Source organism: Acidovorax lacteus (assembly GCF_039540375.1).
GTDB lineage: Bacteria > Pseudomonadota > Gammaproteobacteria > Burkholderiales > Burkholderiaceae_C > Acidovorax_G > Acidovorax_G lacteus.
In genome coordinates this window covers 1-55,376 of record NZ_BAABEX010000030.1, presented here as the reverse complement: position 1 = coordinate 55,376, position 55,376 = coordinate 1, and the positions used below count along the sequence as shown (strand labels likewise).

The window sequence follows — 55,376 nt, the reverse complement described above, 5'->3', positions numbered from 1 at the left end:
TGGCTGCAGGCCATGCGCGCCCTGGTGGTTCAGGGCACCACGGTGGTCAGCGTGCTGCACGAGCTGTCGGCCGCGCTGCAGGCCGACGACCTGCTGATCGTGGCGGACGGCCGCGTGCGCCACCAAGGCCCGTGTGCCGATGCGGCCACGCACCGTGCGCTGGAGGCCGTGTTCGACCACCGCATCCAGGTGCGCAGCCTGGACGGTCAGTGGCTGGCTGTGCCGCGCCTGGATGTCGCCGCCGCGCCACTGTAGGTCTGGCCCTTTTTGTGAAGAAAGACCCCCATGCAGATTGAAACGCCCCCGGTGGAAAAGCCCTACGACAAAGCCGAAGGCGAGCGCCGCGGCCTGGTGATCGTGAACACGGGCGACGGCAAGGGCAAGAGCACGGCCGCCTTCGGCCTGGCCTTGCGCGCCCACGGCCGCGGCAAGGCCGTGAAGGTGTACCAGTTCATGAAGGTGCCAACGGCCCGCTTTGGCGAGCACCGCATGTTCGAGCAGATCGGCCTGCCAGTGGAGGGCCTGGGCGACGGCTTCAGTTGGAAGAGCCGCGACCTCGAACACTCGGCCCAACTCGCGCGCGACGGCTGGCAGCGCGCGAAGGCGACCATCCTCTCGGGCGACTGCTTTCTGGTGGTGCTCGATGAAATCACCTACCCGCTCATCTACGGCTGGCTGCCGCTCGACGACGTGCTGCAAACGCTGCGTACGCGGCCGCGCGACGTGCACGTGTGCCTCACAGGCCGCCGCTGCCCGCCCGAGATCATCGAGCTGGCCGACACCGTGACCGAGATGCAACTCGTCAAGCACGCGTTCCAGGCCGGTGTGCCTGCGCAGCGCGGCATCGAAGACTGATGGTCTTACACACCGCACCCCAGCGACGCCATGGCTGACGGCATGCCGTGGACCACCGTATGGGCCTGGTGGCTTGGGCCTGCGCCCGCTTGGGTCTGGCTTCTCGTCCCCCCGCTTGCACTGTCCATCGACCGCGCCTGGGGTGAGCCGCCCGCGCGCTGGCATCCGGTGGTGTGGATGGGGGCTGCGCTCGGCTGGTGGGGCACGCGTATCGCACCCGCCACACCCACCGGGCCTGACGTGCGGCGTGCCGTGGCCGGGGCGCTGGCCTGGTGCAGCCTGGCGCTGCCGGTGGTGGTCGCCGCCTGGGGGCTGCAGGCGCTGCTGGCGCAGCTGCCCGCGTGGTGCGCGGTGCCGCTGCTGGCGCTGCTGCTCAAGCCGCTGCTGGCCTGGCGCATGCTGCGCGACGAGGTCGCGGCGGTGGAGCAGGCGCTGGCCGGGTCGCTGACCGCCGGACGCGAACGCCTGGCCTGGCTGGTCAGCCGCGACACCTGTGCGCTGCAACCGCACGAGGTGCGCGAGGCCGCTGTCGAGACCCTGGCCGAAAACCTCAACGATTCGGTGGTGGCCCCGCTGTTCTGGTTTGCGCTGCTGGGCCTGCCGGGCGCGGCCCTGTACCGCCTGGCCAACACGGCCGACGCCATGTGGGGCTACCCGGGCATGCGCAGTGGCCGCTACTGGCAGTGGGCCGGCAAGTGGGCGGCGCGGGCCGACGACGTGCTGTCGTGGGTGCCGGCCCGCATCACGGCGGTGCTGCTGTGGGCGGGCGGTGGTGGCCGCACGCGGTGCAGCTGGGCCACGCTGCGCACCGAAGCGCGCCGCACCCCGTCGCCCAACAGTGGTTGGCCCATGGCCGCCATGGCCTTGCGTTTGGGCGTGCGCCTGGGCAAACCTGGGGCGTACGTGCTGAACCCCCGCGGGGCCGAGGTGCGCGCAGCGCAGGTGCCGCAGGCCCTGCACCATGCGGGCCATGCGGTGGGCGGCGCACTGGCGGTGGTGGCGCTGCTTCAGGGGGGCCAGCTGTGGCTGCGCTGACGCATCTCGCGGCTTTGGCGCCCGTCGCCGTGGCCAGCCAGACGACCACATGCCCACCCCGGGTGCATGGCGGGCCTGACGCGCAGGGAGCCGTGGCGTTTGATTTTTCGACCAACGCCAACGCCTGCGGCCCGTGTCCGCAGGCGTTGGCCGCCGTGCGCCGGGCCGACCCGGCGCGCTATCCCGACTCGACGTACACCGCGCTGCGCACGCAACTGGCGCAGTGGCATGGCGTGGACGCAGACCGCATCGTGGTGGGCACCAGCGCCAGCGAGTTGATCCACCGCATCACGCACCTGGCCGCCCGGCAAGGGGCGCGTGTGGCGCAGGTGCCCCGGCACGGCTTTGGCGAGTATGCGCGCGCCGCGCGTCTGCAGGGGCTGGCGCTCGCAGAGGGCGACGGGCCGCCGCACAACGTTGCGCTGCTGTGGGCCTGCGCCCCGTCCAGCCCGCTGGGCCAGGACGCGCTGGGCCTGTGCGCAGGCACTGCCGCCCCAGGCACTGGTTGGTGCATCCACGACCTGGCCTATGCGCCGTTCGAGCGGCCTGCGTCGCCCGGTGCGCCGTTTCGCTGGCAGGGCCGCCCGCCGGCTGCGGCCCCCGGCTGGTGGCAGCTGTGGTCGCCCAACAAGGCGCTGGGGCTGACGGGCGTGCGCGCCGCCTACCTGGTGGCGCCAGCCGGTGCCCAGGCGCAGGCGGCGCAGCTCGATGCGCTGGCGGCCTCGTGGCCGGTGGGCGCGCATGGTGTCGCCTTGCTACAGGCCTGGGTGCAGCCTGAAGTGCAGGGCTGGCTGTGCGCCAGCCTGCCGCGCCTGGCCCGCTGGGCGCAGGCGCTGGAGGCCTGGTGCCAGCGCGAAGGCTGGGCGTTGATGCCTGGCGGCCTGGCCCACTACCGGGTCGCCCGACCTCCGGTGGACGACCTTGCGGGCCTGCTGGCCCATCTGCGGGCGCAGGGCGTGCAGCTGCGCGACACCGCTTCGTTTGGCCTGCCCAGCGGCGTGCGCTGGTCGGCCCAGCCACCGCGGGCCCAGGCCGCGCTTGCCCGGGCGTGGCGCGCGTGGCCACGCCGGAGTGCGTTGAACCTTGCTACATCCAATTGACCATGCAGACCTCTGACACGACCGCTTCTGCGCGCCCGGCGCTGGCCCGCTGCGTGATGGTGCTGGGCACCACCAGCGGCGCGGGCAAAAGCTGGCTGGCCACTGCGCTGTGCCGCTACTACCGCAACCAGGGCCTGCGCGTGGCACCGTTCAAGGCGCAGAACATGAGCAACAACGCCCGCGTGGTGGCCACACCGGGTGGCGGCTTGGGCGAGATCGGCAGCGCGCAGTATTTTCAGGCGCTGGCCGCGGGCGCGGTGCCGGAGGTGCGCATGAACCCGCTCTTGCTCAAGCCCGAGGCCGATACGCGCAGCCAGGTGGTGTTGATGGGCGAGGTGAGCGCGGAGCTAACCGCCATGCCCTGGCGCGGCCGCAGCGAACACGTCTGGCCCGCCGTGGCTGCCGCGCTGGATGCCTTGCGTGCCGAGTACGACGTGGTGGTCATCGAAGGCGCGGGCTCACCGGCCGAGATCAACCTGCACGCCAGCGACATCGTGAACATGCGCGTGGCCCGCCATGCGCAGGCGCGCTGCCTGCTCGTGACCGACATCGACCGCGGCGGCGCGTTTGCCCACCTGTACGGCACCTGGGCGCTGCTGCCGCCCGAAGAACAGGCGCTGCTGCACGGCTTTGTGCTCAATCGCTTTCGGGGCGATGCCGCGTTGCTGGCCCCCGCGCCGCAGATGCTGCAGGCGCGCACCGGCGTGCCCACGGTGGCCACCATCCCCTGGCAGTGGAACCACGGCTTGCCCGAAGAAGACGGTGTTTTCGACGACCGCAGCCGCGCGGCCGGTGCGGTGCACACCACGGTGGCCGTGGTGGCCTATCCGCGCATCAGCAACCTCGACGAGTTCCAGCCGCTCAAGAACGTGCCCGGTGTGCGCCTGCTGTGGGCGCGCAGTCCCGCCGATCTGGCGGGACTGCAAGCCACCGACTGGATCGTGCTGCCCGGCTCCAAGGCCACTGCGGCCGACCTGGGCTGGCTGCGCGAGCGCGGGCTCGACCAGGCCGTGGCCCGCCATGCCCGAGCGGGCGGCGCGGTGCTGGGCATTTGCGGCGGGCTGCAGATGCTGGGCGAGGCGCTGGTCGATACCGCAGGCATTGACGGCAATGCCGCCGGCCTGGGCCTGCTGCCGCTGGTGACCTGCTTTGCACCCGACAAGACCTTGCGCCACACCGCGCTGCGCTTTGCGCCTCTGCCCGCCGGGCCCTGGCAGGCCCTGTCGGGTGTGGAGGTGCAGGGCTACGAGATCCACCACGGCCAGACGGCGCTGCACCCGGCCATGGTGGCCGCCGGTGCCCGAGCGCCCGAGGTTTTGCCCGGCATCGGCTGGGCCAGTGGCGACGGCCGCGTGCTGGGCGTCTACCTGCACGGCCTGTTCGAAGACCCGCGCGTGCTGCAGGCGCTGTTCGGCGCACAGGTGCACGGAGCCGTGCCCACCCTGGACGACGTGTTCGAGGGCCTTGCCCGCACGGTCGAACGCCACTTCGAGCCCGGCGTGCTCGATGCCCTGCTGGCCTGACAACCCGATGACCCCACGATTTGAGGAGATGCTTCCCGCCATGACCGCACCGCTGCCCACCTGCCTGGCCGACTACCTGCCGCCTGATGTGCCCGACATCCACGACGTGGCGCTCACGGCCCGCCTGCAGCACCTGCTGGACCACAAGACCAAACCGCTCGGCTCGTTGGGCCGCATCGAATCGCTGGCGCTGCGCATCGGGCAGATTCTGGGCACCGATACGCCCGTGCTGGACCAGCCGCAAATGCTGGTGTGCGCGGCCGACCACGGCATTGCCGCGCAGGGCGTGTCGGCCTTCCCGAGCGAGGTGACCTGGCAGATGGTGGAGAACTTTCTGGCGGGCGGCGCAGCTGTGAGCGTGCTGGCGCGCCAGCATGGTCTGGCGCTGACGGTGGTGGACTGCGGTGTGGCGCGTGATCTGCCGCCGCGCGAGCCTGGCGGCCCCGGGCCGCGCCTGCTGGTGCGCAAGGCAGCGCACGGCACGGCCGATGCGAGCCAGGGCCCGGCCATGACCGATGCGCAGTGCATCGCTGCCCTGCAGCACGGCATGGACGTGGTGCGCTCGCTGCCGGGCAATGCGCTGCTGCTGGGCGAAATGGGCATTGGCAACACCTCGGCCGCGGCCTTGCTGCTGGTGCGGCTGTGCGGGGTGGCGCTGGCCGACGCCACCGGCGCGGGCACAGGGCTCGACAGCCAGGGCGTGCAGCGCAAGCAGGCCGTGCTGCAGCAGGCCTTGCTGGCCAACGCGCAGGCCACCACGCCGCTGGCCGCCTTGGCGGCGCTGGGTGGGCTGGAGATCGCCACGCTGACCGGCGCCGTGCTGCAGGCCGCGCGCGAGCGGCGCGTGATCGTGGTGGACGGCTTCATCACCAGTGCCGCGGTGCTGGTGGCGGCCAGCCTGGCGCCCACGGTGCTGCAGCGCTGCGTGTTTTCGCACCGCTCTGGAGAGCGGGGGCATGGCCACCTGCTGGCGCGCTGGCAGGTGCAGCCGCTGCTGGACCTGGGTTTGCGGCTGGGCGAAGGCTCGGGCGCGGCGCTGGCCTGGCCCTTGTTGGTGTCGGCCTGTGCGTTGCTGCGGGAGATGGCCAGTTTCGAGTCGGCCGGGGTAGCCACGCAGGGCAGCTAGCCTGCAGCAGTTTCAGCCCACGCAGGTCTGGTTGCGGCCTGCGTCCTTGGCGCGGTACAGCGCCGCATCGGCACGCAGCAGCATGGCGTCCACGGTGTCGTCAGCCCCCTGCCAGGCGGTGGCGCCGATGCTCACCGTGCAGTCCAGTGCATGGCCCTGTGCCAGGGCCGCGTGCAGACGCTGCGCCAGCACCTGGGCATCGGCCCGCGGGGTTTCGGGCAGCAGCACTGCAAACTCCTCGCCGCCGTGGCGAGCCAGTACGTCGGTGCTGCGCAGGCTGGCCTGCACCCGTTCGACCACATGCAGCAGCACCGCGTCGCCGTGCTGGTGCCCGTGGGTGTCGTTGATGGCCTTGAAATGGTCCAGGTCCAGCATCAGCAGCGCAGGGCCACTGCCGCTGCGGCGTGCGCGGGCCAGTTCGTGTTTGAAGGCTTCCATGAACGCCCTGCGGTTCAGCACGGGCAGCAGCGGGTCGTGCGTGGCCAGGTGCTCCAGTTCGTTGCGCAGGCGGTCGGTGGCCATCAACACGCCCCCCAGCGGCAACATCAAGGTTGTGAGGGTGTAGGCGCTGATGTAGAGCGTCTGGATGGGGTCGCGGTCCATCAGGTCGGTGCCGCCCAGGCCCTGCGACAGCGTGTACACCCGGAACACCAGCACCAGCAGGTGCAGCACAAGCACCACCTGCACCAGCCGTACCGGAAAGCTGCCGCCGCCGTGGCGCATCAGAAAGGTGAGCAAGGCCCCGTAGACGATCGACACCGACACGGTGAAAAAGCCCACGCGCAGCAGGTAGCTTGGATAGACCACTGTCAGCACCGTCATCACCGCAAACGTGGCAGACAGCCACAGCAGCCAGGGGCGCCATGCCGGTCTTTGCCCGAAGAAGCGGCGCGTGCCCTGGTGGTAGCACATGGCGCCCAGCAACAGCAGCGTATTGGCCACGACCAGCCCCAGCATGTCCGGGATACGGCCGCGCAGCGAAAACAGCGCGGTGGACAGCAGCCACAGCAGCGGTGCGGCAGCCCACAGCTCGAGCCCGCGAATGCTCTTGGGGTAGGTGCGCCGCATGAGCCACAGCACCAGTGCCATGAGCAGCGACATGACGCCGGCCATGGCAATCAGGGAGCGTGGGTCAAGGCTGGGCATGGGGCTGGGGCGTCAGCGGCGGGCCAGGCGGTTCCGCCTGCCGGTACAAAGTGTCGATGGGCTTGGCATCGAATGGGCTGCTCGTGCTTGTATGTGTTGAATACTTTGCTATTATTTTGATAGCTTTCAGGTTTTGGCCGGCATCGGGCTCTTGGACCGGTAGCCGCAATACGGCGCAACAGCGCATTCCCAGCAGCGCGGCTGCCGCGCCTGGCAGACATAGCGGCCATGCAGGATCAGCCAGTGGTGCGCGTCCACCAGGTACGCCGGTGGAATGCGGTCGAGCAACTGCATCTCGACGGCCAGTGGGGTTTTGCCAGGCGCAAGACCCGTGCGGTTCCCCACACGGAAGATGTGCGTGTCCACCGCCATGGTCGGTTGGCCGAAAGCCACGTTCAGTACCACGTTGGCCGTCTTGCGGCCCACGCCGGGAAGGGCTTCTAGGGCCTCACGCGTGCGCGGCACCTGTCCGCCGTGCTCCTCGACCAGGATGCGGCAGGTCTCCATCAGGTGCCGCGCCTTGCTCTTGTAGAGCCCGATGGTCTTGATGTAGCCCTCCAGGCGTTCCAGCCCAAGGTCGAGGATGGCCTGCGGCGTGCCCGCCACCGGAAACAGCCGCCGCGTGGCCTTGTTGACGCCGACGTCCGTGGCCTGCGCCGACAGCAGCACGGCGGCCAGCAGTTCGAACACGCTGGTGTACTCCAGCTCGGTGTTGGGCTGCGGGTTCGCGGCCCGCAGGGTGGCAAAAAAGGGTTCGATGTGTGCGCGTTTCATGGAGCAGGGCAAGATGGGTGGCGGCCTGACGTATCAGCGCGGCAGCAGCAGCGGTACGCACAACCAGCAGGCAAAGCTGCCTGAGTCGGGGTCGACCGCGAAGTCGGCCTCGTACAGTTCCACCACCGCCCGCGGCGCGGGTTTCAGGCCCTGCGCGGGCATCAGATCCTTGATCAGGTACTTCCAGGCCGCGCCGATGTCTGCGCCGACACCCTGAAAGCGCATGCAGGCATGGGGGCCGCCCGCAAAGTCCTGCACCTGCACATCGGGGCCCGGCCGCATGCCGATGCCGATGGGCACGCAGGCGTCGTAGCGGCATTGCCCGGCAGGCGTGCAGGCCGGATCGTCATGGCTCAGACCCAGATAGCCCGGCTGGGGCGCACCCAGGCCGCGCGATTCGCACCAGCGTCCCAGGGCATTCCAGAGATCGCCGAGCGCTGGGCCGTAGTCGCCCGTGTGGCGCAGATAGGCCAGCCGCAGGGCCGGAAGTTCGCGAACATGCAAGGTCATGAGGGCGCTGGTGCAAGCAGTGGTGGCCCGTAGAGGGACGGGCGTTCCAGTGTAGAGCCAGCCGCGCAGGAAAAGTGCGGCGCGATTGGCGACAATGCGGCGTTCGTTCTCCCCATTTCCACCCATCGCGCGCCCTGCGTGCCCGAATGCCATGCAATTTGCCGACCGTCTCCAGAATGTCGAAACCTCCGCGATCCGCGAACTGTTCAAGCTGCTGGGCAAGCCCGGCATCATCAGCTTTGCGGGCGGCTTCCCGGACAGCGCGCTGTTCGACGTGGAAGGCATCCGCGCGGCCAGCCAGCAGGCCCTGACCGACGAGCCCGGCGCGGCTCTGCAATACGGCGCCACTGAAGGCTACCAGCCGCTGCGCGAGCAGATCGCAGCCTTCATGGCGGGCAAGGGCGTCACGGGCCTCGCACCCGAGCAGCTCATCGTGACCACCGGCAGCCAGCAGGCGCTGGACCTGCTGGGCAAGACGCTCATCAGCCCGGGCGACAAGGTCATTGTGGAAGGCCCGACCTTTCTGGCCACCATCCAGTGCTTCCGCCTGTACGGCGCAGAGCTGGTGAGCGCGCCCATCGACGGCCAGGGCGTGGACACCGACGCGCTGGAGCGCCTGATCGTCGAACACAAGCCCAAGTTCGTGTACCTGATTCCGACCTTTGGCAACCCGAGCGGTGCCACGCTGGCGCTGGAGCGCCGCCGCAAGGTGCTCGAACTGGCCGTGCGCCACCAGGTGGTGGTGGTCGAAGACGATCCGTATGGCGACCTGTACTTTGGCGAAGCACCGCCGCCCAGCCTGCTGGCCCTGTCGGCCAGCGTGGCGGGCAGCCGTGAGCTGCTGGTGCACTGCGGCTCGCTGAGCAAGGTGCTGTCGCCCGGCCTGCGCGTGGGCTGGATGATTGCCCCGCCCGAACTGCTGGCCAAGGCCACCATGTGCAAGCAGTTCAGCGATGCCCACACCAGCACCTTTGCCCAGGCCACTGCTGCGCAATACCTGAAGGCCGGCCGCATGCCTGCCACGCTGGACCGTGTGCGCGCCGTGTACGCCGAGCGCGCCCAGGCCATGGGCGACGCGCTGCGCCGTGACCTGGGCGACGCTGTGCAATTTGTGCAGCCCCAGGGCGGTCTTTTCGTGTGGGCGCGCCTCACGGGGGCGGGCGGCAAAGCCACCGACGGCCGTGCGCTTGCCACCCGCGCCATCGAGCAGGGCGTGGCCTTTGTGCCCGGCACGCCGTTTTTCTGCGCCAACCCTGACCATGCCACGCTGCGCCTGTCGTTTGCCACGGTGGACAGCGACAAGATCCGCGAAGGCGTGGCCCGCCTGGCCCGCGCGCTGTGAGCACCCGGGCACCGGCCGCAGGGCAAGCGCCCGCCCTGCAGGCCGACGATGCGGCTGCGCCGCGCACCGAACGGCGGCTGGAGGCGCTGGAAATCAAGGCCAGCTACGCCGAGGATTTGCTGGAGCAGCTCAACCTGACGGTGTATGCCCAGCAGCAGACCATCGACCGATTGCAGCGTGAACTGCGCGCGGTGGTGGGCCAGTTGCAGGAGCTGCGCGACGGCCTGCCGCGCGGCGCTGCAGACGAGCGGCCGCCGCACTACTGAACGTCCGCCTCAGGCGGTGCGGGCGGTGGGCAGCCCGTTGTCGGGAGGACCGGCCAGATCCTGCAGCGAGGCGATCTGGTCGCGCCCCCGGTGTTTGGCCAGGTACAGCGCCTGGTCGGCCCGGTCGATCAGGTCGTGCAGGCTGCGGTCTCCGGGGCGGGCGCAGGCCAGGCCAATGCTCACCGTCAGACGCCGTCCGCTGTGCAACACGGCCGGGGCGCTGGACAGGTCCATCGCACGCACCGCGCCCAGCAAGGATTCCGCCACCGCGCGGGCCTGCGGCAACCCCAGGCCCGGCAGCAGCACGCTAAACTCTTCGCCGCCCAGGCGGCCTGCTAGGCCCTCGGGCGGCAACAGCGCTTGCAGCGTACGCGCGAACAGGCCCAGCACCTGGTCGCCTTCCAGGTGACCAAAGCGGTCGTTGATGCTCTTGAAATGGTCCATGTCCAGCATCAGCAGGGCCAGGGGATCGCCGCTGGCCTGGTGGTGCTGGAGCGCGAGCTGCGCGCGCTCGAGAAACGCGCGGCGGTTGGCAAGCCCGGTCAGCATGTCGGTGGTCGCCAGGCGCTGCAGCTCGCGCTCCAGGTTTTTGCGCTGGGTCACATCGCGGTACAGGCCTTCCACGCCTTCAAACTGGCCGTCAGAGCTGAACAAAGCCCGGCTGCTGATCGAAATGTCGATCACGGTACCGTCGCGGCGCACCATCTGGCCGGGAAAGTCTGACACCTCGCCATGTTCCAGGATGGCCTTCTTCAGCGCGTCGCGGTCTGATGCGCGGGGATAGAACGCTTCGGCCGTGCGGCCTTCGATCTCGTGGGGCTCGTAGCCCAGCACCCTACGCACGGCCGGGCCCACATGCACCACCACCCCCTGGGCATTGGTGCGGTAGTACACGTCCTGCATGTTTTCAAACAGGCGGCGGTAGTTGCGCTCGCTTTCGCGCAGCTGCGCCTGGATTTCGCTCTGGTGCGTCATGTCCAGGCCGCACATCAGCACCGCTGGCTGCTGCTGGTAGGTGATGGCCACGCTCGAGATCAGCACCATGCGCAGGTTGCCGCGGCAGGTGCAGATGCGGAATTCGGACGACTTGTTGGGCAGCCCGGCCTGGTCGGGGGCGGCCACGGCGCCAATTCGCTGCTGCGAGCGCGGCTTGTCGATGGGGTGCACGAAGTCCGAGGGCGGGCGGCCGTGGATTTCGTCCGTCCCGCGTGCTTCCAGCAGCCGTACCGACGCGTCGTTGGCCAGCACAATGCGGCCGGCTTGCACCAGCAGCACGGCACCGGGCAGGGCGTGCAACAGTTCAGCGTCTGTCGTCATGGAGCGGGCAGGAGCAGGTAGGGTGTAACCCATTGTGACACCGCCGCTTCAGTACGCAAGCGGGAAGTGAGCATCCGTGATGCCCCTTTTCACAGGAGATGTGCAACCGATAATCCCCCTTTTGCCCTGTGGTGCGCGCATGCCGATGTCCCTGCCTCTCGATTCGTCTTCCATCACGCATGGCATCCAGCTGGCCGTGGCGCCGGTGTTTCTGCTCACCGCCGTCTCGGGGATGATCGGTGCGGTGGCCGGGCGGCTGGCGCGCATCATCGACCGCGCACGCACCGTGGAAGACCGCGCCCGCGAGAGCCAGGAGCCCGAACAACTGACCCGCGCCTACCGAGAACTGGCCCAGCTGCGCCAACGCGGACGCCTGGCCAACGGCTGCATCGCGCTGCTGACCACCTGCGCCTTCCTCATCGGGCTGACCATCATCCTGCTGTTTTTGGGCGAAACCATGGGGCTCAACGCCGCGCGGCTGGCCGTGGGCGGTTTTCTGGCCGGGGTGGCGTCGTTTCTGCTGGCCTTGGTGTGCTTTCTGGCCGAAACCGTGATTGCCACCCGGCTGCTGGATTTCCATTTGCTGCAAACCGAGCAGGGCCCGAGATGAAGTCCAAGGGGCCGCCGGGCGGCGGCTTGGTGTATTCGACCGAATCGGGCCGTATGTGCCCGGGCTGCCGCCAGCCGGTGGCGGCCTGCGTCTGCGCACGACAGCCCGCCCGGCCCGCAGGCGACGGCGTGGCGCGCGTTTCGCGCACGACGGCCGGGCGCGGCGGCAAGGTGGTCACGCTAGTGCGCGGCCTGCCCCTGGACGATGCGGCCCTAGCCGCCCTGGGCAAGCAACTGCGCACGGCGTGCGGCAGTGGCGGCACGGTGCGCGACGGCAGCATCGAGATCCAGGGTGACCACCTGGAGCGCGTAATGGCCTGGCTGCAGGCGCAGGGCCACGCGGTGCGCCGCGTGGGCGGCTGAGAGCGTCTGGAGGCCAGCCTGGACCCGCAGCTACTGCAACGCCTGGTGACGCTGGAGATGCCGTTTGGCAAGTACCAGGGGCGCGTGCTGGCCGACCTGCCCGGACATTACCTGCAGTGGTTTGCGCGCGAGGGGTTTCCGCGCGGCGAGCTGGGCCGCCTGCTGGCGCTGATGCACGAAATCGACCACAACGGGCTGCGCGAACTGCTGGCACCGCTGCGGCGACCCTGAGCGGCGCAGGCCACAGCGGCGCATTCGCCCGGCAGCCCCAAGACGCGCCCGCCATGGCCTACACTTTGCGCCACGCGGGCTGGCCCCGCGGTTTGCAAGATCCACACGGGAGGAGTCCACCATGAAGGGCCACGTCGCCGCCATCGTTCTGATCGTCCTGGGGGCGTTCTTTCTGCTCACCAACCTGGGCCTGATCAACGTCAGCCTGTGGCAGGTGCTGCGCGTGTGGTGGCCGGTCGGGCTCATCGTGCTGGGCCTGGCCTTGATCCTGACCCCCGGCTCCCGGCGCAAGTAGCCCGCCGGGCACTCAATCCCCGGCATGCGGGTGGCTGGAGGGCGCCGTGGCAAATGGCGGCTCGGCCCCGAAATACCCGCGGAACAGGTTGCGCGCGATGCCATGCGCTGCCTGCTGCAGGCGCTCGGCCACATCGGGTGCAAAGCGCTCGGCGGTGTGCCGCTGCCACAGGCGCACCCAGGCCGCAAAGTGCGCGGGCGTGATGCCGTCAAGCGCCATGTGCCGACCCATCACATCGCCCCGAAAGCTGCGTGTGCCCAGAAGCACCGTGCACCAGAACTCCACCAGCCGCGCGCGGTGTGCGTCCCACTGGCCGTGGAGCGCGCGCTCGAACACCGGGCCCAGCAGCGGGTCGCGCTGCACATCGGCGTAGAAGGCGTTCACCAGCGCGGTGATGGCGGCTCGGTCGGGCGTGGCGGGTGGCATTGGGGGCCGACTGTGCCACCTTGGCGGCAGCCACGGGCTGCGCTGGCGCAAATGTCTGTGCTACGAGGGCTGGCCTGAGGCTCCCAAGGCGGAAACAGCCGGTTGTTTGTGAGCCGTGCAGCCTACGCAGGCAGCCACGGGGTTTGTGCACAGTGCGGCCGGGCCGGCGTATGCGGAGGCGGCGGCGTTTGACCTGCGCTACCCCGGGCAGGTGTGGGACGAAGAAAGCCAGTTGGCGTACAACCTGCACCGCTACTACGATGCGGTGACGGGGCGGTATGTGCAGGCGGACCCGATTGGGTTGGAGGGGGGGTGGAATCGGTTTGCATATGTGGAGGGGAATCCACTTTTGTTCGTCGATCCCGAGGGGTTGAGGTCTGCGAGGCCCGCCGCTCCTGGCGGCAATGCATACAACCGCAGACAGTGGCGTAGACATGGCCCAGGCTCATTTGAGCGGCCTACTGGCGAGGGCAATCAGTCTGCTTGGGAGTCAGGTGCTGAGATGTTCACACCCAATCCGGATGAGGGCGATTACCGGCTCCGTTGCTTGCGGTGGGAGTGCAGTGAAAACTCTTGTACTCCGGGGAAATCTCCGACCGATTTCTTGCCTGCGGCCTATCACCAGGATGACGCCCCAAGCGGGTGCAAGTGCACTCCAAAAATCTCGGCCCAGTGTTCAATCCGCCCCAGTTTGATCCGAACACTGATTTCCCAGACATCTATGACAAATACCGCCGCAGTGGTGGGCAACTCGGCCGCATGTGGCGAGCCCTGCGCTAATAGGACCGATATATGAACAAGATCGGCATTGGAATCGGGCTCACAGCCATATCAATTGGACTGGCTTTAATGGTGAGCGGTCAACGAATGTGCCGCACGAGTTGCTGGGTAGACGACGTGTTCAAGTTGCTTCTTCCCAAGGACTACGAGTTCTTGGCGGGAGGGATGCCGTCGCTCCTAATAGGGATTGCAATTGTTGCCCATGCCATTTGGAAGAGGCCGAAGCCGTGATGCCGTGTGCGGCCCAGGTCTTGAGGTAGCCACGCACTGAGGTCTATTACTCACAAAAAAGCCACCCGCCACACCTGCCAGCCGCTAAAGCTGTGGGGTTCCGGGTGGCTTCTTTTATGGTGCCAGCGTTGCGTGTGCTACGAGCTGTGTTGAGCCAGCAGCAACGGAGCAGCAACGGGGTCTTGCCTTTTGCCTCCACACCGCACGAACGCCGCTGCAATCCAAGTCAGCGGAATGTCCGAACATGGCCAGGCCCCTACGTATCGAGTTCTCAGGCGCTGTGTATCACGTGACCTCTCGGGGAGACCTGCGCGGGCCGATCGCACTGGGCGACGAGGATCGCGAAGACCTGTTGGGCGTGTTGGGTCAGGCGCTGCGTGAATCGCCCCGGCTGAACTAGACACCTTTGAGCCTCGGATTGAGGCCAAAGCGGCTGCTCCATTAGCAAAATCAAGCACGAGCAGCTATCAAATAAATAGCAAAAGGGTGCTGACTGACCCGGGTGTGGTCTTGCCGAAGACGGGCTCAGCCCCAGGCGGGCACCGTCTGCGCCCACCACAGCCGCAGGCGCATCGACCAGCCCGGGGTGTAGCCGCTGGTGGCAAAGCGCACCCGGCCTGAGGCGTCCATCACCACCAGCGCGGGCACGCTGCGCACGCCCCAGTCGGCCGAGAGCTGTCCGCGTGGGTCCACCGCCGTGGGCCAGGGGTGGCCGCGCTGCTGCTGCACCCGCGCCACCTGGGCGACATCGCCCGACTGCATGGCGATGCCCAGCACCGGCCAGTCGGCCGACAGGGCGGCCACCGTGGGTTCTTCGATGCGGCAGATGGCGCACCATTCGGCCCAGAAGTGCAGGGCCACGGCGCGGCCCGGGTGCTGGGCGCGCCAGTCTTGTAGCGTGGTGGCCTGGCCGTGTGGTGCCAGCACCAGCGCGGTGGCCGGGGCCGGGCCGCGCGGCAGGTCGCGCAGGCGCCAGGCGTCCACGGCCGTCACCACCAGCCACACCAGGGCCAGCGTGAGCAGGTGCGACTTCCAGCCGCGGGCCCAGGCGCGCAGCCGCTGTGCTGCCTTGCGGCCGGGGCCGCCCGGTGGCGGCGCAGTGCTGTCGGCCATGGGGGTGTGCCGGTCAGCGCAGCACTTCGAGCAGGCGGTCGAGCCCGCCCTGGTGGATGGCCACCTTGGCCTGCGCGCGCACGGCTGGTTTGGCGTGGTAGGCCACCGACAGGCCGGCCGCGCCCATCATGGGCAGATCGTTCGCACCGTCGCCCACGGCGATGGCCTGCGAGGGCGCAATGCCCAGCAGCGACGCGACTTCGAGCAGCGTGCGCCGCTTTTCGGCCCCGTCGCAAATGTCGCCCCAGCACTGGTCCACCATGCGGCCGGTGAGCACGCCGTTGTTCACTTCAAGCTGGTTCGAGCGCGCCAGGTCGATGCCCAGCCCGGCCTTCACGCGGTCGGCAAAAAAGGTGAAGCCGCCCGAGACGAGCAGCGTGGTCAGGCCTGCGGCCTTGGCGGCGGCCACCAGCGTCTGCGCGCCGGGGTTGAAGCGCAGCCGCTCGGTGAAGACGTGCTCCAGGTGCTGCACTGTCACGCCCTTGAGCAGCGCCACGCGCTGGCGCAGGCTTTCTTTGTAGTCGGTGATCAGGCCTTGCATCGCGGCTTCGGTGATCGCGGCCACCTCGGCCTTGCGGCCTGCGGCGTCGGCAATTTCGTCCACGCACTCGATGTTGATGAGGGTCGAGTCCATGTCGAACGCGATGAGCTTGAAGTCGCGCAGCGACAGCGGGCCTTGCACGCCCTGCAGCACAAGGCCAGGCGCAAATTCGGTGGGAGAGGTCATGCCGGAATAGCCAAGCGAGTCTACAAAACCCGCGATGTTAGGGCAATGCGGCCCGGGCCTCCCACCGGCAGGCCTTGCGCGCGCGGCCTCAGCGCCGCGGGGTGGGTGGCTGGCCTTGCGTGCCACGCGCGGCCTGGGCGGCGCTTTCGTTCATCTTGCCCACAAACAGGCGGATGAAGAACACCGCCATGCCCAGGGTGATGGCAATGACGGTCAGGCTCATGAGTCCGTAGTCGGTGTGCAGCAGGTCGTTCAGCAGCTTCATGGGGCGCCTCCTCGTGTGTGAGGCCCCCATCATCGACTGCGCCCCTGCAGGGCGGTTTGACGCGGCTCAACCGTGGTCCACGAAGGCCGTGATGCTGGCGGTCAGCGGCCGTCCGGCCGCGGCAGGTACAGCCGGTCGGACCAGGTGGCCAGCCACTCGGGCTTGAAGGCCACAAAGATGGCTGCGAGCATGCCGGTGACAAACGCATCGCCCCAGGCCATGAGCCAGCGGGCGACGAGCGACAGCTCGTTCCCCACCCCAGGCAAGGCGTGGCCCGCCCACTGGCCCAGCACGCTGGCCACAAACAGGCACAGCACCGTGCCCAAAAAGGCCCGGCCCAGCACGTAGATGAAGGGCTTGGGACCCAGCCAGCGGCGCAGCGCTGCGCCCAGGCCCAGCGCCAGCGTGGCGGGCACCACGCCCTGCCAGGCGATGGCGCCCAGCGCCTGCTCCCAGCCCAGCGCGGGCGAGAGCACGCAGGCGATCGCGCCCACGGCCACCAGCGCGGGGATGGCCAGCGGCCAGCCCAGCATCAGCACCACCAGGCAGGCGCCCGACCACTGCAGTTGCAGCGGCATGCGGTGCAGCGTGGGCAGGGCCCACAGCCAGGGCAGCAGCACCAGCACGGCCAGCAGCGGCGTGACCAGGGGCGACACGCCCGCGGGCCCGCCTGGCGCGGCCGGTGGCAAACGCAGCATGCGCCAGGGGCGCAGCCACAGGGCCACAGCCAGAGCGCAGGCGGTGAGCAGGGCTTCGAGCGGCATGGGCGCGGGGGGGGGGTCAGGCGGCCGCCGTGGCCGGGGTGGGCTGGCCCAGGCTGCGCAGGATGTCGCGCACGAGCTGCGCGCGGTCTTTGGCTTCGGGCAGCGCGCGTTCGATGCGCAGCTTTTCGTTGCCTGCCAGCTTGATGTGCCGGTTCTTCTGGATCAGCTCGATGATGCGCATCGGGTCCACCGGCGGCTGCGGGCGGAAGGTGATCAGGATCACGCCCGGCGTGGCATCCACCTTCACCACGCCGTAGGGCGCGCTCAGCACGCGCAGGCGGTGCACGTCGATGAGGGTTTGCGCTTGCGGCGGCAGCTTGCCAAAGCGGTCCACGATCTCTTCGAGCAGCCGGTCGATCTGGTCGGCCGTCTTGGCCGTGGCCAGCTTTTTGTAAAACGACAGGCGCAGGTGCACGTCGCCGCAGTAGTCGTCGGGCAGCAGGGCGGGCGCGTGCAGGTTGATGTCGGTGGTGACCGACAGCGGCGCGAGCAGGTCGGGCTCCTTGCCCGCCTTGAGCGAGCGCACCGCTTCGCTGAGCATCTCGTTGTAGAGCTGAAAGCCCACCTCGAGCATGTTGCCGCTCTGGCTTTCGCCCAGCACCTCGCCCGCGCCGCGGATCTCCAGGTCGTGCATGGCCAGGTAGAAGCCGCTGCCCAGCTCTTCCATCTGCTGGATGGCTTCAAGCCGCTGCTGCGCTTGCTTGGTCAGGCCGTCCACGTCGGGCACCATCAGATAGGCATAGGCTTGGTGGTGGCTACGTCCCACCCGGCCGCGCAGCTGGTGCAGCTGCGCCAGGCCAAACTTGTCGGCCCGGCTCATGATGATGGTGTTGGCCGTGGGCACGTCGATGCCAGTCTCGATGATGGTCGAGCACAGCAGCAGGTTGAAGCGCTGGGCCACGAAGTCGCGCATCACGCGCTCCAGTTCGCGCTCGGGCATCTGGCCGTGGGCCACGCCAATGCGCGCCTCGGGCAGGATTTCTTCGAGCTTCTGCCGACGGTTTTCGATGGTCTCGACCTCGTTGTGCAGGAAGTACACCTGCCCGCCGCGCTTCAATTCACGCAGCACGGCCTCGCGGATCACGCCTGTGCCTTCGTTGCGCACAAAGGTCTTGATGGCCAGGCGGCGCTGCGGCGCGGTGGCGATGACGCTCAGGTCGCGCAGGCCTTCGAGCGCCATGCCCAGCGTGCGCGGGATGGGCGTGGCCGTGAGCGTGAGCACGTCGACCTCGGCGCGCAGCTGCTTCATGGCCTCTTTGTGGCGCACGCCAAAGCGGTGCTCCTCGTCGATGATGAGCAAGCCCAGGTTGGCAAACTGGGTGGATTCGGACAGCAGCTTGTGCGTGCCGACCACGATGTCCACCGTGCCGTCTGCAATGCCCTTGATGGCCGAGTTGATCTCTTTGCCCGAGCGAAAGCGCGAGACCTCGGCAATCTTCACCGGCCACTTGGAAAAGCGGTCCACCAGCGTTTGGTAGTGCTGCTCGGCCAGCAGCGTGGTGGGGGCCAGGAATGCCACCTGCTTGCCCCCCGTGACGGCCACGAAGGCCGCGCGCAGGGCGACTTCGGTCTTGCCAAAGCCCACGTCGCCGCAGACCAGCCGGTCCATCGGGCGGGGGCTGATCATGTCCTGGATCACCGCATGGATCGCGGCTTTTTGGTCGGCGGTTTCCTCAAAGCCGAAGTCGTTGGCAAACGCCTCGTAGTCGTGCGGGCTGTAGCGGAACGCATGGCCCTGGCGCGCGGCGCGGCGGGCGTAGATGTTGAGCAGCTCGGCCGCCGAGTCGCGCACCTGCTCGGCCGCCTTGCGCTTGGCGCGTTCCCACTGGCCGCTGCCCAACTTGTGCAGCGGGGCTTCGTCGGCGCTTACGCCGGTGTAGCGGCTGATCAGCTGCAACTGGCTCACGGGCACGTACAGCACGGCCTTGTCGGCGTATTCCAGGTGCAAGAACTCTTGTAGCGCCGGGCTGCCGTCGGGGTTCTTTTCGCCCAGGTCCATGTTGACCAGGCCGCGGTAGCGCCCGATGCCGTGCTGGCTGTGCACCACCGGGTCGCCCACGTTGAGTTCGGCCAGGTCCTTGATCAGCGCCTCCACGTCGCTGACCTGCTCCTGCTTCTTGCGCCGCCGCGTGGTGGGGCCGGTGGCAAACAGCTCGGTCTCGGTCACCAGGTCGAGCACTTGCTCGCCCCAGTGGAAGCCCACCGTCACTGCGCCCGTGGCAATGCCCACGGGCTCTGCAGCCGCGTCGTCGAGGAAGGCCTGCAGCGAATCAAAGGCCGGCGGGTTCAGGCCGCTGGCGCGCAGAAAGTCGAGCAGGCTCTCGCGGCGGCCATCGCTTTCGGCCAGCAGCAGCATGCGCTGCCCGGCGCGGCGCAGGTGGGCGTGCAGGCGGGCCAGCGGGTCGTCGGCACCGCGCACCACCGACAGGTCGGGCAGGCGCTGGAACCACGCGCTGTGCGGCGAATCTTCGACCTCGCCGCGCAGCGCGAGCTGCGCATGCGCGTTGGCACGGGTGTAGAACTGCTCGGCGCTCAGAAACAGCAGCTCGGGCGGCAGTGCGGGCCGCTCGGGGTCGCCCTGCACCAAGCGAAAGCGCTCGCGCGTGTCTTGCCAGAAGCGCTGGAACGCGGGTTCCAGATCGCCATGCAGCACCACCGTGGCGGCGTCGCCCAGGTAGTCGAACACCGTGGCGGTCTCGTCGAAGAACAGCGGCAAGTAGTACTCGATGCCCGCCGTGGCCACGCCGTTGCCCATGTCCTTGTAGATGCGGCTCTTGGTCGGGTCGCCTTCGAGCATTTCGCGCCAGCGGCTGCGAAAGCGCGCGCGCGCCTCGTCGTCCATCGGGAACTCGCGGCCCGGCAGCAGGCGCACTTCGGGCACCGGGTACAGGCTGCGCTGGCTGTCGGGGTCGAAGGTGCGGATGCTGTCGATCTCGTCGTCGAACAAGTCCACCCGGTAGGGCACGAGCGAGCCCATGGGGAACAGGTCGATCAGGCCGCCGCGTACCGCGTATTCGCCCGGGCTGACCACCTGCGACACGTGGGCATATCCGGCCAGCGTGAGCTGGGCCTTCAGGCGCGCCTCGTCGAGCTTCTGCTTGGTCTTGAAGTGGAAGGTGTAGCCCGCAAGGAACGACGGCGGTGCGAGCCGGTACAGCGCCGTGGTGGCGGGCACGATCACCACGTCGGCCTCGCCCTGGCGGATGCGCCAGAGCGTGGCCAGGCGCTCGCTGATCAGGTCCTGGTGCGGCGAGAAGGTGTCGTAGGGCAGGGTTTCCCAGTCGGGAAACAGCGCACAGCGCAGGCCGGGGGCAAAAAACGCCATTTCGTCGAGCAGGCGCTGGGCATCGGTGGCATCGGCTGTCACGATGGCCGTCGCACGGCCTTGGCCGCTGTCGCGCTGGGCGAGTTGGGCCAGCAGCAGGGCGTCGGCACTGCCCACAGGGCGGGGCAGCGTGAAGCGTTTTCCGGGGGTGAGTTTGGGCAGGTCCATGCGGGGGCGTCGGGGCAGGGGGCGGCAGCGCCGAAGGGCACTGCAGACACCAAAGCCCCGGAGGGCCGCCGTGCGTGGCACGGGCGCCGTCCAGGGCGATGCGAGTGATTCTAGAATGGCCCCCCTCATGACCGATCTGGCCCTGCCTTCAATGCCTGCCCCGGTGTCGGGTACTGCCCGCCTGTGGGCGGTGGTGCCCTGCGCGGGCGTGGGCGCACGCGCCGTGCGCGCTGCGCCCGGGACTGCGTCGACCCCGTTGCCCAAGCAGTACCAGACGGTGGCAGGCCACCCGCTGGTGCTGCACACGCTGGCGGCCCTGGGCGCGGTCACGCGGCTGGCCGGTACCTTGGTGGCCGTGGCGTCGGGCGACCGCTTTCTGCATGCCTACCCACAGGTGGGGTTCTTTGTCGTGGACTGCGGCGGCCCGACCCGCGCCGAGACGGTGCGCGCAAGCCTCGACGCCCTGGTGGCCCGCGGCGCGCAGCCCACCGACTGGGTGCTGGTGCACGACGCTGCCCGCTGTCTGGTGCAGCCCGAACACATCGACGCGCTGATCGATGCCTGCCTGCCCGATGCGGTGGGCGGGCTGCTGGCGCACAAGCTGGCCGACACGCTCAAGACGGCCAGCGATGGCCCGGGCGGCGTGCGCGTGCTGTCCACGCTGGATCGCAGCGACAAGTGGCTCGCGCAGACGCCGCAGATGTTCCGCATCGGCCCGCTTATGTCGGCGCTGGATCGCATCGGCCCTGCGGCCACGGACGAGGCCAGCGCCATGGAGGCCATGGGGCTGCGCCCGCGCCTGGTGCCAGCCAGCGCGCAGAACTTCAAGGTGACGTACCCCGACGATTTCGGGCTGGCCGAGGCGGTGCTGGCCCAGCGCGGCCACGGCGGTACCCTCGAACGCTTTGGACACCGCCCGCCGGGGGTGTCGTCCTCCACGTCTTAGCACCGCGCGGTGCGCTCACAAGGTCAGACCATGCAGTTTCGGATTGGAGAAGGGTGGGATGTGCACGCGCTCGTGCCCGGGCGCCGCCTGGTGATTGGCGGCGTGGACATCCCGCACACGCAAGGCCTGCTCGGCCACTCAGACGCCGACGTGCTGCTGCACGCCATCACCGATGCGCTGCTGGGCGCGGCGGGGCTGGGGGATATCGGGCGGCATTTTCCCGACACCGATCCGGCCTTTCGCGGCGCTGATTCTGCCGTGCTGCTGGCCGAGGCCGCACGCCGCGTGCGCGCTCAGGGCTTCGAGATTGGCAACGTCGACAGCACGGTGGTGGCCCAGGCCCCGCGCCTGGCACCCCACATTGCGGCCATGCAGGCCACGATTGCGCGCACGCTGGGCGTGGAGCCCTCGCAGGTCAACGTGAAGGCCAAGACGGCCGAGCGCCTGGGCCCGGTGGGCCAGCAGGCCGCCATCGAAGCGCGGGCGGTGGCGCTGCTGCTGCGCGCCTGAGCCCGGGCCCCGGCGGCCCTGGGGCTCAGGCCCGGTCGGTGGCGCGGCGCTTGGGCAGCTGGCGCTTGATCGAGGGCCGCTGCAGGCGCTGCTTGGGGTCGCTGCCCGCGGGCACGTCGGTGGCGCGCTGCAGTTGCAGGTGCGCCACGAGTCCCCCGGTGGTGGAGTTGGCCAGCGCAAAAATGCCGCCCATGCGCTGCACGGTCTTGTCCACAATGGACAGCCCCAGGCCTGCGCCCGCAGCCGCCGTGCGGGCCGAATCGCCGCGGAAAAACGGTTTGGTAAGGTTGGCCAGCTGTTCGGGGGGCACGCCGGGTCCGTGGTCGCGCAGCTTCATCAGCACCCATTGCTCGCGGGCCTTGGCGGCGATTTCCACGGTGGTCACGCCCGTCTCGGCGTGCTTGCCGTAGCGCCGCGCGTTTTCGAGCAGGTTGGAGATCACGCGCGCCAGCTCCACCTCGTCGGCCAGCACGTTGAGGTCTTCGGGCACGTTCATCGCAATCTGCAGCTCGCGGTGGTCTTGCACGGCATACACGCAGGACGACACCACCGCATGCAGGTTCACGGGCACCAGCGTCACATGGTCGGGCCGCGCGTAGTCGAGGAACTTGTCGATGGTCGCGTCGAGCTGCACGATGTCGGCCACCATGTGCTCGCGCGCGACTTCGTCGGTCACGCTCATCTCGGTCTCCAGCCGCAGCCGGGCCAGCGGTGTGCGCAGGTCGTGCGAGATGCCGGCCAGCATCACCGCGCGGTCCTGTTCGAGCTTGGCCAGCTTCTGCGCCATGCGGTTGAAGCCGATGTTCACCTCACGGATTTCGCTGGTGACGACCTCTTCGTCCAGGTGGCTGGCCGCGAAGTCGCCGTCGCGCACGCGGTTGGCCGCATATGAGAGTTGCTTGAGCGGCCGGTTGATGAGCCGCGCAATGGCCGCGGCCCCGGCCAGCGACAGCGCTGCTGCGGTGATCAGCCAGATCAGCCAGGTGCGCCCGCCCGCCGGGCTGAAGCGCGAGCGGTCCATCAGCAGCCAGTTGGGGTCGCCGTTGATGTTGAAGCCTACCCACAGGCCTGCCTCGCCATTGACGCTTTGCGCCACGATGGTGTCGGGGCCCAGACGCTGTGTGAGCTCTTCGGTCAGGCGGCTTTCAAGGGCCGAGCCTTGCAGCAGCGTGAAACGGTCGCCGGGTTCGCGCGGCAGGATGCGCAGGCCTTCCTGGTCGGCCATGGTCTTGATCAGCGACACGCGCGCGATGGCATCGGCGTGGTTCAGCGCGGCGCGGCTCAGGTTCACCAGCGATGCGATCTGCTGGGCCGTCTGCAGCGCACGTGGTTCAAATTCGAGCGCGCGCAGTGTCTGCAGCCAGGCCAGGATGCTGCCCACCAGCAGCAGGGCCAGCAAAAAGAAGGTGCGCCAGAAGAGGTTAAGGCCGACCCGCGACTTGGGTTCGGCCTTGCGGCGCATCGATTCAAGAGGGGCCGGGCTCGTGACCTCGCCCGACGGATCGTCCGTCGCGCGACGAGCGCGGGCCCCGGGGACGGCGGCCATCGGACTCAGTTGGCCCCGTCGGGCACGAACACATAGCCCACGCCCCACACCGTCTGGATGTAGCGCGGTGCGGCCGGGTCCACCTCAACCAGCTTGCGCAGGCGCGAGACCTGCACGTCCAGGCTTCGGTCAAAGGGCTCGAACTCTCGGCCACGGGCCAGCAGGGCCAGCTTTTCACGCGACAGCGGCTGGCGCGGGTGGCGTACCAGGGCCTTGAGCATCGCGAACTCGCCGGTGGTCAGGGGCAGCTCTTCGCCGTTGCGCTGCAGGGCGCGTGTGCCCAGGTCGAACGTGAAGGGACCAAAGGTCACGACCTCGTTGTCGCCCGAGGGAGCGCCCGGGGCTTCCTGTGCGGGGCGGCGGCGCAGCACGGCATGGATACGGGCCAGCAGTTCGCGCGGGTTGAAGGGCTTGCCCAGGTAGTCGTCGGCACCCACTTCCAGGCCCACGATGCGGTCCACGTCTTCGCCCTTGGCGGTGAGCATGATGATGGGCGTGCGGTCGTTGGCCGAGCGCAGGCGGCGGCAGATGGACAGTCCGTCCTCGCCGGGCATCATCAGGTCCAGCACGATGAGATCCACTGTCTCGCGCAGCAGCAGGCGGTTGAGCGCCTTGCCGTCTTCGGCAACCATGACTTCGAAGCCTTCCTGCGTGAGGTAGCGGCGCAGCAGATCGCGGATGCGCGCATCGTCGTCCACCACGAGGATCTTGTCGGTGCGGTTGTTGTGAGTGGCCATGAAGTTCCAAATCCTATTTGTAACAGAGCCGATTCTGACCAGCTTGGTCCCGGAAGTTCGCTTTTTGCCCCGGGGTCTGACCAACTGTTACAAGTTTTGCCCCGCCTCGCAAGCCGCTTGCGGGGGCTTCACGCGCCGGGGCTGCGGCTGCGGTTATGGTGCGGCCTGATGCGGCGGCTCATGGTGGGCGGCCGTGGTTTCGCGAGGTGTTTCCACATGAATTCCATTCCCCATCGCAAGGTCTGGCTGCTGGCGGCTCTGCTGGCCTTGGGCGGCGTGCAAGTCGCCCACGCGCAGGCGCCGGTTGCGGCGCTTGCAGAGCCCCACAACGTGGTGCAACTGTCGGCCAGCGGCACGGTGGAAGTCGCGCAAGACCTGCTGGTGCTCACCCTCGCGGCCACGCGCGATGGTGCAGACGCCGCGGCCGTGCAGGCGCAGCTCAAGCAGGTGCTGGATGCGGCGCTGGCCGAAGCGCGCCGCCAGGCCCAGCCCGGGCAGCTGGAGGTGCGCACCGGCAGCTTTGGCCTGTATCCGCGCCACGGCAAAGACGGCCGCATCAGCGGCTGGCAGGGGCGCGCGGAGCTGGTGCTGGAAGGGCGCGACTTTGCGCGCATCACGGCCGTGGCTGGGCGCATCCAGGGCATGCCGATCCAGCAGGTAGGGTTTGGCCTGTCGCGTGAGGCGCGCAACCAGGTCGAGACCGCAGCGCGCACGCAGGCCATCGAGCAGTTCCGCCAGCGTGCGAGCGAACTCACGCGCAGCTTCGGGTTTGCGCAGTACAGCCTGCGTGAGGTGTCGGTGAGCGACAGCGAGCAGATGCCCCCGCCGCGCCCGCGCATGATGATGGCCATGGAAGCCAAGAGCGCAGCCATGGCCGATGCGCCCGTGCCCGTGGAGGCGGGCAAAACCCAGGTGACGGTGAGTGTGAGCGGCTCGGTGCAGATGCGCTGAGCCCGTCTGGTGGCCGCGGAAGCGGCCGCTGGATTTGGGATGAAATAGACTGCTCGTGCTTATCAATCAAGCACGAGCAGCTATGTTTTTGATAGCAAACGGTGATGTGCCCGGTGCGAAGACTTACTGGGCCGCCCAGCCGCCGTCCATGTTCCAGGCCGCGCCGCGCACGTTGTTGGCGGCGGGGGAGCAGAAGAACACGGCGAGTTCGCCCAGTTCCTCGGGCGTCGTGAACTGCATCGACGGTTCTTTTTCGCCCAGCAGCTGGCGGGTGGCGGCTTCGATGCTGATGCCTTGGGCCGCGGCTTTGGCATCTACCTGCTTTTGCACCAGCGGCGTGAGCACCCAGCCCGGGCAGATGGCGTTGCAGGTCACGCCGGTGGTGGCGGTCTCCAGCGCCGTCACCTTGGTCAGGCCCACCACGCCGTGCTTGGCGGCCACGTAGGCGGCCTTTTGGGCGGATGCCACGAGGCCGTGCACCGAGGCCACGTTGATGATCCGGCCCCAGTTTGCGGCCTTCATGGCCGGCAGCGCCAGGCGCGAGGTGTGGAAGGCGCTGCTCAGGTTGATGGCGATCACCGAGTCCCAGCGCTCGACCGGAAAGTCTTCGACATTGGCCACATGCTGGATGCCTGCGTTGTTCACCAGAATGTCCACACGGCCGAACTCGGCCGCCGCGAAGGCCATCATGGCCTCGATGTCGGCCACGCGGCTCATGTCGGCGCCGTGGTAGGCCACGCGCACGCCATGCGCCGCGCCTGCAGCGCGCACTTCGGCCTGCGGGCCCTCGGCGTCGCCGAAGCCATTGAGCACGACGTTCGCACCCTCGCGTGCCAGCGCTTTGGCGATACCCAGACCGATGCCGCTGGTCGAACCCGTGACCAGCGCGGTTTTGCCTTTCAGCATGTGTAGCTCCCTGAATCCATTACGATGCAACGCAGGCATTATCCCGCCCCGTTTGCGGCACGCGTCCCCATGATTGAACCTACGCTGAACTACGTATCCTGCCCTCTCGCCGGGACGCCTGCAGGACAGAACCCGCCGCCCGAAGGCAGCCCCGCCACGCACCGTATGGCGTACTGGGAATGGAACGCCACCGGGCGTGCCGACCACCCGCATGTGGTGGTGTGCGTGCACGGCCTGTCGCGCCAGGGGCGCGACTTTGACACCCTGGCCCGCGCGCTCGCGCCGCATGCCCGCGTGGTCTGCCCCGACGTGGTGGGCCGCGGCCAGAGCGACTGGCTGACCGACCCCATGGGCTACCAGCTCGGCACCTACGCGGTGGACATGCTCGCCATGCTCGCCCAACTGCACGCGCAAGCGCCCATCGCCACACTCGACTGGGTGGGCACCAGCATGGGCGGTTTGATCGGCATGGCCCTGACCGGTCAACCCGGCCTGGGCCTGCCCGCTCCGGTACGGCGGCTGGTGCTGAATGATGTAGGCCCTGTGATCCAGTGGGAGGCGCTGCAGCGCATCGGCCAGTACCTGGGGGCGCCGGTGCGCTTTGCGTCGCTGGACCAGGCCGCGGCCGCGCTCTGGGCCATCTCCACCAGCTTCGGGCCGCATTCCCCCGAGCAGTGGCGCGCGCTGTCGGCCCCCATGGTGCGGCCTGTGCCCGAAGGCGGCCTGGCGCTGCATTACGACCCGGCGATTGCCGTGCCGTTTCGGGCGCTGACGCGCGAGGCTGCCGAGGCGGGCGAGGCGCAGTTGTGGCAGCTGTACGACCAGATCCGTGCAGAGACGCTGCTGCTGCGCGGAGCCGACTCGGACCTGCTGGCCCCTGCCACGGCCCAGGCCATGGCCAGCCGCGGCCCCCACGCGCGCTGCATCGAGTGGCCCGGCGTGGGCCATGCCCCCACGCTGGTTGCGCCCGAGCAGGTGCAGGCTGTTGCCGCATTTGTGCTGGGCCCCGCGGAGGGAGCCTCCGGCGCATGAAGACGCATACCCACGCAGGCGCGCACGCAGGCCCTTCTGTACCCCAGGTCATCGCAGCCACAGCCCAGAGCCTGCCCGAACAGCCCCATGCGCTGGCCCGGGCCCGCGCGTTTGCCGAGCCCCTGCTCGCGGCCGAGACCCTGGATTCTGGCGAGAACACGCTGGAGCATGCCGATGCGGTGTCGGCCATCCTCAAGGGCATTGGCGGCTCCGAGGCCATGCAGGCTGCGGCCTACCTTGTGTACGCCTGCGACCACCTCAACCGCCCCGAAGAGGTGATTGCCAAAGCCTTTGGCGAGCACTTTGCGGCCTTGGCCGTAGAAACCACCAAGCTCATGAAGGTGCAGCGCCAGGCGCTGACGGCCGAGCATGTGGACGACCCCGCCGTGCAGACCGAGAACGTGCGCAAGATGCTGCTGGCCTTCTCGCGCGACCTGCGCGTGGTCATGCTGCGCCTGGCTTCGCGCCTGCAGACGCTGCGTTTTCATGCGGCCAGCAAGCGGCCCATATCGCCGAGCCTGGCGCGGGAATCGCTCCAGGTGTTTGCGCCGCTGGCCAACCGCCTGGGCATCTGGCAGATGAAGTGGGAGCTGGAGGATCTGTCCTTCCGCTTTCTGGAGCCCGACACCTACAAGGAAGTCGCCCGCCTGCTCGATGAAAAACGGGCCGAGCGCGAGCTGTCGATGGAGCAGCTGCGTGGCCGGCTCGAATCGGACCTGCGTGCGCGCAGCATCAGTGCCACCGTGCAGGGGCGGCCCAAGCACATCTACAGCATCGTCAAGAAGATGCGCGGCAAGTCGCTGCCCTTTGAGCAGGTGTTCGACGTGCGCGCGCTGCGCGTGATCGTCCCCTCTGTGAAAGACTGCTACGCCGCGCTGTCCTGGGTGCATGAGCAGTTCGAGTCGATCTCTTCGGAGTTTGACGACTACATCGCCAAGCCCAAGCCCAACGGCTACCAGTCCCTGCACACCGTGGTGCGCGACGAGTCGGGGCGTCCGGTCGAGATCCAGATCCGCACCCAGGCCATGCACGACCATGCCGAGCATGGTGTGGCAGCCCACTGGGCTTACAAGGAAGCCGGCAGCAAGGGCTACGCCGGGGTGTCGGCCAGCGGCGACTACGACGCCAAGATTGCCGTGCTGCGCCAACTGCTGGCCTGGGAGCGCGACTTGAGCGGCGCGGTGCAGGACCGCGGCCTGTTCGAAGACCGCATCTACGTGCTCACCCCCGATGCCGCCGTCATCGAACTGCCTCAGGGGGCTACGCCGGTGGACTTTGCCTACACCGTGCACACCAGCGTGGGCCACCGCTGCCGTGGCGCGCGCGTGGACGGCGCGATGGTGCCGCTCAACACCCCCTTGCAGAACGGCCAGACGGTGGAGATCACGACCGTCAAGGAGGGGCGGCCCTCGCGGGACTGGCTCAACCCCGAGCTGGGCTACCTGGTCAGCCACCGGGCCAAGGCCAAGGTACGCGCGTGGTTCAACGCGCAGGCCACGCACGAGACGGTGGCACGCGGCCGCGAGGCGGTCGAGAAGCTGCTGCAGCGCGAGGGCAAGACCGCCCTCAAGCTAGAAGACCTGGCGGTGCAACTCGGCTTCAAGTCGGCCGATGCGCTGTTCGAGGTGGTGGGCAAGGACGAGTATTCGCTGCGCAACATTGAGACCCTGCTGCGCCCGCCCGAGCCAGTGGCTGTGGTCGAAGACTACATGCCGCTCAAAAAGAGCCAGCAACGCCACGGCGGTGGGGCGCGCGGCGGCGTGCTGGTCGTGGGCATTGATTCGCTGATGACGCAACTGGCCAAGTGCTGCAAGCCCGCGCCGCCCGATGCGATTGCCGGCTTTGTCACGCGCGGCAAGGGTGTGAGCGTGCACCGCACCGACTGCAGCAATTTCCGCGAGATGGCCGCTCGCAGTGCAGAGCGCGTGATCGACGTGGAGTGGGGCCAGCCAGCCACCACTGCGGCGGCATCGGCTGTCTACCCGGTGGACGTGGCTGTGGAGGCCGCCGACCGCCAGGGGTTGCTGCGCGATATCTCCGAAGTGTTCGCCCGCGAGAAGACCAATGTGATCGGGGTGCAAACCCAGTCGGTGCGCGGCACGGCCTGGATGACGTTCACGGTGGAGGTGGCCGACTCCGGTCGGCTGCACAAGGTGCTCGCGCAGGTCGCGGCCGTGGCGGGCGTGCGGTCGGCACGCCGGCGATGATGCGCGTGGCCTGCTTGCGGGTTGCTGCGCCGGGAAGGTGATTTTTCCTGCTATACTCCCGCTTCTCGAACAAACACAGGCGCGTAGCTCAGCTGGTTAGAGCACCACCTTGACATGGTGGGGGTCGTTGGTTCGAGTCCAATCGCGCCTACCAGACCAAGGGGCTTGCCGTTACGGCAAGCCCCTTTTTCTTTGGCGTTTTGCAAGTGCGGGGTGTCCGCGCATCAGGGTTAACCTGCGCGCCGCAGCGGGGGCGCGTGCCTAGAATCTGTTGCACTGCAATAGATTCGATTCGACACGTGGGCCGCAGGCCCAAGGAGTAGGCTTCCGTGCCAGACAACCAGGGTGCCACCGGCGGCAAGTCCGGTCAGCGCGTCATCAAAAAGTATCCCAACCGACGGCTCTACGACACCGACACGTCCACCTACATCACCCTGGCCGAAGTCCGGCAACTGGTGATGGACCACCAAAATGTGGTGGTGCGCGATGCCAAGAGCGGCGAAGACCTCACGCGCAGCATCCTGCTGCAGATCATCCTGGAAGAGGAAGCAGGCGGCGCGCCCATGTTCTCTGAGGCAGTGCTGGCGAACATCATCCGTTTTTATGGCCACGCCATGCAGGGCTTCATGGGTGCCTACCTTGAGAAGAACGTGCAGGCCTTCACCGACCTGCAGACCCGCCTGGCTGAGCAGTCCCAGCACATCACGCCCGAGATGTGGGCGCAGTTCATGAACCTGCAGTCGCCCATGCTCAAAGGCATGATGGGCAACTACGTCGAGCAGTCGCAGACCATGCTTGCACAGATGCAGGAGCAGATGCAAAAGCAGACCGAGCAGATGCTCGGGGCCTTCGGTCTCAAGCAGCGCTGACGCGGGGCGGCCGCTGCGCTGCCACAGACGGTGTGAGGCCGGCGTGTTCGGCGCGGCCCATAACTGGGACAATACAGGGATGAGCGACACGATCACCCCTGCCATCCCTGCGGCGTCCACCCCGCCTCCCCGCGTGGGGTTTGTGAGTCTTGGTTGTCCCAAGGCACTCACCGACTCCGAACTCATCCTGACCCAACTGAGCGCGGAGGGGTATCAAACCTCCAAGACGTTCGAGGGCGCGGATCTCGTCATCGTGAACACCTGCGGCTTCATTGACGATGCGGTCAAGGAAAGTCTGGACACCATCGGCGAGGCCCTGGCTGAGAACGGCAAGGTCATCGTCACCGGCTGCCTGGGCGCCAAGTCGGCCGAAGACGGTGGGAACCTGGTGCGGCAGATTCACCCCAGCGTGCTGGCCGTGACCGGCCCGCACGCCACGCAGGAGGTGATGGACGCGGTGCACCAGCACCTGCCCAAGCCGCATGATCCGTTTCTCGACCTTGTGCCTGGCGGTTTCGGCGTTGCAGGCATCAAGCTCACGCCGCGCCACTACGCCTACCTCAAGATCAGCGAGGGTTGCAACCACCGTTGCACCTTCTGCATCATTCCGTCCATGCGCGGTGACTTGGTCTCGCGCCCGATCGGCGACGTGCTCAAGGAAGCGCAGGCGCTTTTCGAAGGCGGCGTGAAAGAGCTGCTGGTGATCAGCCAGGACACCTCGGCGTACGGCGTGGACGTGAAGTACCGCACCGGCTTCTGGGACGGCAAGCCGGTCAAGACCCGCATGCTCGAACTGGTGCAAGCGCTCGGCGATCTGGCCGAGCCGTATGGCGCGTGGGTGCGCTTGCACTACGTGTACCCCTATCCGTCGGTGGACGAGGTGATTCCGCTGATGGCCACGGGCCGCGTGCTGCCGTACCTGGATGTGCCCTTCCAGCACAGCCATCCTGATGTATTGCGCCGCATGAAGCGGCCCGCCAGCGGCGAGAAGAACCTGGAGCGCATCCAGCGCTGGCGCGAGATGTGCCCTGACATCGTGATCCGCAGCACCTTCATTGCGGGCTTCCCTGGTGAAACCGAAGCCGAGTTCGAGCACCTGCTCGACTTTGTGCGAGAGGCCCAGATCGACCGCGCAGGCTGCTTTGCTTACAGCGCCATTCCGGGCGCCACCGCCAACGAACTGCCCGGCATGCTGCCGCAAGAGGTCCGCGATGAGCGCCGTGCGCGCTTCATGGCTGTGGCCGAAGAGGTGTCGGTGTCCAAGCTGCAGCGGCGCGTGGGCGCCAGCATGCAGGTGCTGGTGGATTCGGCGCCTGCCATGGGCCGCAAGGGCGGCCGGGGCCGCAGCTATGCCGACGCGCCGGAGATCGATGGCGTGGTCCACCTGCTGCCCCCGGAAAAGATCAGCAAGCAGCTCAAGGTCGGCGAGTTCACCCGTGCCCGGATCGTGGGTACGCAGGGACACGATCTGGTGGCTGTGCCGGTGTGAGCGCACGCAGCGAACAGACGTGACCGAGAGCTCCCGCGCGGCGCGCTCTTGCGTGCCGCCCGGTTGCACACAAAAGACTTGCCGTGCGCCCAAGGCCCGGGTGCAATGCAGGCATTACATTCATTGAGGAGGAAGGGGAAATCATGCGCTTCACGACCCGCGCGCTTGCCGTAGCCGCTTTGAGCCTGATGGCGTTTCACGCCACGGCCGGTGAGTATGCGTTTACGCTGCACAACCGTGCCAAAGGCTGGACCATCAATGGCTTCTACACGTTCCAGGATGGCCGCTGGAGCAAGAACTGGCTGGGCAAGGGCGATCGCATTCGCCCAGGCGAATCGGCCGCCATGGACTGGCACAGCGACGACGGCGACTGCGTCGTACCGTTCCGCGTGAGCTGGGAGAACTACGGCACCGATGAGTTCAAGCTCGACTGGTGCAAGGGCGTGAAAAACGTGTACATGCTGGACAAGGGCTTCCGGTCCGACTGATTCCCGCACACGCGCTTTGACAGGCTTTTGCCGCCCCAGCAAAAAGGCTTCCCGAGGGAAGCCTTTTTGCTGGGGCGTGCGGTCTCAGACGCGCTTGCGGTACTCGCCCGTGCGGGTGTCGATTTCGATCTTGTCGCCCTGGTCCACGAACAGCGGCACGGCCACTTCAAAGCCCGTGGCGATCTTGGCAGGCTTCATCACCTTGCCCGACGTGTCGCCCTTGACGGCCGGCTCGGTCCAGGTGATTTCGCGGTCCACGCTGGTGGGCAGTTCCACCGAAATGGCCTTGCCGTCGTAGAACACCACTTCAGCGGCCATGCCGTCCTCCAGGTAGTTGATGGCGTCGCCCATGTTGGCGGCTTCCACTTCGTACTGGTTGTAGTCGGCGTCCATCCACACGTACATCGGGTCAGCGAAGTAGGAGTAGGTGCACTCCTTCTTGTCGAGGATGACGTTGTCGATCTTGTCGTCGGCCTTGAACACGACTTCGGTGCCCATGTTGTTGAGCAGGGCCTTGAGCTTCATGCGCACCGTGGCGGCGCCGCGACCACCGCGGGCGTATTCGGTCTTCAGGACAATCATCGGGTCCTTGCCCTGCATGATGACGTTGCCGGCGCGGATTTCTTGAGCGATTTTCATAGCGATTGCTGGGGTTGGAGCCGCTCAACGCGTCCGGCGGTGTGTGCCATGTGGGCGGCACCGGGGCATGTTCTGCGGCGAAAGGCGCCGTGGGGCAGCACGGCGTCGTGCCGGCAGTCCTGGCGCAAAACCCGCGATTTTAGCTTTTTTCCGTGACGAACCCCAGCAACTGTGTCACGAGGTCCGCCTGGGCCATCAGCCGCGCGCGTGCCGCGCGCACGCAGTCTTGCCAGCGCTGCAGGTGGGCGGGGGTGATGGCTGGCAGGAGCGCATCGGGGGTCAGGCCGTTCCACGCCGCGTGAAACTCGCGCAGGCAGTCCGGGGCCTGCAGCCAGTCGAGGAACGCCTGCAGCTTCGCATGGTGGGCGTTGTCGTCCTGGGGGTAGATGTGCCAGACCAGCGGCCGACCGGCCCAGAGGGCGCGCACCAGCGAGTCTTCTCCGCGCACCAGGTTCAGGTCGGCCGCCCAGAGGCGTTCGTCGAAGTCGGCCTGAGGGCAGGTCGGGAAGCGGTGTGTGCGTGAACGCACGCGTGCCTGGTCTGCGGCTGGGAGCCTGTGCAGGGCTGCGTCCAGAGCTGCTGTCGGCCGGCCTGGCTGTACGCACCAGTGCCAGTGCTCCTGGAGCCGCAGCTGTTGCAGCAGTGCAGGCAGCCCTGGGGGCTCGTAGCAAAACAGCAGGAGCGCCGTGTCGTCCGCCCCGAGGCCATGGGCTGCGCGCCAGGCGTTGCGGTCAAACGTGGCCTGCCGATGCGCCAAGTCGGATTCGCGCAGCAGCCCGCCGGTGCGGCTGGTGAATCCGGGGTAGTAGAACCAGCGCGTCAGTCCACGGCCAGGCCCGGCCATGATGGGCGAGGCCAGCCGGTGGCAGCGCTCTACATACGGCTCGGCGGACAGATACTCCAGGTTGATCCACAGCGGTGCCTGCGGGCGTGCCGCCATGGTGGCCACGAAAACGTCTGGCAGCGCGCAGCCAAAGGCCTCAACCACCACGTCGCCGGGGCCGTCGACTGGGGCGGCCTGCGGCCAAGGGCGCACTTCGACCCCCGGGCAACCTGCAGGGGCCATCCAGGCCAGGGCCGATGCGTCGTCGATCCACAGCCGCACAGGCATGCCACGGCGTGCCAGGTCGGCGCACAGGCGCCAGCACACGCCCACATCGCCGAAGTTGTCGATCACCTGGCAGAACACGTCCCAACGGCGTGCGGTGGTGGCGGGCGCGCCCACATCGCCCGGCGGTGGGGTGGGTGGCGCTGTCATGCCGCGGGCCATTCGCTGTCGGGGCGCGCCAGATGGTCTACCAGCTGGCGGGCCACGGGAGAAAGGGCTTCCAGCGAGCGCACGCACAGCGACAGCTCCCGCTGCGCCCAAGGCTCGTCCAAGGTGATGGCCTTGATCGCCAGTGCCCCGCGGTACAGCTGGGCACTGCCGCGGGGCAGCACCCCCACGCCCAGCCCCGCAGCCACCATCAGGCACAGCGCGTCGTAGCTCGTGACCTGGATGCGCAGTCGCAGGCTGGCCTGGGCGGCGGACGCGGCGCGGTGCAACAGGTTGTTGATGGCACTGCCCGGGTGGGCACCGACGAAGTCATAGGGCAGGGCGTCGGCCAGTTGCACCGATCGTCTGCGGGCCAGGGCATGCCCTGCAGGCACCACCAGCACCAGCTCGTCGCGGCGGTAGGGCAGCAAGGTCACGCGGTCGCCGTAATGTCCGGCGTTGAGGATGCCGACGTCGGCGGCGTTCTCGGCCACGGTGCGGGCCACTTCGGTGCTGATCTGCTCTTGCAGTCGCACATCCACGGCCGGGTGCTGTGCCAGAAAGCGCTGCAGTTGGGTGGGCAGGAACTGCGTGATGGCTGAGATGTTGGCCACCACCCGCACATGGCCGCGCAGGCCTGCGCCGTATTCGCGCATCTGGCTGGCAATGCCGTCCAGGTCGTTGAGCACGCCCCGCGCCAGATGCAGCAGGGCATAGGCCGCCGCCGTGGGCTCTGTGCCGCGGTTGCTGCGCGTGAACAGGCTCACCCGCAGGCTGTCCTCCAGCTCGGCCAGGCGTCGGCTCACGGCAGACGCCGCCAGGTGCTCGCGCTCGGCTGCCGCCGCGATGGTGCTTTCTTCCATCACGGCCACAAACAGGCGCAGGGACACGGGGTCGAGTTTCATGGCAGCAGTGCGAGCGTGGCGGGATGGTAGCAAGCCCCGCCCAGCCATGCCCGTTTGCGATGGCACGCTCGTGCATGAGCGCTTTGAGCGCACGCGGCCACTGCGCATCATCCGGCCGTAACTGCCGCATCCACGACCCGCCATGACCGCCGCCGCCACCACGACCGCACCACCTGCCTCAGCCATGGCCCTTGCGGGCCTGCGCGTCATCGAAATGGGGCAGCTGATCGCAGGCCCTTTCTGCGGCAAGACCCTGGGCGACTTTGGGGCCGACGTGGTGAAGATCGAACCGCCGGGCAGCGGTGACCCGCTGCGCAACTGGCGGCTGCTGCAAGACGGCACCTCGGTTTGGTGGCAGGTGCAGTCGCGCAACAAGCGCTCGCTGGCCCTGGACCTGCGCGCCAGCGAAGGTCAGGACATCGCACGGCGCCTGATCGCAGAAGCCGATGTGCTGATTGAGAACTTCCGTCCGGGCACGCTGGAAGCCTGGGGCCTCGGGCCCGATGCACTCCATGCGCTGAATCCCGGTCTGGTGATCCTGCGCATCTCGGGCTACGGCCAGACCGGGCCCTACCGTGATCTGCCTGGCTTTGGTGCTATCGGCGAGGCCATGGGCGGCCTGCGCCATCTGACGGCCGAGCCCGGCCGCGTACCGGTGCGCGTGGGGGTGTCCATCGGCGACACGCTGGCAGCCCTGCACGGAGCGCTGGGCATTCTGGTGGCGCTGTACCACCGCAAGGTGCACGGCGGGCCGGGGCAGGTGATCGACGTGGCGCTGCACGAGGCGGTGTTCAATGTGATGGAAAGCCTGATTCCCGAGTACAGCGCCTTTGGCGTGGTGCGCGAGCCCGCGGGCAGCGCGCTTCCGGGCATCGCGCCGTCCAATGCCTACCCCTGCACCGATGGATGGGTGCTCGTGGCCGGCAATGGCGACAGCATCTTCAAGCGGCTGATGGACGCGATTGGTCGCCCCGACCTGGGCCAGGCCCCGGATCTGGCCAGTAACGCGGGCCGCGTGGCGCGGGTGGATGAGATCGACGCCGCCATTGCCGCCTGGAGCCGCGAGCACAGCGTGCAGCAGGTGCTGGATGCCCTGGCGGCTGCGCGCGTGCCAGCCGGCAAGGTATACACCGCGCGGGACATTGCCGAAGACCCGCACTACCGGGCGCGCGACATGCTGCTGTCCCAGACCACGCGGGACGGCCACACCCTGGAGGTGCCAGGCATCGTGCCCAAGTTGTCGGGAACGCCGGGTGCCGTGCGCGGCAGCGCGCCACGCCTGGGCGACGACACCAATGCCATCCTGGCTGAGGCCGGTCTCACTGCGGACCAGATCGATCTGCTGCGCCGCAAAGGAGTCGTGCAATGAATCCCCGCAATCTTTCGGAGCCCAGCGCGCTGCGGCGACCCGCGTCTGTGTGGAACGGAGGCGGGCGACGCGTGCGCCTGCACGAGGTGGGTCTGCGAGACGGGTTGCAGATGGAGTCGGTGTTTGTGCCCACCGCCGACAAGATTGCGCTGGCCAATGCCCTGAGCGCTGCGGGCCTGTCCAAGATCGAGGTGACGGCCTTTGTGTCGCCCGCGGCCATTCCGGCGCTGCGCGACGCCGAGGTGGTGATGCGCGAGATTGAGCGCCGCCCCGGGGTGGTGTACGCGGCCCTGGTGCCCAACGTGCGGGGGGCCGAGCGGGCCATCGAGTCGGGTGCCGACGAGCTCAATCTGGTGATGTCGGCCAGCCAGACCCACAACATCTGCAACCTGCGCATGACGCAAGAGCAGTCGTTCGCATCGCTGGCCGCCGTGGTGCGCCTGGCCAGCCCGGCGGTGGGGGTGAACGTGTCGCTCTCGTGCGCATTTGGGTGTCCGATGGAGGGCGACATTGCCGCCGCATCGCTGTGGCACTGGGTGCAGCGTTTCGCGGACCTGGGAGTGCGCAGCATCACGCTGTGCGACACCACGGGCATGGCGCATCCGGCGCAGGTGACGCAGCTGGTGGCCCAGGCGCGCATGCACTGGCCGGGCTGCGTGTTCACGCTGCACTTTCACAACACGCGGGGCATGGGGCTGGCCAATGTGCTGGCCGCCCTCGACGCCGGAGCCGACCGTTTCGATGCATCGCTGGGCGGGTTGGGCGGCTGTCCCTACGCGCCCGGCGCGTCGGGCAATGTGTGCACCGAAGACCTGGTGCATGCCCTGCAGCTTATGGGCTATGACACCGGCGTGGACCTGGCGCTGCTGCTGGCCGCGGCGCGGCGCTTGCCGGGCTTGCTGGGCGAGGACTTGCCGGGCCAGGTGGTGAAGGCCGGGCCGCGCTGGGCGCTGCACGCGCCGCCAGACGGCTATGAAGCCCTGCGCATGCGCGCGCTGGGGGCAGGGGCAGGGGCTGAGCACCCTGTTGTGCCCAGTGCGACGGACTTGCACACCGCCCCATCCCAAGCGCGTGACGACGCCAGGGCCGGTGCTTTGGCGGGTGGCGCAACGGCGAACGAATAGGGCGAACAGGCCCCAAGCCGCGGGCCGCCGCGCCGCTGGCCCACCGATTTCAATCCGCAACCATCCACGCGCCGCAGAGCGCTGTACCCACCAGGAGACAAGCCATGCACCTTGCCCATCCCCGCCGCCGCCACGCTGTGCTGGCCCTGTGTTTCGCCGCATGCGGCGCGGCCAGCTGGCTGCCCGCAGCGGCTGCAGACAAGTTCCCGTCCAAGCCGGTCACGGTGATCGTGCCGCAGGCTGCAGGCGGGGCCAACGATGCCATCGCCCGCGTGGTGGCCCAGAAGCTGGCCGAGCAGTGGGGTGGCTCGGTGATCGTGGAAAACCGCCCGGGCGCAGGGGGCAACGTGGGCACGGCCTATGCGGCCAAGGCCAAGCCCGACGGCTACACCCTGCTGATCACGGCCGACAGCGCGCAGGTGATCAATCCCTGGCTGTACAAGAACACGGGCTTCGATCCGGTCAAGGATTTCGAGCCCGTGGCTCCGCTGGCCACGGCCGGGTACGTGCTGGTGGCGCATCCCTCGTTTGCTGCCAACACAGTGGCCGAGTTGATTGCGCTGGCCAAGGCCCAGCCGGGCAAGTACGCCATCGCCTCGGCGGGCAACGGCACGCTCAACCACCTGATCGGTGAGATGCTGCAGAAGGCCGCGGGCATTGAGCTGCAGCACATTCCGTACAAGGGCTCGGCGGCGGCGGCCACCGATGTGGTGGGCGGTCAGGTGCCGCTGTCGGTGCAGAGCCTGCCGTCGTCGATTGCGTTCATCAAGGCGGGCAAGCTCAAGGTGCTGGGCGTGGTCAATGAAAAGCGCGTGGCGGCCCTGCCCGATGCGCCCACCATCGGCGAAACCCTCAAGGGCTTTGGCCAGACGCCGTGGTATGGCCTGTTTGCCCCCGCGGGCACGCCTGCCGCGCTGGTGGCCCAGTTGCAGGCCGACGTGGCCCGCGCGCTGGAGCACAAGGACGTGGTCGAGCGCCTGGCCGGTGTGGGGTGCGAGCCTTTCAAGGGCAGCACGGCGCAACTGGGCAAGCTGGTGCGCGACGACCTTGCGCGCTGGCAGCGCGTGGTCAAGGAAACCGGAGCCACGCTCGACTGACCCGGCCACGCGCCACCCGCCTGCAGGAAGGGGTTGCGCGGGTTTGGGTACCAAATACGGCGCTCGTGCTTATAAGTCAAGCACGAGCAGCTATTAAAACAATAGCAGCCACGAAGCCGCTTTGCTGCGGCGGCCGCGCCACAATACGCGCATGTCCGACGCGCATTCCGACGAACTTTTGGCCCAGGTGGCGGCTTTGCCGCCGCTGCCCGGCGTGTACCGCTACTTTGATGCAGACGGCACGCTGCTCTACGTGGGCAAGGCGCGCAGCCTCAAGAAGCGCGTGGCCAGCTACTTCCAGAAGAACCACGGCGGCACGCGCATCGGCCACATGGTCAGCCGCATCGTGCGGCTGGAGACCACCGTGGTGCGCTCCGAGGCCGAGGCGCTGCTGCTGGAAAACAACCTCATCAAGACGTTGAACCCCAAGTTCAACATCCTGTTCCGCGACGACAAGAGCTACCCGTACCTCAAGATCACCTCCACCGCCGCGCAGCAGGCGCGGGGCGAGCAGCCAGCCGAGCAGTTTCCGCGCATGGCCTACTACCGCGGCGCGGTGGACAAGCGCCACCGCTACTTCGGGCCCTACCCCAGTGCCTGGGCCGTGAAAGAAACCATCCAGCTGCTGCAGAAGGTGTTCCGCCTGCGCACGTGTGAAGACACGGTGTTTGCCAACCGCTCGCGCCCCTGCCTGCTCTACCAGATCAAGCGCTGCAGCGGCCCCTGTGTGGACTTGATCTCGCCCGAGGCCTACGCCGTGGACGTGCAGCACGCCGAGGCCATGCTGCGCGGCGAAACGCAGGAGCTGCTCAAGACCCTGGAGTCGCGCATGCTGGCGCATTCCGAGCGGCTCGAATTCGAGCAGGCGGCCGAGTTGCGCAACCAGATCACGGCGCTGTCGCGCGTGCTGCACCAGCAGGCGATCGAGACCGTGAGCGACAAGGACGTGGACATCCTTGCCGTGCGCGTGCAGGGCGGTCGCGCCTGCGTGAACCTGGCCATGGTGCGCGGTGGCCGCCACCTGGGCGACCGGCCGTACTTTCCGGTGCATGTGGAAGACGCCGTGGCCATCGACGCCGAAGCGCTGGCCGCCGAGGCCCAGGCTGCCGAAGCGGAGCCCGAGGGCGCAGGCGTGCAGGGCGACGCACCCACGCCCCAGGCCCAGCGGCCCGTCGAGGTGCAGGTGCTCGAAGCCTTCCTGGCCCAGCACTACACCGCCGTGCCGCCGCCGCCCGTGCTGGTGGTAAGCGAGCCAGTGGACAAGGCGCTGCTCGAAGCACTGTCCGACCAGGCCGGGCTGCGTATGTCAGCCGTGCACCAGCCGCGCGGCCAGCGCCGTGCCTGGCTCGACATGGCGCAGAAAAATGCCGACCTGCAGCTCGCCCGCCTCCTGGCCGAAGAGGGCTCGCAGCAGGCGCGCACCCGCGCACTGGCCGAGGCGCTGGACCTGCCCGCCGACGAGCTGGAGCGCCTGACCATCGAGTGCTTTGACATCTCGCACACCGCGGGCGAATCGACCCAGGCCTCGTGCGTGGTCTTTCACCACCACAAGATGCAGAGCAGCGAGTACCGGCGCTACAAGATCGAAGGCATTACCGGTGGCGACGACTACGCCGCCATGCGCCAGGTGCTGCTGCGCCGCTACAGCAAGGTGGCGGAGGCCGCCCGCGAGCAGGGTGGCATCGACTACGCGGCCGCCCAGGCCGATGGCGGGCAGGCCGCCATGCCGCGCGGCATGGCCCGTCTGCCCGATCTGGTGCTGATCGACGGCGGCAAGGGCCAGGTGGGCGTGGCGCGCGAGGTGTTCATGCAGCTCGGGCTGGACCTGTCGCGCATCGTGGGCGTCGAAAAAGGCGAGGGACGCAAGGTGGGGCTGGAGGAGCTGGTGTTTGCCGACGGCCGCGAGAAGGTGTATCTGGGTCGGGACTCGGCTGCGCTGATGCTGGTGGCGCAGATCCGCGACGAGGCGCACCGCTTTGCCATCACCGGCATGCGGGCGGCGCGCGCCAAGGTGCGCGTGGGCGGCAGCCAGCTCGAAGAGATACCAGGCGTGGGGCCCAAAAAGCGTGCGCGCTTGCTGCAGCGCTTTGGTGGCGTGCGCGGGGTGGCCGCGGCCAGCGTGGACGACCTTGCCACCGTGGAAGGTATCTCGCACGAGCTGGCCGAGGCGATCTACCAGGCGCTGCGCTGACCGTCTGCTGCGCGCATCCGCCCATGCGGTGTGCCGTGGTGATGCGGGTGGGCGGGGCCGCCATCGCCAGCGCGGGCGGCGATGCCCCCGCTTCACAACCGGACACGAAAGGGGGCCGCAGGCCGTGACACAATCGCGGCCATGTTCCTGACCATCCCCACCATCATGACCTGGACGCGCATCGTCGCGATACCGTTGATCGTGGGGGTGTTCTACGCACCGATCGACCCCGGGCTGCGCAACCTGATCGCCACGGTCATGTTCGTGCTGTTCGCCGCCACCGACTGGCTGGATGGCTACCTCGCACGGCGGCTCAACCAGACTTCGTCCTTCGGCGCGTTCCTCGATCCGGTGGCCGACAAGTTCCTCGTGTGCGCCTCGCTGCTGGTGCTGGTGCACCTGCAGCGCGTGGACGTGTTCGTGGCGCTGATCATCATCGGGCGCGAGATTGCCATCTCGGCCCTGCGCGAGTGGATGGCCCAGATCGGCGCCAGCAAGAGCGTGGCGGTGCACATGCTGGGCAAGGTCAAGACCACCGTGCAGATGGTCGCCATTCCCTTCCTGCTGTACGACGGCCATCTGCCCGGCGGCATCGACACCGGTTTGTGGGGCATCGTACTCATCTGGATCGCGGCGGTGCTTACCGTGTGGTCCATGGTGTACTACCTGCAAAAAGCCTTGCCCGAGATCCGTGCGCGCGTGCGCTGAGCGGTCTTGCCCGGCCCGCGGTGTGCACCACGCGGCGATTCTGACCCCCTCTTTGATCCGTTTTGCTCTATGACGCGACATCGCATTGCAGCCATCGCCGGCGACGGCATCGGCAAGGAAGTCATGCCCGAAGGCTTGCGTGTGCTCGACGTGGCGGCGCGCAAGTTCGGCATCGGTCTTGAGGTCGATGCGTTCGACTTTTCGAGCTGGGACTACTACGAACGCCACGGCCGCATGCTGCCCGAGGACTGGAAGGACCAGATCGGTGGGCACGACGCGATCTTTTTCGGCGCTGTGGGCTGGCCCGAGAAGATTCCGGACCACGTGTCGCTCTGGGGGTCTCTGCTGCTGTTCCGACGTGAGTTTGACCAGTATGTGAATTTGCGCCCGGCCCGGCTCATGCCCGGCATCGTGGCCCCGGTGGTGCGCCGCGACGGCAGCGCCCGCCAGCCCGGCGAGATCGACATGGTGATCGTGCGCGAGAACACCGAGGGCGAGTACTCCAGCATCGGCGGGCGCATGTTCGAAGGCACCGACCGCGAACTGGTCATGCAGGAGACCGTGATGACCCGCCACGGCGTGGACCGCGTGCTGCGCTTTGCTTTTGAGCTTGCGCAGCGCCGCCCGCGCAAGCGCCTGACCAGCGCTACCAAGTCCAACGGCATCGCGATCACCATGCCCTACTGGGACGAGCGCGTGGCCGCGATGGCGCAGCAGTACCCTGAAATCGCGGTGGACAAGTTCCACATCGACATCCTCACAGCGCACTTTGTGCAGCGGCCCGACCACTTCGACGTGGTGGTGGCCAGCAACCTGTTCGGAGACATCCTGTCCGACCTGGGGCCTGCGTGCACCGGCACCATTGGCATCGCACCGAGCGCCAACCTGAACCCGGACCGCAAGTTTCCCTCGCTGTTCGAGCCGGTCCATGGCTCGGCCCCGGACATCGCGGGCAAAGGCATCGCCAACCCCATCGGGCAAATCTGGAGTGCCGCCCTGATGCTGGACCACCTGGGCCACCGCGATGCGCACGATGCCATTCTGGGGGCCATCGAAACCGTGCTGGAGCCGTCCAACGGCGGGCCGCGGACCCCCGACCTGGGCGGCCGCGCAAGCACCGCCGACGTGGGGCGTGCCGTGGCGCAGGTGTTGCAGGGCTGATCCAGGCGCGAGGCCAGCTCCGGCGCGGCTTGTCAATCAGGAAACGTGCCCATGCAACGCCCGCGAGACAAAAGCCCGGGCCAGCCCGCGAGGGGTGGGATTTCCGCATAGAATCCCGCCATCGCTGCCGCAAACGGCGTGTTGTATTGACACTTGGAAACTCGATGGCTTTAATCTGACGCAGCAGTTCCTGCTGTGCCGGCACAATCCTCCCCCGTCAGACACCCACCAGCTGCCAGCTGCTCTTTGTCACGAGTGAAGACGCCAAAGTCCCGAGACCTTCCATCAACGCTATTCCCGAGAGGCTTCTTGTGAACAAAACCGAACTGATTGAGCACATCGCGAACAACGCCGACATCTCCAAGGCCGCTGCCGCGCGTGCTCTGGAATCCACGATCGAGGCCGTGAAGAAGACCCTCAAGAAGGGTGGCACTGTGTCGCTCGTCGGCTTTGGCACGTTCGCTGTGGGCAAGCGCGCTGCCCGCACCGGCCGCAATCCCCGCACGGGCGCCACCATCAAGATCAAGGCCGCCAAGGTGCCGAAGTTCCGTCCTGGCAAGGCCCTGAAAGACGCGGTCAACTGATCACCCATGCGGTGGGGTGCTTAGCTCAGTTGGTAGAGCGGCGCCCTTACAAGGCGTAGGTCGGCGGTTCGACCCCGTCAGCACCCACCACATTTCAGCCAAGGGCCTGGAGCATTCCAGGCCCTTTTGCTTTGTGAGAGCGGTGGATACCGCGCTGCCTGCTACAAGGTGCTCGGGCTCCGATGGCCGGAGTCCGCCACGGTGGCTCGCAGGGCCTCGGCAGCCTGTCCCCAAGCCCGACGGGGCCGGGCACAAAGGGCTGCGGTGGAGTCGCTAGAATCACCGCCTGTGCTGGGCAGCGCCGCTTACTTTCTTGCACAGACGGTAGCAATGGAGCGTGGCTGCCATAAGGGCCTGAAGCGCATGCGCGCGCGGCCGGACAAAGGCGGACGCCAGTTCGCCTTTTCTTTTTGTCTCTGAAAGATCGATCATGTTTGAATCCATCCGCAAGCACTCCAAGATCGTGATGTTCTTGTTGTTCTTGCTGGTCATTCCCTCGTTCGTGCTGGTGGGCATCGACGCCAGTTACTTCACCGAGAAGAGCCCGGTGGTGGCGCGCGTGGATGGACACGACATCACGCAGGCCGACTGGGACAATGCCCACCGCGTGGAAGCCGACCGCCTGCGTGCGCAGTCGCCTGGCATTGATGCCAAGCTGCTCGACTCGCCGCAGGCCCGCTACGCGACGCTGGAGCGCCTGGTGCGTGACCGCGTGTTTGCTGCGGCCATTAAGGACCTCCACCTGACCACCAGCGATGCGCGCCTGGCGCAGGAGCTTCAGTCGATCCCGGCCATTGCGCAGCTGCGCCGCCCGGACGGTACCCTGGACACGCAGGCCTATCAGGCGCTGGTGGCAGCCCAGGGGCTCACCCCGGAAGGTTTCGAGGCCAATGTCCGTCAGGACTTGACCGTGCGCCAGGTGATGGGCGGCATCGTGACCTCGGCGTTTGGTACTGAGGCGCAACGCCAGCAGGCGATGGACGCGCTCTACCAGCGCCGCGAAGTGCAGATCGTGCGCTTCAAGCCCGAAGATTTCAGCGGCAAGGCCCAACCGACCGATGCCGAAGTGCAGGCGTATTACGAGTCCAAGCCGGCCCAGTTTCAGCAGACCGAGCAGGCCACCGTGGAGTATGTGGTGCTCGACCTCGACAGCGTGATGGCCTCCATCACCGTGCCCGAGGACGACCTCAAGACCTACTACCAGGAAAACCTCGACCGGCTTGCGGGCAAGGAAGAACGCCGCGCAAGCCATATTCTCATCAACGCGCCGCAAAGCATGGCCGCCGCAGATCGCGAGAAGGCCAAGGCCCGCGCGCAAGAGCTGCTGGAGCAGGTGCGCAAGTCGCCCGGCAGCTTTGCCGAACTGGCCCGCAAGAACTCCGAAGACACGGGTTCCGCTCCCAGCGGCGGCGACCTGAGCTTCTTTGCCCGCGGAGCCATGGTCAAGCCGTTCGAAGAGGCCGCCTTTGCGCTCAAGAAGGGCGAGATCAGCGATGTGGTGGAAACCGATTTCGGTTATCACATCATCCAGCTCACCGACGTGAAGACGCCGCGCCGTCCTTCGCTCGAAGAGCTGCGACCCACCCTGGTGTCCGAGCTCAAGCAGCAGCTGGCCCGCCGCAAGTTCGCGGAAGTGGCCGAAACCTTCTCCAATAGCGTGTATGAACAGGCCGATAGCCTGCAGCCCGTGGCCGAAAAGCTCAAGCTCAAGGTGCAGACCGCCAAGGGCGTGACCCGCGATCCGGGCCCGGCCGCTGCAGGCCCGCTGGCCAACCCGAAGTTCCTCGCAGCGCTGTTTGCCAGCGAGTCGATCGAGAGCAAGCGCAACACCGAGGCGGTGGAGACAGGCTCCAGCCAACTGGTCGCAGGCCGTATCACCGAGTACCAGGCTGCCAAGACCTTGCCGTTTGATGAGGTCAAGGACCGCGCGCGCCGCCTGCTGGTGGCCCAGCGCGCCGCCGACATGGCGCGCCAGGAGGGGCAATCCAAGCTGGCCGCCTGGACGGCGGCGCCCGACAGCGCCACCGGTCTCGGCGCACCCGTTGTCATCGCCCGCGATCAGCCGCAGGGCCAGCCGCGCACCATCATCGATGCGGCGCTGCGTGCCAAGGCCGACAAGCTGCCGGCATGGACCGGTGTCGATCTGGGCGACCAGGGCTACGCCGTGCTCAAGGTCAACCGCATTGCAGAGCGTCCTGCAACGCCCGAGGCCGAAGTGGCCCAGCAGCGCCAGATCTACGCCCAGTGGCTGGGCACGGCAGAAGGGCTGGCCTATTACGAACTGCTCAAGCAGCGCTTCAAGGTGCAAATCAAGGCCCCGCGCCCGTCCTCCACGGAAGGCTGACGCAGTCGGCACGCGCTGATCAGGCGGCTTTCGGAAGAAAGCCGCCTTTTTTATGGTTATAATTGAGGGCTACGGTGGCTGTAGCTCAGTTGGTAGAGTCCAGGATTGTGATTCCTGTCGTCGTGGGTTCGAGTCCCATCAGCCACCCCAAATGCAAAGCGCCAGATTTCGATCTGGCGCTTTTTTTTCGTCTGTGCAATCGCCTTGTGTCGGCGGCGCTGGGCGTGCGAAGTGGTGCGCGGCGGTGAGCGGTGGGTCGGGCGGCAGGAGGCTTGCGCCGCACCCAGGCCCGGGCAGGTGGGCACGACGGAGCGGGTGGCGGACCAGGTCGCGTCGTGCTAGGCCGCCTGGCTGCAGCGCACCGGTGCGCTCGGTACGTGGTTCTGCCTGTGGGCGCAAGCGGCCCGTCTGGCGCCTGCCCAAGTTGCGGCGCTGCATGGGGACGCGCATCACCCGGTACAGCGAGTGGGCCAGGGTTGTGATGATATTGGCCTCGAACGTCCAGATATCAAGCACAAGCAGCTACTAAATTGATAGCGCTGAACTTCTGCATCTTCGGCCGATTCGCCGCAGATCGGTATGCCGCGGTGCCGACTGGGCCGTAGCCCGCCGCTGCAGGGCCGTGCGCTTGGCAGGGACGACGGTGTGCGCCGCGCAACTGGAAGCGGCTGACCCCTGACACGACAGCGCCTTGATGCCGCTTGTTTACCGCTTCTGTACCGCAGAGGATCACGCCGTTGCAGCACCTACCGTGGCGCGGTCGGTGGTCCGTGCGCAGCGCACTGTGTGCTGCGCACGGCCGCCAGCGCCTGGCGGGTCATCCCATGGTCATCAAGCTGGCGTTGCCGCCGGCGGCCGCGGTGTTCACGCTGACCGAGCGTTCGAGCAGCAGGCGTTCGAGCGGGATGGCACGGCCGCCCGGGGGCAGCGCTGTGACGGCCACGAGCGGGCCAGGGCGCGCGGCCAGGGCGGTGCAGCAGGCGCGCAGCGCAGCGTCTGTGCCCTGGTGCAGCACGGCGTCGAGCGGCACATCAGTTGCGGGAAGCGGCGCGGCGGCCACCAGCCGGATGCGGGTCTGCACAGCGTCGGGCAGGGTGCTGCGCAGTGCGCTGTGCGTGTCTGGCCAGAGGGCCGTGCCGCCCACGGCAAGCACGGCCGCCAGCTGGGCGAGCAGGTCGTGGGCGTCGTCTGCCAGGCAGAGCGTGTGGGCGCGCGGCTGCAGTACGTAGGTGTTGCGCTCTCCGGTGGGCCCGGGCAGGGTGCAGCGCAGGCCTGCCACGCTGCGGCTGGCGTACTGGGTGGCGGCAGTGGCCAGGGCGGTGTGGCCCTGGGCGTGGGCCCACTGACTCAGGGTGTCGAGCGGCCCTCGCAGGGCCAGCATGCCTTCGGTGTCGGTGGCCGTCGCTTCGGCGGTCACGCTGAGGGTGCCCGGGTGCTGCGCCAGCAGGCGCAGCAGGTACAGCGGCCCGCCGGCCTTGGGGCCCGTGCCCGACAGGCCTTCGCCGCCAAAGGGCTGCACGCCGACGACGGCACCCACCATGTTGCGGTTGACGTAGAGGTTGCCCGCATGGCTGCGTGCCAGCACGTGTTCGATGGTTTCGTCGATGCGCGTGTGCAGGCCTTGCGTGAGACCATAGCCCGTGGCCTGGATCTGGTCGAGCAGCGCGTCGAGCCCGGCGCGCGGATAACGCAGCACGTGCAGCACGGGGCCGAAGACTTCGCGCTCCAGCTCGCCCATGTGCTCCAGCTCGATCAGTGTGGGGGGCACAAAGGTGCCGCGGGCCAGCACGTCGGCTGGCACCTGCGGTTGGTGCACACGGCGGCCGCGGGCGCGCAGGGCCTCAATGTGGCGCTCGATGCCTGCACGGGCTTCGGCGTCGATCACTGGGCCTACGTCGGTGTGCAGTGCCGCCGGGTGGCCCACGCGCAACTCGGCCATCGCGCCTTCAAGCATGGTGATCACGCGGTCGGCCACTTCTTCTTGCACGCACAGCACGCGCAGGGCTGAGCAGCGCTGGCCTGCGCTGTCGAATGCCGAGGCCACGGCGTCGCCCACCACCTGTTCGACCAGGGCCGACGAGTCCACGATCATCGCGTTCTGGCCGCCGGTTTCGGCGATCAGCACCACGGGTTCGCCGTCGGCCCGCAGGCGCTGGGCCACGCTGCGCTGCAGCAGGCGGGCGACTTCGGTGGAGCCGGTGAACATCACCCCGGCCACGCGGGCGTCGGCCACCAGGCGCGCGCCCACCGTCTCACCGCGGCCCGGCAGCAGTTGCAGAGCGCCCGGGGCCACACCGGCGGCGAGCAGGATCTGCACCGCTTCGGCCGCAATCAGCGGCGTCTGCTCGGCCGGCTTGGCCAGCACGGCATTGCCTGCGGCCAGCGCGGCCGCCACCTGGCCGGTGAAGATGGCCAGCGGAAAGTTCCAGGGACTGATGCAGACCACCACGCCCAGCGGCCGGTGCGTGCTGTTGTGGAAGTCGCGCTGCACCTGCGCGGCGTAGTAGCGCAGAAAGTCCACCGCCTCGCGCACTTCGGCCACGGCATTGGCGGCAGTCTTGCCGGCTTCGCGCATGAGCAGGCCCATGAGCGGTGCCATGCGCGCTTCCATCACGTCGGCGGCGCGCAGCAGGCACGCGGCACGGTCGACTGGTGCAGTGGCGGCCCAGCTTGCTGCGCTGCGTTCGGCGCACAGCAGCGCAGCGTCCACATCGGCCTCCGAGGCTTCGCGCACCGTGCCCACCACGTCGCGGTGCTCGGCGGGGTTGTGCACGGGCTGGGCAGTGCCTGGCACGCTGGCACAGGCCAGCAGCGGAGCGGCTTCCCAGGTGTGGGCCAGGCCGCTTTGCAGAGTCTGCGCCAGGGGCTCCAGCACGGCGTCGCTCGCAAGATCGAGTCCGGCGGAGTTGCGGCGGCTGGCACCGTACAGGTCGCGCGGCAGCGGAATGCGCGGATGCGGCAGGCCGGCCTGGCCTTCTTCGCGCGCCAGCGCGTCCACCGCCTCCACGGGCGCGGCCACCAGCGATTCGAGCGGAATGCTGCCGTCGGCGATGCGGTTCACGAAGGAGGTGTTGGCGCCGTTTTCAAGCAGGCGGCGCACCAGGTAGGCGAGCAGTGTTTCGTGCGTGCCCACGGGCGCGTAGATGCGGCAGGGGCGGTGGAGCTTGCCTTCGGCCACCGGGCCCACTACCTGCTCGTACAGCGGCTCGCCCATGCCGTGCAGGCACTGGAATTCGTACTGGCCTGCGTAGTAGTTGGGACCGGCCAACTGGTGGATGGTGGCCACGGTCTGTGCGTTGTGCGTGGCAAATTGCGGGTACACCGCCTCGGGCGCGGCCAGCAGCTTGCGTGCGCAGGCGATGTACGACACGTCGGTGTGCACTTTGCGCGTGTACACCGGGTAGTCGGTCAGGCCATCGACCTGGGCGCGCTTGATCTCGCTGTCCCAGTACGCGCCCTTGACCAGGCGCACCATGATGCGCCGGCCCGTGCGGCGGGCCAGGTCGATCACGAAGTCGATCACGTAAGGGCAGCGCTTCTGGTAGGCCTGCACCACGAAGCCGATGCCGCACCAGCCGGCCAGCGACGGGGCGTGGCACAGTGCTCCGAGCAGATCGAGCGAGAGTTCAAGCCGGTCCGCTTCTTCGGCGTCGATGTTCAGGCCGATGTCGTAGCGCCGCGCCAGCTCGGCCAGGCGCAGCACGCGCGGGGCCAGCTCGCCCATCACGCGGTAGATTTGGGCACGGCTGTAGCGCGGGTGCAGGGCGCTGAGCTTGATGGAGATGCCCGGGCCTTCGTAGATACCGCGTCCGGCCGAGGCCTGGCCGATGGCATGGATGGCCTCTTCGTAGGCGGCCATGTAGCGGTCGGCATCGGCGGCCGTCAGCGCGGCTTCGCCCAGCATGTCGTACGAATACCGAAAGCCCTGCGCTTCCAGGCGACGGGCGTTGGCCAGGGCCTCGCCAATGGTTTCGCCGGTCACGAACTGCTCGCCCATCATGCGCATGGCCATGTCCACGCCCTTGCGCACCAGCGGCTCGCCGCCGCGTGCCGTCAGGCGCAGCAAGGCCGACGAGAGGTTGCCTTCGCTGTGCGTGGATACCAGCTTGCCCGTGAGCAGCAGGCCCCAGGCCGCGGCGTTGACGAACAGCGAGGTGCTGCGGCCCAGGTGGGCCTGCCAGTCGCCGTCGCGGATCTTGTCGCGGATGAGCGCGTCGCGCGTGGCGCTGTCCGGAATGCGCAGCAGCGCTTCGGCCAGGCACATCAGCGCCACGCCTTCCTGCGAGGACAGCGAGAACTCCTGCAGCAGCCCCTGCACCAGGCCCGAACGACCGCTGCCCGTGCCGCGCTGGCGCAGCGCACCGGCCAACTGCATCGCTACAGACTGCACCGCTGCGGCCGCGGGCGCAGGCAGGCGTGCCATCTCCAGCAGGGGGGCGAGCGCCTCCGGCTCGGGGCGGCGGCATGCCGCCGTAATGGCCGCGCGCAGAGGGCTGGTGTGCGCGGGCAGGTGAGTCAGCAGGGGCAGTGCGGTGGTTGTCATGAAGAACCTCGTCGTGAGCGCGGCGGATGGGTGGGGGTTGGGCAGGGCGCTGCCTGCATGGGCGTGATGATGATTCGAGGTGCATCGAATGAATCACCAAATTTGAAGGCGAAAATAGTGAAAATCACCAAGCAGTGCCGCAAACCATGGACTCCATCGACCGTATCGACCGCAAAATCCTGGGCCTTTTGCAGCAGGACGGGCGCATCTCGAACCTGCGCCTGGCCGAGCAGGTGGCCCTGTCGCCCACGGCGGTGCAGTCGCGGGTGCAGCGCCTCACGCGCGAGGGCTTCATCCTGGGCTACGAGGCGCGGCTCAATCCGCTCAAGCTCGGGGCCGGCATGCTGGTGTTTGTCGAGGTGCTGCTCGACCGCACCACTCCCAACGTGTTCGACCAGTTCAAGGCCGCGGTGCAGGTGCACCCCGAGATCATGGAGTGCCACATGGTGGCTGGCGGCTTCGACTACCTGCTCAAGACGCGGTCGGCCGACATGAACGCCTACCGCGTGTTTGCGGGCCATGTGTTGTGGCAACTGCCCGGGGTGCGCGAAACGCGCACCTATGCGGTGATGGAAGAGGTCAAGCACAGCAACCACCTGCCGCTGGGTTGAGGCTTGCGCTTGCGCAACGGTGGCTTGGGTGGGCGCGGCATGCGCCGCATAATGCGGGCGTTGCGCGGCCCTGCGGCCCGCGAGGAGCACCTGCCATGACCTTGTCCGCGAAGTTTGCGTTGGCCTTGTCGGCCTCGGCCCTGTTCAGCACCACGGCGTCGGCCGCTTGCTACCTGGTGTACGCACCGGATGGCCAGATTGTGTACCGCGACGCCGAGCCCCCGGTGGACATGTCGCGTCCGCTGCACCAGACGATGCCCAGCGTGATGCCGGGTGCGCGTCTGGTGTTCTCGTCCGACTCGTATGGTTGTGAGACGCCGATCAACCGGCTGGCGAAGGGCTCTGCCGCAGGGGTGGGCGAGCCACCGTTCGCGCGCCCGGCCCGCGCAGACCGCGGATGAAGACAGCGGTGCGCGCCTTGGCTGCGCACCGGCATGGGCACGCGCATTGGGTGCGGGTGCTGCGCCTGAGACAATCGGGGCATGAGTGAAGCTGCATCCCTCCCCCACGACAACACCCCTGACACCGATTCCGCCGATGCTGCGGCCCTAGTGCCCGCAGAACGCCCGGCCAGCGTGCCCGACAACGCCCTCCATGTGCACGCCATGGACCTCGACGCCCAGGGCGTGGCCCGCAAGGCCGACGGCAAGGTGGTGTTCATCGACGGTGCTCTGCCCACGGAATGGGTGAGCGCCAACACCCACCGCAAGAAGAACAACTGGGAGCAGGCCAGCCTGCTGGCCGTGCACCGCGAGTCGTCGCAGCGCGTGCGCCCCGGATGCCCGCATTTCGGCCTGCATGCGGGCGCCTGCGGCGGCTGCAAGATGCAGCACCTGGATCCACGTGCGCAGGTGGCCGTCAAGCAGCGGGTGCTGGAAGACAACCTCTGGCACCTGGGCAAGGTGCGCGCACAGACGCTGCTGCGCCCGATCGAAGGGCCGGCCTGGGGCTATCGCTATCGCGCCCGCCTGTCGGTGCGCTACGTGGCCAAAAAGGGCGTGGTGCTGGTGGGCTTTCACGAACGCAAGAGCCGCTATGTGGCCGACATGGAGGTCTGCCCGGTGCTGCCACCCCATGTGAGCGCCATGCTGCGGCCGCTGCGCGCGCTCATCGGGGCCATGGAGGCGCGCGACACCTGCCCGCAGATCGAGCTGGCGTGCGGTGACGAGGTCACGGCCCTGGTGCTGCGCCACCTGGAACCGCTGAGTGCGGCCGACGTGGCCCGCCTGCGTGCGTTTGCCACCGAGCACGGCGTGCAATGGTGGCTGCAGCCCAAGGGGCCGGACACGGTGCACCGGCTCGACGAAGGCGGCCCGACGCTGGGCTATGGCTTACCGGACTTCGGCATCCACATGCCCTTCAAGCCCACCGACTTCACACAGGTCAATCCGCATATCAACCGCGTGCTCGTGACGCGCGCGCTGCGCCTGCTGAATGTGCAGCCGCACGAGCGTGTGATCGACTGGTTCTGCGGTCTGGGCAACTTCACGCTGCCGCTGGCCACGCAGGCGCGCGAGGTGCTGGGCATCGAAGGCAGCGAAGCCCTGGTGGCCCGCTCGCGCGAGAACGTGCGCCACAACCAGGCGCGGCCTGCCGGCCAGCGGCCGCTGGCGCCCACGCAGTTCGTCGCACGCAACCTGTTCGAGATGACGCCGGCCATGCTGGTGGCCGACGGCACGGCCGACAAATGGCTGGTAGACCCGCCGCGCGAGGGCGCGTTTGCGCTGGCCAAGGCGCTGGCCGACATCGAGCAGGCGCGCCGCGGTGCCGAGGGCGCAGGGCCGCTGCCCGAAGGGGCTGCGCAATGGCAACCGCCGCGCCGCATCGTGTACGTGAGCTGTAACCCCGCCACCCTGGCCCGCGACGCGGGGCTGCTGGTGCACTTGGCAGGCTACCGTTGCACCGCGGCGGGCATGGTCAACATGTTCCCGCACACCGCCCATGTGGAGAGCATGGCCGTGTTCGACAAGGTGGACTGAACCCCCGCCGCCCGCCGCCCCGGGCCTATCGGGCGGCCACGCGCTCAGGTCTCTTCGGCGGGCTCGCGTCGCGCGGGCTTGGCCGGTTTTTCTGGCGGCTTGATGACCGAGGGCGCACCGTCGATCTTGTTCTCGCGCATGTACAGGTCCATTTCGCGCCAGCCTTCAAATATGGCCGATTTGGAAGCCTTGGGGTTCAGGGTGTAGCAGTCTTCCAGGCCCCGCAGCGCATGGCGACAGGCCCCTCCGATGGCCTTGGATTCGGCCTCGCGGACGGCGGCTGCACTGGGCCCCATGCCCGGGATCTGCAACTCGCAGCCCGACAGCAGCACCAGGCTTGCCAGCAGGCCCGTGCGGGCCAAGAGAGGAAGAGGGCGCGTGCGCATGTTCTCTTGATTATCGGCCGCTGCGCGGCAGAGTTGAGGAAAACCACAGCAGCGCGCGGCAGATGGAGCTCCGAAGACGACAAAGGCTCCCGAGGGAGCCTTGCGAGGAGCGCTGAGAGCGCCCCTGGGGTGGTGAGACGAGTCTTACTCGCGCTCTCCGCCCATGATGCCCAGCAGGGCCAACAGGCTCTGGAACACGTTGAAGATGTCCAGGTACAGCGCGAGCGTGGCGCTGATGTAGTTGGTCTCGCCGCCGTCCAGAATCTGCTTGAGGTCGTACAGCATGTAGGCGCTGAAGATGCCGATAGCGGCCACCGAGATCGCCATCATGCCCGCGGTGGAGCCGACAAACACGTTGATCACTGCGCCCACCATGAGCACCAGCGCGCCCACGAACAGCCACTTGCCCATGCCCGAGAGATCGCGCTTGATCACGCTGGCCAGGCTGGCCATGACGAAGAACACGCCTGCCGTGCCGGCAAACGCCGTCATGATCAGCTCGGAGCCGTTCTTGAAGCCCAGCACCATGCCGATCAGGCGCGAGAGCATCAAGCCCATGAAGAACGTGAACGCGAGCAGCACGGGCACGCCCGCAGCCGAGTGCTTGGTCTTTTCGATGGCGAACATGAAGGCGAACGCGCCGCCGAGGAACACGATCAGGCCGAGCCCGCCGCTGAGCGAGCGTGTGATGCCCGTGGCCACGCCCAGCCAGGCGCCGAGCACGGTGGGCAGCAGGCTCAGCGCCAGCAGCCAGTACGTGTTGCGCAACACCTTGTGCCGCTGTTCCTGCGACAGGCTGTAGCCCGCGGCATGGCCCATGGTGACTTGGTCGTTCATGTGTTTCTCCTGTTTGGCCTGCACCCATTGCAGGCTGATTGGATTCTAGGGGGGCACTTTCGCCTGCAAGGCAATAACCGCACCCGATTCGGCATATTGGGGTCAGCATTCTTTCACCCGCGCCGCCCAGGCGGGTGCAGGGAGAACCCGGTATGCTCGACCGCCAGTGCAGCGCGCCTGCCCCGGGCCGGCCGCCGCGCAGACCTTTCTCTTATCAGGAAACCGATCCATGAAAACCAAGCACGAACTCGAATTGGCCGACGTGAAGGCCATTGCCGCGGCCGCCGAAGCCGAAGCCCTGAAGAACCAGTGGGCCGTGACCATCGCCATCGTGGACGACGGCGGTCACCTGCTGTGGCTGCAGCGCCTCGACGGTGCCGCTGCCATCTCGTCGCACATTGCGCCGTCCAAGGCCCGCACCGCCGCCCTGGGCCGCCGCGAGAGCAAGGTGTACGAAGACATCATCAATGGTGGCCGTACGTCTTTCCTGAGCGCGCCCACCATCGACGGCCTGCTCGAAGGCGGCGTGCCGATCCTCAAAGACGGCCAATGCCTGGGTGCGGTGGGTGTGAGCGGCGTGAAGTCCACCGAAGATGCGCAGATCGCGCGCGCGGGCATCGCAGCGCTGGGGCTGTGACCGGCGTGTAGCCATCGCATCGGTGGCAGCATTGGTTTGCTATCAAATATGGAGCGCTCTATCTATATTAGTAGAGCACGAGCATCCCTTTTGATGCATGAAAAAAGCCAGCCTCCGGGCTGGCTTTTTTGCGTGCGTCCGGCCTGAGGGAGGTCTGCGCACCGGTCCGTGAGAAAGGCGACAAAAAAAGCCTGGCTACGCGGGTCTCCCCGTTGGCTGGCCAAAACGACCCGGGCGGGCTGCATGGCAGCCCGGGAGTCGCCCCACGATGAAACCTATTTGGTCAGGATGAGTTTGCCGAGCTTGGTGGCTTGCAGGCGGTAGAGCGCGCCGTTGTGCGCGATGGTCACGGCTTTGTGGCCGCGCAGGAGGTCCTGGCTGTCCAGCGCCAGCGCATTGCCGGTGCCGCAGGGCGGTGCCGAGCCATCGCGTGCGTCACAGATCCCTGGGGCAGAGGTCTGAAGGGGCAGGGCGGGTGCGAGGGAACTGGCTTGCATGGTTGGGAAATCCTGAAACGTCGCTACGGATGTAAATGATAGTGATTCGCAATTGCAAGTCAAGCGCTGTGTTGCATCCATCGGTATCAGCCTCGGCCTCAGCGTCAGCCCCAGTGATTGCACGCGGCGGCCAGCTCGGCAGTGGCCGCGGGCCTGTGCGCAAGGGCGGTGCGCATGGTCACAGGGCTGAGCGGTGCGAGGCCGATGCAGGCGCCGTCTGGTCAAGCCCCGCAGGGCCCGCTGGCGCGAGCCGCTGAGGGCGCTGCCAGGGGGCAGGGCCCGTGTGGCGGGGCACGGCGCCGGTGCTTTCTCGCGCGGCTTCAGAGCGCCCGCTCTGCTGGGTCATTGGTCGACCCGCCGAAGGCAGCGTGCCGGGCGGTCACTGCGCCGGCTCGGTCACAAAGCCAATTTTGCGCACGCCAGCCCGCTGGGCCATGGCCATGGCCTGGGCCACCCGCTCGTAGCGCACTTCCTTGTCCCCGCGGATGTGCAGGTCCGGCTGCGGGTCGCGCGCAGCCTCGGCCTGCAGGCGGGGCA

Annotated in this window: 54 protein-coding genes and 3 tRNA genes (1 of these 57 running past the window's edge); 36 read left to right on the top strand and 21 right to left on the bottom strand. The window is 68.0% G+C overall.

Annotated elements, in window-relative coordinates; all coding sequences use genetic code 11:
• The 6 genes from ABD866_RS15155 to cobT form a co-directional block, all read left to right on the top strand.
• Positions 1-255 carry the 3' portion of an ABC transporter ATP-binding protein gene (locus ABD866_RS15155; protein ID WP_345067022.1) on the top strand. The gene continues 549 nt to the left of window position 1, outside the view, so only the last 255 of its 804 coding nucleotides appear in the window; its start codon lies off the left edge, out of view; its stop codon occupies positions 253-255.
• 30 nt (positions 256-285) lie between these two features.
• Positions 286-855: a cob(I)yrinic acid a,c-diamide adenosyltransferase gene (gene cobO / locus ABD866_RS15150; RefSeq protein WP_345067019.1), complete on the top strand. Its 570-nt coding sequence runs from the start codon at positions 286-288 to the stop codon at positions 853-855.
• Positions 856-897: 42 nt separating this feature from the next.
• The gene (gene cbiB / locus ABD866_RS15145; protein WP_345067016.1) at positions 898-1,890 is read left to right on the top strand and encodes an adenosylcobinamide-phosphate synthase CbiB; all 993 of its coding nucleotides are present in this window, start codon (positions 898-900) and stop codon (positions 1,888-1,890) included.
• A gap of 92 nt (positions 1,891-1,982) precedes the next feature.
• Entirely contained in the window at positions 1,983-2,990 is a 1,008-nt protein-coding gene (locus ABD866_RS15140) for an aminotransferase class I/II-fold pyridoxal phosphate-dependent enzyme (protein ID WP_345067013.1), read from the top strand.
• 56 nt (positions 2,991-3,046) lie between these two features.
• Entirely contained in the window at positions 3,047-4,513 is a 1,467-nt protein-coding gene (locus tag ABD866_RS15135; protein ID WP_345067377.1) for a cobyric acid synthase, read from the top strand.
• 40 nt (positions 4,514-4,553) lie between these two features.
• Positions 4,554-5,639, top strand: coding sequence for a nicotinate-nucleotide--dimethylbenzimidazole phosphoribosyltransferase (gene cobT, locus ABD866_RS15130; RefSeq protein ID WP_345067374.1), 1,086 nt, complete (start codon positions 4,554-4,556; stop codon positions 5,637-5,639).
• Between the two features lie 12 nt (positions 5,640-5,651).
• Here the strand turns inward: cobT and ABD866_RS15125 are convergent, their stop codons facing one another.
• The 3 genes from ABD866_RS15125 to ABD866_RS15115 form a co-directional block, all read right to left on the bottom strand.
• Positions 5,652-6,785: a GGDEF domain-containing protein gene (locus ABD866_RS15125; protein ID WP_345067011.1), complete on the bottom strand. Its 1,134-nt coding sequence runs from the start codon at positions 6,783-6,785 to the stop codon at positions 5,652-5,654.
• A gap of 126 nt (positions 6,786-6,911) precedes the next feature.
• Positions 6,912-7,559, bottom strand: coding sequence for an endonuclease III (gene nth / locus ABD866_RS15120; RefSeq protein ID WP_345067008.1), 648 nt, complete (start codon positions 7,557-7,559; stop codon positions 6,912-6,914).
• 33 nt (positions 7,560-7,592) lie between these two features.
• Positions 7,593-8,069: an AraC family transcriptional regulator gene (locus tag ABD866_RS15115; protein ID WP_345067005.1), complete on the bottom strand. Its 477-nt coding sequence runs from the start codon at positions 8,067-8,069 to the stop codon at positions 7,593-7,595.
• A gap of 151 nt (positions 8,070-8,220) precedes the next feature.
• Here ABD866_RS15115 and ABD866_RS15110 point away from each other — a divergent pair, with 151 nt between their 5' ends.
• Both ABD866_RS15110 and ABD866_RS15105 read left to right on the top strand, forming a co-directional pair.
• On the top strand, positions 8,221-9,411 hold the full coding sequence (locus ABD866_RS15110) for an aminotransferase-like domain-containing protein (RefSeq protein ID WP_345067002.1): 1,191 nt from the start codon (positions 8,221-8,223) through the stop codon (positions 9,409-9,411).
• 35 nt (positions 9,412-9,446) lie between these two features.
• Positions 9,447-9,677, top strand: coding sequence for a SlyX family protein (locus tag ABD866_RS15105; RefSeq protein ID WP_345067371.1), 231 nt, complete (start codon positions 9,447-9,449; stop codon positions 9,675-9,677).
• A gap of 9 nt (positions 9,678-9,686) precedes the next feature.
• Here the strand turns inward: ABD866_RS15105 and ABD866_RS15100 are convergent, their stop codons facing one another.
• The gene (locus tag ABD866_RS15100; RefSeq protein WP_345066998.1) at positions 9,687-10,994 is read right to left on the bottom strand and encodes a sensor domain-containing diguanylate cyclase; all 1,308 of its coding nucleotides are present in this window, start codon (positions 10,992-10,994) and stop codon (positions 9,687-9,689) included.
• 145 nt (positions 10,995-11,139) lie between these two features.
• On the opposite strand from ABD866_RS15100, the gene ABD866_RS15095 reads away from it, so the two are divergent.
• From ABD866_RS15095 to ABD866_RS15080, 4 genes are all read left to right on the top strand, one after another.
• A complete protein-coding gene (locus ABD866_RS15095) occupies positions 11,140-11,604 on the top strand; it encodes a DUF2721 domain-containing protein (RefSeq protein WP_345066995.1) in 465 nt (154 codons plus the stop codon).
• The gene (locus ABD866_RS15090) at positions 11,601-11,966 is read left to right on the top strand and encodes a translation initiation factor Sui1 (protein WP_345066992.1); all 366 of its coding nucleotides are present in this window, start codon (positions 11,601-11,603) and stop codon (positions 11,964-11,966) included. Before ABD866_RS15095 ends, ABD866_RS15090 begins: the two co-directional genes overlap by 4 nt.
• Before the next feature lie 18 nt (positions 11,967-11,984).
• Entirely contained in the window at positions 11,985-12,197 is a 213-nt protein-coding gene (locus tag ABD866_RS15085; RefSeq protein ID WP_345067368.1) for a DUF3820 family protein, read from the top strand.
• Between the two features lie 121 nt (positions 12,198-12,318).
• Positions 12,319-12,492: a LiaI-LiaF-like domain-containing protein gene (locus ABD866_RS15080; RefSeq protein ID WP_345066990.1), complete on the top strand. Its 174-nt coding sequence runs from the start codon at positions 12,319-12,321 to the stop codon at positions 12,490-12,492.
• 12 nt (positions 12,493-12,504) lie between these two features.
• Here the strand turns inward: ABD866_RS15080 and ABD866_RS15075 are convergent, their stop codons facing one another.
• Positions 12,505-12,918: a group III truncated hemoglobin gene (locus tag ABD866_RS15075; RefSeq protein ID WP_345066987.1), complete on the bottom strand. Its 414-nt coding sequence runs from the start codon at positions 12,916-12,918 to the stop codon at positions 12,505-12,507.
• Between the two features lie 115 nt (positions 12,919-13,033).
• On the opposite strand from ABD866_RS15075, the gene ABD866_RS15070 reads away from it, so the two are divergent.
• Positions 13,034-13,714, top strand: a complete 681-nt coding sequence (locus ABD866_RS15070) for an RHS repeat-associated core domain-containing protein (RefSeq protein WP_345066985.1) — start codon at positions 13,034-13,036, stop codon at positions 13,712-13,714.
• 740 nt (positions 13,715-14,454) lie between these two features.
• Here the strand turns inward: ABD866_RS15070 and ABD866_RS15065 are convergent.
• The 5 genes from ABD866_RS15065 to mfd all read right to left on the bottom strand — a co-directional run bounded on the left by ABD866_RS15065 (position 14,455) and on the right by mfd (position 20,291).
• Entirely contained in the window at positions 14,455-15,042 is a 588-nt protein-coding gene (locus tag ABD866_RS15065) for a redoxin domain-containing protein (RefSeq protein ID WP_345066982.1), read from the bottom strand.
• A 13-nt stretch (positions 15,043-15,055) separates the two neighbouring features.
• Positions 15,056-15,769, bottom strand: a complete 714-nt coding sequence (gene serB, locus ABD866_RS15060) for a phosphoserine phosphatase SerB (protein ID WP_345066979.1) — start codon at positions 15,767-15,769, stop codon at positions 15,056-15,058.
• Between the two features lie 88 nt (positions 15,770-15,857).
• Positions 15,858-16,034 (bottom strand): DUF3149 domain-containing protein, encoded by a 177-nt coding sequence (locus tag ABD866_RS15055; protein ID WP_345066976.1) that lies wholly within the window; start codon positions 16,032-16,034, stop codon positions 15,858-15,860.
• 101 nt (positions 16,035-16,135) lie between these two features.
• Positions 16,136-16,798, bottom strand: a complete 663-nt coding sequence (locus tag ABD866_RS15050) for a hypothetical protein (protein ID WP_345066973.1) — start codon at positions 16,796-16,798, stop codon at positions 16,136-16,138.
• A 16-nt stretch (positions 16,799-16,814) separates the two neighbouring features.
• Entirely contained in the window at positions 16,815-20,291 is a 3,477-nt protein-coding gene (gene mfd / locus ABD866_RS15045) for a transcription-repair coupling factor (protein WP_345066970.1), read from the bottom strand.
• A 127-nt stretch (positions 20,292-20,418) separates the two neighbouring features.
• On the opposite strand from mfd, the gene ABD866_RS15040 reads away from it, so the two are divergent.
• Together ABD866_RS15040 and ispF are read left to right on the top strand one after the other, a co-directional pair.
• Positions 20,419-21,237 carry an IspD/TarI family cytidylyltransferase gene (locus ABD866_RS15040; RefSeq protein ID WP_345066967.1) on the top strand — a complete coding sequence of 273 codons (819 nt, stop codon included), beginning with the start codon at positions 20,419-20,421 and terminating at the stop codon, positions 21,235-21,237.
• Between the two features lie 30 nt (positions 21,238-21,267).
• Positions 21,268-21,747 (top strand): 2-C-methyl-D-erythritol 2,4-cyclodiphosphate synthase, encoded by a 480-nt coding sequence (gene ispF / locus ABD866_RS15035; protein WP_345066964.1) that lies wholly within the window; start codon positions 21,268-21,270, stop codon positions 21,745-21,747.
• Positions 21,748-21,772: 25 nt separating this feature from the next.
• Here the strand turns inward: ispF and ABD866_RS15030 are convergent, their stop codons facing one another.
• Together ABD866_RS15030 and ompR are read right to left on the bottom strand one after the other, a co-directional pair.
• Entirely contained in the window at positions 21,773-23,293 is a 1,521-nt protein-coding gene (locus ABD866_RS15030; RefSeq protein WP_345066961.1) for a sensor histidine kinase, read from the bottom strand.
• Positions 23,294-23,298: 5 nt separating this feature from the next.
• On the bottom strand, positions 23,299-24,030 hold the full coding sequence (gene ompR / locus ABD866_RS15025) for an osmolarity response regulator transcription factor OmpR (protein ID WP_345066958.1): 732 nt from the start codon (positions 24,028-24,030) through the stop codon (positions 23,299-23,301).
• A gap of 216 nt (positions 24,031-24,246) precedes the next feature.
• Between ompR and ABD866_RS15020 the strand changes: the two genes are divergently transcribed.
• The gene (locus tag ABD866_RS15020) at positions 24,247-24,981 is read left to right on the top strand and encodes an SIMPL domain-containing protein (RefSeq protein ID WP_345066955.1); all 735 of its coding nucleotides are present in this window, start codon (positions 24,247-24,249) and stop codon (positions 24,979-24,981) included.
• A 123-nt stretch (positions 24,982-25,104) separates the two neighbouring features.
• Here ABD866_RS15020 and ABD866_RS15015 read toward each other — a convergent pair whose 3' ends face one another.
• Positions 25,105-25,887: a 3-hydroxybutyrate dehydrogenase gene (locus ABD866_RS15015; protein WP_345066952.1), complete on the bottom strand. Its 783-nt coding sequence runs from the start codon at positions 25,885-25,887 to the stop codon at positions 25,105-25,107.
• Positions 25,888-25,956: 69 nt separating this feature from the next.
• Here ABD866_RS15015 and ABD866_RS15010 point away from each other — a divergent pair, with 69 nt between their 5' ends.
• From ABD866_RS15010 to ABD866_RS14985, 6 genes are all read left to right on the top strand, one after another.
• Positions 25,957-26,919, top strand: coding sequence for an alpha/beta fold hydrolase (locus ABD866_RS15010; protein ID WP_345066949.1), 963 nt, complete (start codon positions 25,957-25,959; stop codon positions 26,917-26,919).
• Positions 26,916-29,126 (top strand): RelA/SpoT family protein, encoded by a 2,211-nt coding sequence (locus ABD866_RS15005; protein ID WP_345066947.1) that lies wholly within the window; start codon positions 26,916-26,918, stop codon positions 29,124-29,126. The genes ABD866_RS15010 and ABD866_RS15005 overlap by 4 nt, the downstream gene beginning before the upstream one ends.
• Before the next feature lie 77 nt (positions 29,127-29,203).
• A tRNA-Val gene (locus tag ABD866_RS15000) sits at positions 29,204-29,280 on the top strand.
• 175 nt (positions 29,281-29,455) lie between these two features.
• Positions 29,456-29,995, top strand: a complete 540-nt coding sequence (phaR, locus tag ABD866_RS14995) for a polyhydroxyalkanoate synthesis repressor PhaR (protein ID WP_345066944.1) — start codon at positions 29,456-29,458, stop codon at positions 29,993-29,995.
• Positions 29,996-30,074: 79 nt separating this feature from the next.
• Positions 30,075-31,484 (top strand): 30S ribosomal protein S12 methylthiotransferase RimO, encoded by a 1,410-nt coding sequence (rimO, locus tag ABD866_RS14990; protein ID WP_345066942.1) that lies wholly within the window; start codon positions 30,075-30,077, stop codon positions 31,482-31,484.
• Positions 31,485-31,627: 143 nt separating this feature from the next.
• On the top strand, positions 31,628-31,972 hold the full coding sequence (locus ABD866_RS14985; RefSeq protein WP_345066939.1) for a hypothetical protein: 345 nt from the start codon (positions 31,628-31,630) through the stop codon (positions 31,970-31,972).
• A gap of 84 nt (positions 31,973-32,056) precedes the next feature.
• Here the strand turns inward: ABD866_RS14985 and efp are convergent, their stop codons facing one another.
• From efp to ABD866_RS14970, 3 genes are all read right to left on the bottom strand, one after another.
• Complete coding sequence (gene efp / locus ABD866_RS14980; protein ID WP_345066936.1) at positions 32,057-32,611, bottom strand: elongation factor P; 555 nt, start codon at positions 32,609-32,611, stop codon at positions 32,057-32,059.
• Between the two features lie 139 nt (positions 32,612-32,750).
• Positions 32,751-33,869 carry an elongation factor P maturation arginine rhamnosyltransferase EarP gene (earP, locus tag ABD866_RS14975; RefSeq protein ID WP_345066933.1) on the bottom strand — a complete coding sequence of 373 codons (1,119 nt, stop codon included), beginning with the start codon at positions 33,867-33,869 and terminating at the stop codon, positions 32,751-32,753.
• On the bottom strand, positions 33,866-34,771 hold the full coding sequence (locus ABD866_RS14970; RefSeq protein WP_345066930.1) for a LysR family transcriptional regulator: 906 nt from the start codon (positions 34,769-34,771) through the stop codon (positions 33,866-33,868). The genes earP and ABD866_RS14970 overlap by 4 nt, the downstream gene beginning before the upstream one ends.
• Positions 34,772-34,913: 142 nt before the next feature.
• Here ABD866_RS14970 and ABD866_RS14965 point away from each other — a divergent pair, with 142 nt between their 5' ends.
• The 10 genes from ABD866_RS14965 to ABD866_RS14920 all read left to right on the top strand — a co-directional run bounded on the left by ABD866_RS14965 (position 34,914) and on the right by ABD866_RS14920 (position 45,499).
• Positions 34,914-36,140 carry a CaiB/BaiF CoA transferase family protein gene (locus ABD866_RS14965; protein ID WP_345066927.1) on the top strand — a complete coding sequence of 409 codons (1,227 nt, stop codon included), beginning with the start codon at positions 34,914-34,916 and terminating at the stop codon, positions 36,138-36,140.
• Positions 36,137-37,264, top strand: a complete 1,128-nt coding sequence (locus tag ABD866_RS14960) for a hydroxymethylglutaryl-CoA lyase (protein ID WP_345066924.1) — start codon at positions 36,137-36,139, stop codon at positions 37,262-37,264. Before ABD866_RS14965 ends, ABD866_RS14960 begins: the two co-directional genes overlap by 4 nt.
• Positions 37,265-37,368: 104 nt before the next feature.
• Positions 37,369-38,361, top strand: a complete 993-nt coding sequence (locus ABD866_RS14955) for a Bug family tripartite tricarboxylate transporter substrate binding protein (protein WP_345066921.1) — start codon at positions 37,369-37,371, stop codon at positions 38,359-38,361.
• Between the two features lie 151 nt (positions 38,362-38,512).
• Entirely contained in the window at positions 38,513-40,552 is a 2,040-nt protein-coding gene (gene uvrC, locus ABD866_RS14950; RefSeq protein ID WP_345066918.1) for an excinuclease ABC subunit UvrC, read from the top strand.
• Positions 40,553-40,693: 141 nt separating this feature from the next.
• A complete protein-coding gene (gene pgsA / locus ABD866_RS14945; protein WP_345066915.1) occupies positions 40,694-41,260 on the top strand; it encodes a CDP-diacylglycerol--glycerol-3-phosphate 3-phosphatidyltransferase in 567 nt (188 codons plus the stop codon).
• 69 nt (positions 41,261-41,329) lie between these two features.
• Entirely contained in the window at positions 41,330-42,421 is a 1,092-nt protein-coding gene (locus ABD866_RS14940; protein WP_345066913.1) for a tartrate dehydrogenase, read from the top strand.
• Positions 42,422-42,732: 311 nt separating this feature from the next.
• A complete protein-coding gene (locus ABD866_RS14935) occupies positions 42,733-43,005 on the top strand; it encodes an HU family DNA-binding protein (protein WP_345066911.1) in 273 nt (90 codons plus the stop codon).
• Positions 43,006-43,019: 14 nt separating this feature from the next.
• A tRNA-Val gene (locus ABD866_RS14930) sits at positions 43,020-43,095 on the top strand.
• 340 nt (positions 43,096-43,435) lie between these two features.
• Positions 43,436-45,349, top strand: coding sequence for a SurA N-terminal domain-containing protein (locus tag ABD866_RS14925; protein WP_345066908.1), 1,914 nt, complete (start codon positions 43,436-43,438; stop codon positions 45,347-45,349).
• A 74-nt stretch (positions 45,350-45,423) separates the two neighbouring features.
• Positions 45,424-45,499: transfer RNA gene (locus ABD866_RS14920), tRNA-His, on the top strand.
• A gap of 667 nt (positions 45,500-46,166) precedes the next feature.
• On the opposite strand, the gene putA is transcribed toward ABD866_RS14920, so the two are convergent.
• A complete protein-coding gene (gene putA, locus ABD866_RS14915; RefSeq protein WP_345066906.1) occupies positions 46,167-49,892 on the bottom strand; it encodes a trifunctional transcriptional regulator/proline dehydrogenase/L-glutamate gamma-semialdehyde dehydrogenase in 3,726 nt (1,241 codons plus the stop codon).
• A 146-nt stretch (positions 49,893-50,038) separates the two neighbouring features.
• Between putA and ABD866_RS14910 the strand changes: the two genes are divergently transcribed.
• From ABD866_RS14910 to rlmD, 3 genes are all read left to right on the top strand, one after another.
• Positions 50,039-50,503, top strand: a complete 465-nt coding sequence (locus ABD866_RS14910; protein ID WP_345066904.1) for an Lrp/AsnC ligand binding domain-containing protein — start codon at positions 50,039-50,041, stop codon at positions 50,501-50,503.
• A gap of 95 nt (positions 50,504-50,598) precedes the next feature.
• Positions 50,599-50,904 carry a hypothetical protein gene (locus ABD866_RS14905; protein WP_345066901.1) on the top strand — a complete coding sequence of 102 codons (306 nt, stop codon included), beginning with the start codon at positions 50,599-50,601 and terminating at the stop codon, positions 50,902-50,904.
• A gap of 81 nt (positions 50,905-50,985) precedes the next feature.
• Complete coding sequence (gene rlmD / locus ABD866_RS14900) at positions 50,986-52,482, top strand: 23S rRNA (uracil(1939)-C(5))-methyltransferase RlmD (RefSeq protein ID WP_345066898.1); 1,497 nt, start codon at positions 50,986-50,988, stop codon at positions 52,480-52,482.
• Between the two features lie 44 nt (positions 52,483-52,526).
• Here the strand turns inward: rlmD and ABD866_RS14895 are convergent, their stop codons facing one another.
• Both ABD866_RS14895 and ABD866_RS14890 read right to left on the bottom strand, forming a co-directional pair.
• Positions 52,527-52,868 (bottom strand): hypothetical protein, encoded by a 342-nt coding sequence (locus ABD866_RS14895; RefSeq protein ID WP_345066895.1) that lies wholly within the window; start codon positions 52,866-52,868, stop codon positions 52,527-52,529.
• 144 nt (positions 52,869-53,012) lie between these two features.
• Positions 53,013-53,705 (bottom strand): Bax inhibitor-1/YccA family protein, encoded by a 693-nt coding sequence (locus ABD866_RS14890; RefSeq protein WP_345066892.1) that lies wholly within the window; start codon positions 53,703-53,705, stop codon positions 53,013-53,015.
• 229 nt (positions 53,706-53,934) lie between these two features.
• Here ABD866_RS14890 and ABD866_RS14885 point away from each other — a divergent pair, with 229 nt between their 5' ends.
• Positions 53,935-54,342 (top strand): GlcG/HbpS family heme-binding protein, encoded by a 408-nt coding sequence (locus ABD866_RS14885; protein WP_345066889.1) that lies wholly within the window; start codon positions 53,935-53,937, stop codon positions 54,340-54,342.
• A gap of 275 nt (positions 54,343-54,617) precedes the next feature.
• Here ABD866_RS14885 and hemP read toward each other — a convergent pair whose 3' ends face one another.
• Both hemP and ABD866_RS14875 read right to left on the bottom strand, forming a co-directional pair.
• Complete coding sequence (gene hemP, locus ABD866_RS14880) at positions 54,618-54,839, bottom strand: hemin uptake protein HemP (RefSeq protein WP_345066886.1); 222 nt, start codon at positions 54,837-54,839, stop codon at positions 54,618-54,620.
• 379 nt (positions 54,840-55,218) lie between these two features.
• A partial coding sequence (locus ABD866_RS14875) for an ExbD/TolR family protein (protein WP_345067365.1) occupies positions 55,219-55,376 on the bottom strand: 158 nt, incomplete at its 5' end.

Coding starts and splice junctions, on each gene's coding strand:
- ABD866_RS15055 (WP_345066976.1), bottom strand. CDS start 16,034: ATGAAGCTGCTGAACGACCTGCTGCACACCGACTACGGACTCATGAGC.
- ABD866_RS14955 (WP_345066921.1), top strand. CDS start 37,369: ATGCACCTTGCCCATCCCCGCCGCCGCCACGCTGTGCTGGCCCTGTGT.
- ABD866_RS14895 (WP_345066895.1), bottom strand. CDS start 52,868: ATGCGCACGCGCCCTCTTCCTCTCTTGGCCCGCACGGGCCTGCTGGCA.
- ABD866_RS15020 (WP_345066955.1), top strand. CDS start 24,247: ATGAATTCCATTCCCCATCGCAAGGTCTGGCTGCTGGCGGCTCTGCTG.
- hemP (WP_345066886.1), bottom strand. CDS start 54,839: ATGCAAGCCAGTTCCCTCGCACCCGCCCTGCCCCTTCAGACCTCTGCC.
- earP (WP_345066933.1), bottom strand. CDS start 33,869: ATGACAGCGCCACCCACCCCACCGCCGGGCGATGTGGGCGCGCCCGCC.
- rlmD (WP_345066898.1), top strand. CDS start 50,986: ATGAGTGAAGCTGCATCCCTCCCCCACGACAACACCCCTGACACCGAT.
- ABD866_RS15135 (WP_345067377.1), top strand. CDS start 3,047: ATGGTGCTGGGCACCACCAGCGGCGCGGGCAAAAGCTGGCTGGCCACT.
- ABD866_RS14925 (WP_345066908.1), top strand. CDS start 43,436: ATGTTTGAATCCATCCGCAAGCACTCCAAGATCGTGATGTTCTTGTTG.
- ABD866_RS15050 (WP_345066973.1), bottom strand. CDS start 16,798: ATGCCGCTCGAAGCCCTGCTCACCGCCTGCGCTCTGGCTGTGGCCCTG.
- serB (WP_345066979.1), bottom strand. CDS start 15,769: ATGACCTCTCCCACCGAATTTGCGCCTGGCCTTGTGCTGCAGGGCGTG.
- ABD866_RS15075 (WP_345066987.1), bottom strand. CDS start 12,918: ATGCCACCCGCCACGCCCGACCGAGCCGCCATCACCGCGCTGGTGAAC.
- ABD866_RS15110 (WP_345067002.1), top strand. CDS start 8,221: ATGCAATTTGCCGACCGTCTCCAGAATGTCGAAACCTCCGCGATCCGC.
- ABD866_RS14970 (WP_345066930.1), bottom strand. CDS start 34,771: ATGAAACTCGACCCCGTGTCCCTGCGCCTGTTTGTGGCCGTGATGGAA.
- rimO (WP_345066942.1), top strand. CDS start 30,075: ATGAGCGACACGATCACCCCTGCCATCCCTGCGGCGTCCACCCCGCCT.
- ABD866_RS15115 (WP_345067005.1), bottom strand. CDS start 8,069: ATGACCTTGCATGTTCGCGAACTTCCGGCCCTGCGGCTGGCCTATCTG.
- mfd (WP_345066970.1), bottom strand. CDS start 20,291: ATGGACCTGCCCAAACTCACCCCCGGAAAACGCTTCACGCTGCCCCGC.
- ABD866_RS15040 (WP_345066967.1), top strand. CDS start 20,419: ATGACCGATCTGGCCCTGCCTTCAATGCCTGCCCCGGTGTCGGGTACT.
- ABD866_RS15005 (WP_345066947.1), top strand. CDS start 26,916: ATGAAGACGCATACCCACGCAGGCGCGCACGCAGGCCCTTCTGTACCC.
- ABD866_RS14940 (WP_345066913.1), top strand. CDS start 41,330: ATGACGCGACATCGCATTGCAGCCATCGCCGGCGACGGCATCGGCAAG.
- ABD866_RS14965 (WP_345066927.1), top strand. CDS start 34,914: ATGACCGCCGCCGCCACCACGACCGCACCACCTGCCTCAGCCATGGCC.
- uvrC (WP_345066918.1), top strand. CDS start 38,513: ATGTCCGACGCGCATTCCGACGAACTTTTGGCCCAGGTGGCGGCTTTG.
- ABD866_RS15015 (WP_345066952.1), bottom strand. CDS start 25,887: ATGCTGAAAGGCAAAACCGCGCTGGTCACGGGTTCGACCAGCGGCATC.
- ABD866_RS14890 (WP_345066892.1), bottom strand. CDS start 53,705: ATGAACGACCAAGTCACCATGGGCCATGCCGCGGGCTACAGCCTGTCG.
- ompR (WP_345066958.1), bottom strand. CDS start 24,030: ATGGCCACTCACAACAACCGCACCGACAAGATCCTCGTGGTGGACGAC.
- ABD866_RS14985 (WP_345066939.1), top strand. CDS start 31,628: ATGCGCTTCACGACCCGCGCGCTTGCCGTAGCCGCTTTGAGCCTGATG.
- ispF (WP_345066964.1), top strand. CDS start 21,268: ATGCAGTTTCGGATTGGAGAAGGGTGGGATGTGCACGCGCTCGTGCCC.
- efp (WP_345066936.1), bottom strand. CDS start 32,611: ATGAAAATCGCTCAAGAAATCCGCGCCGGCAACGTCATCATGCAGGGC.
- ABD866_RS15080 (WP_345066990.1), top strand. CDS start 12,319: ATGAAGGGCCACGTCGCCGCCATCGTTCTGATCGTCCTGGGGGCGTTC.
- ABD866_RS14910 (WP_345066904.1), top strand. CDS start 50,039: ATGGACTCCATCGACCGTATCGACCGCAAAATCCTGGGCCTTTTGCAG.
- pgsA (WP_345066915.1), top strand. CDS start 40,694: ATGTTCCTGACCATCCCCACCATCATGACCTGGACGCGCATCGTCGCG.
- ABD866_RS14885 (WP_345066889.1), top strand. CDS start 53,935: ATGAAAACCAAGCACGAACTCGAATTGGCCGACGTGAAGGCCATTGCC.
- ABD866_RS15100 (WP_345066998.1), bottom strand. CDS start 10,994: ATGACGACAGACGCTGAACTGTTGCACGCCCTGCCCGGTGCCGTGCTG.
- cobT (WP_345067374.1), top strand. CDS start 4,554: ATGACCGCACCGCTGCCCACCTGCCTGGCCGACTACCTGCCGCCTGAT.
- nth (WP_345067008.1), bottom strand. CDS start 7,559: ATGAAACGCGCACACATCGAACCCTTTTTTGCCACCCTGCGGGCCGCG.
- ABD866_RS15065 (WP_345066982.1), bottom strand. CDS start 15,042: ATGGCCGACAGCACTGCGCCGCCACCGGGCGGCCCCGGCCGCAAGGCA.
- putA (WP_345066906.1), bottom strand. CDS start 49,892: ATGACAACCACCGCACTGCCCCTGCTGACTCACCTGCCCGCGCACACC.
- cobO (WP_345067019.1), top strand. CDS start 286: ATGCAGATTGAAACGCCCCCGGTGGAAAAGCCCTACGACAAAGCCGAA.
- ABD866_RS14960 (WP_345066924.1), top strand. CDS start 36,137: ATGAATCCCCGCAATCTTTCGGAGCCCAGCGCGCTGCGGCGACCCGCG.
- ABD866_RS15090 (WP_345066992.1), top strand. CDS start 11,601: ATGAAGTCCAAGGGGCCGCCGGGCGGCGGCTTGGTGTATTCGACCGAA.
- ABD866_RS15095 (WP_345066995.1), top strand. CDS start 11,140: ATGTCCCTGCCTCTCGATTCGTCTTCCATCACGCATGGCATCCAGCTG.
- ABD866_RS14905 (WP_345066901.1), top strand. CDS start 50,599: ATGACCTTGTCCGCGAAGTTTGCGTTGGCCTTGTCGGCCTCGGCCCTG.
- cbiB (WP_345067016.1), top strand. CDS start 898: ATGCCGTGGACCACCGTATGGGCCTGGTGGCTTGGGCCTGCGCCCGCT.
- ABD866_RS15010 (WP_345066949.1), top strand. CDS start 25,957: ATGATTGAACCTACGCTGAACTACGTATCCTGCCCTCTCGCCGGGACG.
- ABD866_RS15030 (WP_345066961.1), bottom strand. CDS start 23,293: ATGGCCGCCGTCCCCGGGGCCCGCGCTCGTCGCGCGACGGACGATCCG.
- ABD866_RS15125 (WP_345067011.1), bottom strand. CDS start 6,785: ATGCCCAGCCTTGACCCACGCTCCCTGATTGCCATGGCCGGCGTCATG.